At 32.1% G+C, this 57,671-nt stretch carries 50 protein-coding genes (2 of these 50 only partly in view); 37 read left to right on the top strand and 13 right to left on the bottom strand.

Translation table 11 applies throughout. The features are described from left to right. The 3 genes in view from V8G69_RS03990 to V8G69_RS03980 are tightly spaced (at most 47 nt apart) and all read left to right on the top strand, a layout consistent with a single transcriptional unit that may run on beyond the window. Nucleotides 1–149, top strand: the end of a protein-coding gene (locus V8G69_RS03990; protein ID WP_394880515.1) for a hypothetical protein. Its footprint begins 214 nt before the window's first position; 149 of the gene's 363 nt are visible here — the last part of the coding sequence; its start codon lies beyond the left edge, outside the window; its stop codon occupies nt 147–149. Nucleotides 150–172: 23 nt separating this feature from the next. Beyond that, complete coding sequence (locus V8G69_RS03985; RefSeq protein ID WP_394880514.1) at nt 173–544, top strand: hypothetical protein; 372 nt, start codon at nt 173–175, stop codon at nt 542–544. Between the two features lie 47 nt (nt 545–591). Next, entirely contained in the window at nt 592–1,131 is a 540-nt protein-coding gene (locus V8G69_RS03980; RefSeq protein ID WP_394880513.1) for a YceI family protein, read from the top strand. A gap of 32 nt (nt 1,132–1,163) precedes the next feature. On the opposite strand, the gene carB is transcribed toward V8G69_RS03980, so the two are convergent. Together carB and rpmH are read right to left on the bottom strand one after the other, a co-directional pair. After that, nucleotides 1,164–4,016 carry a carbamoyl-phosphate synthase large subunit gene (carB, locus tag V8G69_RS03975; protein ID WP_394880512.1) on the bottom strand — a complete coding sequence of 951 codons (2,853 nt, stop codon included), beginning with the start codon at nt 4,014–4,016 and terminating at the stop codon, nt 1,164–1,166. Between the two features lie 103 nt (nt 4,017–4,119). Further along, on the bottom strand, nt 4,120–4,281 hold the full coding sequence (rpmH, locus tag V8G69_RS03970) for a 50S ribosomal protein L34 (RefSeq protein ID WP_076700048.1): 162 nt from the start codon (nt 4,279–4,281) through the stop codon (nt 4,120–4,122). Nucleotides 4,282–4,587: 306 nt separating this feature from the next. Here rpmH and V8G69_RS03965 point away from each other — a divergent pair, with 306 nt between their 5' ends. After that, nucleotides 4,588–5,163 (top strand): DUF2892 domain-containing protein, encoded by a 576-nt coding sequence (locus V8G69_RS03965; protein WP_394880511.1) that lies wholly within the window; start codon nt 4,588–4,590, stop codon nt 5,161–5,163. Nucleotides 5,164–5,178: 15 nt separating this feature from the next. Here the strand turns inward: V8G69_RS03965 and V8G69_RS03960 are convergent, their stop codons facing one another. Next, the gene (locus tag V8G69_RS03960) at nt 5,179–6,099 is read right to left on the bottom strand and encodes a lytic transglycosylase domain-containing protein (protein WP_394880510.1); all 921 of its coding nucleotides are present in this window, start codon (nt 6,097–6,099) and stop codon (nt 5,179–5,181) included. A 47-nt stretch (nt 6,100–6,146) separates the two neighbouring features. Then, nucleotides 6,147–6,809: an alpha/beta hydrolase gene (locus tag V8G69_RS03955; protein ID WP_394880509.1), complete on the bottom strand. Its 663-nt coding sequence runs from the start codon at nt 6,807–6,809 to the stop codon at nt 6,147–6,149. A 115-nt stretch (nt 6,810–6,924) separates the two neighbouring features. Between V8G69_RS03955 and V8G69_RS03950 the strand changes: the two genes are divergently transcribed. Next, nucleotides 6,925–7,221: an N-acetyltransferase gene (locus V8G69_RS03950; RefSeq protein WP_394880508.1), complete on the top strand. Its 297-nt coding sequence runs from the start codon at nt 6,925–6,927 to the stop codon at nt 7,219–7,221. A gap of 69 nt (nt 7,222–7,290) precedes the next feature. On the opposite strand, the gene V8G69_RS03945 is transcribed toward V8G69_RS03950, so the two are convergent. The 4 genes from V8G69_RS03945 to V8G69_RS03930 all read right to left on the bottom strand — a co-directional run bounded on the left by V8G69_RS03945 (nt 7,291) and on the right by V8G69_RS03930 (nt 11,024). Further along, the gene (locus tag V8G69_RS03945; RefSeq protein ID WP_394880507.1) at nt 7,291–7,785 is read right to left on the bottom strand and encodes a hypothetical protein; all 495 of its coding nucleotides are present in this window, start codon (nt 7,783–7,785) and stop codon (nt 7,291–7,293) included. Between the two features lie 109 nt (nt 7,786–7,894). Further along, entirely contained in the window at nt 7,895–9,226 is a 1,332-nt protein-coding gene (gene mtaB / locus V8G69_RS03940; RefSeq protein ID WP_394880506.1) for a tRNA (N(6)-L-threonylcarbamoyladenosine(37)-C(2))-methylthiotransferase MtaB, read from the bottom strand. 233 nt (nt 9,227–9,459) lie between these two features. Beyond that, the gene (locus V8G69_RS03935) at nt 9,460–10,635 is read right to left on the bottom strand and encodes a GlmU family protein (RefSeq protein WP_394880505.1); all 1,176 of its coding nucleotides are present in this window, start codon (nt 10,633–10,635) and stop codon (nt 9,460–9,462) included. 137 nt (nt 10,636–10,772) lie between these two features. After that, the gene (locus V8G69_RS03930) at nt 10,773–11,024 is read right to left on the bottom strand and encodes a type B 50S ribosomal protein L31 (protein WP_394880504.1); all 252 of its coding nucleotides are present in this window, start codon (nt 11,022–11,024) and stop codon (nt 10,773–10,775) included. A 158-nt stretch (nt 11,025–11,182) separates the two neighbouring features. On the opposite strand from V8G69_RS03930, the gene V8G69_RS03925 reads away from it, so the two are divergent. From V8G69_RS03925 to V8G69_RS03895, 7 genes are all read left to right on the top strand, one after another. After that, nucleotides 11,183–11,698 (top strand): DUF4199 domain-containing protein, encoded by a 516-nt coding sequence (locus tag V8G69_RS03925; RefSeq protein WP_394880503.1) that lies wholly within the window; start codon nt 11,183–11,185, stop codon nt 11,696–11,698. A 3-nt stretch (nt 11,699–11,701) separates the two neighbouring features. Then, on the top strand, nt 11,702–12,649 hold the full coding sequence (locus V8G69_RS03920) for a glycosyltransferase family 2 protein (RefSeq protein WP_394880502.1): 948 nt from the start codon (nt 11,702–11,704) through the stop codon (nt 12,647–12,649). An 80-nt stretch (nt 12,650–12,729) separates the two neighbouring features. Further along, nucleotides 12,730–14,460, top strand: coding sequence for a phospho-sugar mutase (locus V8G69_RS03915; protein WP_394880501.1), 1,731 nt, complete (start codon nt 12,730–12,732; stop codon nt 14,458–14,460). An 81-nt stretch (nt 14,461–14,541) separates the two neighbouring features. Then, nucleotides 14,542–16,377 (top strand): ABC transporter ATP-binding protein, encoded by a 1,836-nt coding sequence (locus tag V8G69_RS03910; protein ID WP_394880500.1) that lies wholly within the window; start codon nt 14,542–14,544, stop codon nt 16,375–16,377. 311 nt (nt 16,378–16,688) lie between these two features. Beyond that, nucleotides 16,689–17,231, top strand: a complete 543-nt coding sequence (locus V8G69_RS03905) for an RNA polymerase sigma factor (protein WP_394880499.1) — start codon at nt 16,689–16,691, stop codon at nt 17,229–17,231. 33 nt (nt 17,232–17,264) lie between these two features. Further along, nucleotides 17,265–17,771 (top strand): hypothetical protein, encoded by a 507-nt coding sequence (locus tag V8G69_RS03900; protein ID WP_394880498.1) that lies wholly within the window; start codon nt 17,265–17,267, stop codon nt 17,769–17,771. A 1-nt stretch (nt 17,772) separates the two neighbouring features. Further along, entirely contained in the window at nt 17,773–18,213 is a 441-nt protein-coding gene (locus V8G69_RS03895) for a sensor of ECF-type sigma factor (protein WP_394880497.1), read from the top strand. A 28-nt stretch (nt 18,214–18,241) separates the two neighbouring features. On the opposite strand, the gene V8G69_RS03890 is transcribed toward V8G69_RS03895, so the two are convergent. Continuing rightward, nucleotides 18,242–19,288 carry a WD40/YVTN/BNR-like repeat-containing protein gene (locus tag V8G69_RS03890; RefSeq protein WP_394880496.1) on the bottom strand — a complete coding sequence of 349 codons (1,047 nt, stop codon included), beginning with the start codon at nt 19,286–19,288 and terminating at the stop codon, nt 18,242–18,244. 105 nt (nt 19,289–19,393) lie between these two features. Between V8G69_RS03890 and V8G69_RS03885 the strand changes: the two genes are divergently transcribed. The 3 genes from V8G69_RS03885 to purL all read left to right on the top strand — a co-directional run bounded on the left by V8G69_RS03885 (nt 19,394) and on the right by purL (nt 25,399). Then, nucleotides 19,394–20,608 (top strand): RsmB/NOP family class I SAM-dependent RNA methyltransferase, encoded by a 1,215-nt coding sequence (locus V8G69_RS03885; protein WP_394880495.1) that lies wholly within the window; start codon nt 19,394–19,396, stop codon nt 20,606–20,608. A 7-nt stretch (nt 20,609–20,615) separates the two neighbouring features. Further along, entirely contained in the window at nt 20,616–21,596 is a 981-nt protein-coding gene (locus V8G69_RS03880; protein ID WP_394880494.1) for an endonuclease, read from the top strand. 140 nt (nt 21,597–21,736) lie between these two features. Then, nucleotides 21,737–25,399 carry a phosphoribosylformylglycinamidine synthase gene (gene purL, locus V8G69_RS03875; RefSeq protein WP_394880493.1) on the top strand — a complete coding sequence of 1,221 codons (3,663 nt, stop codon included), beginning with the start codon at nt 21,737–21,739 and terminating at the stop codon, nt 25,397–25,399. Between the two features lie 70 nt (nt 25,400–25,469). Here the strand turns inward: purL and ppdK are convergent, their stop codons facing one another. Then, nucleotides 25,470–28,199 carry a pyruvate, phosphate dikinase gene (gene ppdK / locus V8G69_RS03870; RefSeq protein WP_394880492.1) on the bottom strand — a complete coding sequence of 910 codons (2,730 nt, stop codon included), beginning with the start codon at nt 28,197–28,199 and terminating at the stop codon, nt 25,470–25,472. 234 nt (nt 28,200–28,433) lie between these two features. Here ppdK and V8G69_RS03865 point away from each other — a divergent pair, with 234 nt between their 5' ends. The 6 genes from V8G69_RS03865 to V8G69_RS03840 all read left to right on the top strand — a co-directional run bounded on the left by V8G69_RS03865 (nt 28,434) and on the right by V8G69_RS03840 (nt 36,750). Then, nucleotides 28,434–30,206 carry an AMP-dependent synthetase/ligase gene (locus V8G69_RS03865; protein WP_394880491.1) on the top strand — a complete coding sequence of 591 codons (1,773 nt, stop codon included), beginning with the start codon at nt 28,434–28,436 and terminating at the stop codon, nt 30,204–30,206. Nucleotides 30,207–30,349: 143 nt separating this feature from the next. Next, on the top strand, nt 30,350–30,742 hold the full coding sequence (locus V8G69_RS03860; RefSeq protein WP_394880490.1) for a hypothetical protein: 393 nt from the start codon (nt 30,350–30,352) through the stop codon (nt 30,740–30,742). A gap of 136 nt (nt 30,743–30,878) precedes the next feature. Beyond that, nucleotides 30,879–31,322, top strand: a complete 444-nt coding sequence (locus V8G69_RS03855; protein ID WP_394880489.1) for a MarR family winged helix-turn-helix transcriptional regulator — start codon at nt 30,879–30,881, stop codon at nt 31,320–31,322. A gap of 15 nt (nt 31,323–31,337) precedes the next feature. Then, nucleotides 31,338–33,731 carry a 3-hydroxyacyl-CoA dehydrogenase NAD-binding domain-containing protein gene (locus V8G69_RS03850; protein WP_394880488.1) on the top strand — a complete coding sequence of 798 codons (2,394 nt, stop codon included), beginning with the start codon at nt 31,338–31,340 and terminating at the stop codon, nt 33,729–33,731. A gap of 4 nt (nt 33,732–33,735) precedes the next feature. Further along, entirely contained in the window at nt 33,736–34,926 is a 1,191-nt protein-coding gene (locus V8G69_RS03845; RefSeq protein WP_394880487.1) for an acetyl-CoA C-acyltransferase, read from the top strand. Nucleotides 34,927–34,941: 15 nt separating this feature from the next. After that, nucleotides 34,942–36,750: an acyl-CoA dehydrogenase family protein gene (locus tag V8G69_RS03840; RefSeq protein WP_394880486.1), complete on the top strand. Its 1,809-nt coding sequence runs from the start codon at nt 34,942–34,944 to the stop codon at nt 36,748–36,750. Between the two features lie 84 nt (nt 36,751–36,834). Here V8G69_RS03840 and V8G69_RS03835 read toward each other — a convergent pair whose 3' ends face one another. After that, nucleotides 36,835–37,854: a hypothetical protein gene (locus V8G69_RS03835; protein ID WP_394880485.1), complete on the bottom strand. Its 1,020-nt coding sequence runs from the start codon at nt 37,852–37,854 to the stop codon at nt 36,835–36,837. A 256-nt stretch (nt 37,855–38,110) separates the two neighbouring features. On the opposite strand from V8G69_RS03835, the gene V8G69_RS03830 reads away from it, so the two are divergent. Genes V8G69_RS03830 through V8G69_RS03820 form a run of 3 tightly spaced genes read left to right on the top strand, consistent with a single transcriptional unit; the run spans nt 38,111 to nt 41,681 of the window. Then, nucleotides 38,111–39,445, top strand: a complete 1,335-nt coding sequence (locus V8G69_RS03830; protein ID WP_394880484.1) for a M28 family peptidase — start codon at nt 38,111–38,113, stop codon at nt 39,443–39,445. A gap of 10 nt (nt 39,446–39,455) precedes the next feature. Further along, nucleotides 39,456–41,102: a M1 family metallopeptidase gene (locus V8G69_RS03825; RefSeq protein WP_394880483.1), complete on the top strand. Its 1,647-nt coding sequence runs from the start codon at nt 39,456–39,458 to the stop codon at nt 41,100–41,102. Between the two features lie 3 nt (nt 41,103–41,105). After that, nucleotides 41,106–41,681, top strand: coding sequence for a YdeI family protein (locus tag V8G69_RS03820; protein WP_394880778.1), 576 nt, complete (start codon nt 41,106–41,108; stop codon nt 41,679–41,681). On the opposite strand, the gene V8G69_RS03815 is transcribed toward V8G69_RS03820, so the two are convergent. Continuing rightward, nucleotides 41,682–42,359, bottom strand: a complete 678-nt coding sequence (locus V8G69_RS03815) for a Crp/Fnr family transcriptional regulator (RefSeq protein ID WP_394880482.1) — start codon at nt 42,357–42,359, stop codon at nt 41,682–41,684. A gap of 140 nt (nt 42,360–42,499) precedes the next feature. Here V8G69_RS03815 and V8G69_RS03810 point away from each other — a divergent pair, with 140 nt between their 5' ends. From V8G69_RS03810 to V8G69_RS03770, 9 genes are all read left to right on the top strand, one after another. Next, the gene (locus V8G69_RS03810; protein WP_394880481.1) at nt 42,500–44,875 is read left to right on the top strand and encodes a heavy metal translocating P-type ATPase; all 2,376 of its coding nucleotides are present in this window, start codon (nt 42,500–42,502) and stop codon (nt 44,873–44,875) included. Nucleotides 44,876–44,942: 67 nt separating this feature from the next. Continuing rightward, nucleotides 44,943–45,137 carry a cbb3-type cytochrome oxidase assembly protein CcoS gene (gene ccoS, locus V8G69_RS03805; protein WP_394880480.1) on the top strand — a complete coding sequence of 65 codons (195 nt, stop codon included), beginning with the start codon at nt 44,943–44,945 and terminating at the stop codon, nt 45,135–45,137. 11 nt (nt 45,138–45,148) lie between these two features. Then, nucleotides 45,149–47,335 carry a cytochrome-c oxidase, cbb3-type subunit I gene (gene ccoN, locus V8G69_RS03800; protein ID WP_394880479.1) on the top strand — a complete coding sequence of 729 codons (2,187 nt, stop codon included), beginning with the start codon at nt 45,149–45,151 and terminating at the stop codon, nt 47,333–47,335. 15 nt (nt 47,336–47,350) lie between these two features. Beyond that, nucleotides 47,351–47,542, top strand: a complete 192-nt coding sequence (locus V8G69_RS03795) for a CcoQ/FixQ family Cbb3-type cytochrome c oxidase assembly chaperone (protein WP_394880478.1) — start codon at nt 47,351–47,353, stop codon at nt 47,540–47,542. Continuing rightward, complete coding sequence (locus tag V8G69_RS03790; protein ID WP_394880477.1) at nt 47,539–48,480, top strand: cbb3-type cytochrome c oxidase N-terminal domain-containing protein; 942 nt, start codon at nt 47,539–47,541, stop codon at nt 48,478–48,480. The genes V8G69_RS03795 and V8G69_RS03790 overlap by 4 nt, the downstream gene beginning before the upstream one ends. A gap of 75 nt (nt 48,481–48,555) precedes the next feature. After that, on the top strand, nt 48,556–49,980 hold the full coding sequence (ccoG, locus tag V8G69_RS03785; protein WP_394880777.1) for a cytochrome c oxidase accessory protein CcoG: 1,425 nt from the start codon (nt 48,556–48,558) through the stop codon (nt 49,978–49,980). A gap of 12 nt (nt 49,981–49,992) precedes the next feature. Continuing rightward, the gene (locus tag V8G69_RS03780) at nt 49,993–50,439 is read left to right on the top strand and encodes a FixH family protein (protein WP_394880476.1); all 447 of its coding nucleotides are present in this window, start codon (nt 49,993–49,995) and stop codon (nt 50,437–50,439) included. Between the two features lie 2 nt (nt 50,440–50,441). Beyond that, nucleotides 50,442–51,143 carry a sulfite exporter TauE/SafE family protein gene (locus V8G69_RS03775; RefSeq protein ID WP_394880475.1) on the top strand — a complete coding sequence of 234 codons (702 nt, stop codon included), beginning with the start codon at nt 50,442–50,444 and terminating at the stop codon, nt 51,141–51,143. A gap of 166 nt (nt 51,144–51,309) precedes the next feature. After that, nucleotides 51,310–51,723, top strand: coding sequence for an OsmC family protein (locus tag V8G69_RS03770; protein ID WP_394880474.1), 414 nt, complete (start codon nt 51,310–51,312; stop codon nt 51,721–51,723). 69 nt (nt 51,724–51,792) lie between these two features. Here V8G69_RS03770 and hemN read toward each other — a convergent pair whose 3' ends face one another. Further along, nucleotides 51,793–53,157: an oxygen-independent coproporphyrinogen III oxidase gene (gene hemN / locus V8G69_RS03765; RefSeq protein ID WP_394880473.1), complete on the bottom strand. Its 1,365-nt coding sequence runs from the start codon at nt 53,155–53,157 to the stop codon at nt 51,793–51,795. A 125-nt stretch (nt 53,158–53,282) separates the two neighbouring features. Between hemN and V8G69_RS03760 the strand changes: the two genes are divergently transcribed. The 4 genes from V8G69_RS03760 to V8G69_RS03745 form a co-directional block, all read left to right on the top strand. Next, a complete protein-coding gene (locus V8G69_RS03760) occupies nt 53,283–53,864 on the top strand; it encodes a superoxide dismutase family protein (RefSeq protein WP_394880472.1) in 582 nt (193 codons plus the stop codon). Between the two features lie 87 nt (nt 53,865–53,951). After that, the gene (locus V8G69_RS03755; protein WP_394880471.1) at nt 53,952–55,124 is read left to right on the top strand and encodes an LETM1-related biofilm-associated protein; all 1,173 of its coding nucleotides are present in this window, start codon (nt 53,952–53,954) and stop codon (nt 55,122–55,124) included. A gap of 75 nt (nt 55,125–55,199) precedes the next feature. Then, nucleotides 55,200–56,195 (top strand): UDP-3-O-(3-hydroxymyristoyl)glucosamine N-acyltransferase, encoded by a 996-nt coding sequence (gene lpxD / locus V8G69_RS03750; RefSeq protein ID WP_394880470.1) that lies wholly within the window; start codon nt 55,200–55,202, stop codon nt 56,193–56,195. A 177-nt stretch (nt 56,196–56,372) separates the two neighbouring features. Continuing rightward, a protein-coding gene (locus tag V8G69_RS03745) for a cation-translocating P-type ATPase (protein ID WP_394880469.1) crosses the window boundary here: on the top strand, nt 56,373–57,671 show its 5' portion. Its footprint extends 1,203 nt past the window's final position; 1,299 of the gene's 2,502 nt are visible here — the first part of the coding sequence; the start codon lies at nt 56,373–56,375; its stop codon lies beyond the right edge, outside the window.

The following is a 57,671-nucleotide window of genomic DNA, read 5'->3' as shown; positions in this document are numbered from 1 at the left end:
TTAAATCTGCCGTACAAAATAATAACCTAATAAGTAAAATTAACGGTGACGGCTCTGGAAGCCAAATGCCTTTAGGTGGCCAAAAATTACCTCAACACTCAATTGATCTCATTACAAAATGGGAAGCAGATGGTTTACTTGAAAACTAAAATAACTTTAAATAAATAATGCTATGAATTCAAAACACTTTTTTTCGCTACTGGTAATAACTGTATTACTTTTTAACTGCTCAGCAGGAGGTGATGATCCATCATCTCCAGACCCAAACCCAAATCCTAACCCAAACCCAACGAGTGTTACCTACAACGGTAAAATAAAAGGCATTGTCAGCAATAACTGCCTTTCATGCCATGGAAACCCAACAGCTAATGGAGCTCCCATGTCTCTTACAACATATGCGTTAGTAAAAAGTGCTGTGGAAACAAGAGGGTTGTTGGTAAGAATTAACAGTACTACAAGCCCAATGCCTCAAGGAGGATTAATGTCTCAGGCAAACAGGGATGCTTTTCAACAATGGAAAGATCAAGGATTTTTAGAAAATTAATGCTTTTATATTGCATTTGACAGTGTTAATCATTGAAACTATAAATCATGAAAAATCTGGTATTCCTTATATCTTTTATAAGCCTTAATATATTTTCTCAATCAAAGTATATAACTAAGACAGGTGTTGCAAATTTTGAAGCTTCGGTACCTTCTTTTGAAGAAGTTAGTGCAAAAAACAATGCTACTACCGCTATTTTAAATACAGACAATGGAGAATTTGCGGCTTTAGTTTTGGTAAAAGGATTCAGGTTTAAAAATGCTTTAATGGAAGAACACTTCAATGAAAACTATGCAGAATCTGATAAGTTTCCAAAGGCAACTTTTAAAGGAACCATATTAGATTTGAATTTAGGTTTATTGGGTTCTAAAACAAATCTAACCTTGAAAGGTGAATTATCTTTTCATGGTAAAACCAAGAGTCTCTATAATATTCCTATAACACTTACAAAAGAAAATGGTATTATCAAAATGACAGGGAAACTTACTGTTAAAACCTCTGACTTTGATATAAAAATTCCAAAAATAGTAAAAACAAAAGTTTCTGAAAGTGTTAATATAACCTTTGTTTTTGACCTCAAATCATAAAAATAAAAAGGCCGCTTAAAGCGGCCTTTTTATTATTTATTAAGATACATTTTCCGTCTGGAATACAAATCGTAAAATTGATCATCTTTTAAACTTTCAATGAACAAAATGCTTTCACCTGTACTTTTCATTTCTGGTCCTAATTTTTTATTTACGTTAGGAAACTTGTTGAATGAGAACACTGGTTGTTTAATAGCATATCCTTTTAAATGAGGTTTAAAATCAAAGTCTGTAACTTTCTTTTCACCTAACATAACTTTGGTCGCATAATTAACATAAGGCTCTCCATAAGCTTTTGCTATAAAAGGCACTGTTCTTGAAGCTCTTGGATTGGCTTCGATAATGTAAACAATATCATCTTTAATAGCAAACTGAATATTAATCAATCCTACAGTATTTAATTCCAATGCGATTTTTTTAGTATGATCTTTTATTTGTTGCATGACCAAATCACCTAAATTAAATGGAGGTAACATGGCATTACTATCTCCTGAATGAATTCCACAAGGCTCAATATGTTCCATGATTCCAATGATATAAACATTTTCTCCATCACAAATAGCATCTGCTTCGGCTTCAATAGCTCCTTCTAAATAATGATCTAGAAGCAACTGGTTTCCGGGCATTACTCTCAACAAACTAACAACATGCTCTTCTAATTCTTTTCTATTGATAACAATTTTCATTCCTTGTCCTCCAAGAACATATGAAGGTCTTACTAAAATAGGAAAGTCTAACACATCAGCGATTGCAGAAGCTTCATCAGCTGTTGTTGCAATATCAAATTGAGGATAAGGAATATTATTTTCTTTTAACAAGTTAGAAAAATGCCCTCTATCTTCGGCTAAATCTAAAGATTCAAAACTTGTTCCTATTATTTTAATACCATACTTGGTTAGCTTTTCTGCTAGTTTTAAAGCTGTTTGTCCACCTAACTGTACAATCACACCTTCTGGTTTTTCGTGCTTGATAATATCGTAAATGTGTTCCCAGAAAACTGGTTCAAAATATAATTTGTGAGCTGTATCGAAATCGGTAGAAACCGTTTCTGGATTACAGTTTATCATAATAGTTTCGTAACCACATTCAGCAGCAGCTAAAACACCATGCACACAGCAATAATCAAACTCTATTCCTTGCCCGATTCTGTTAGGCCCAGAACCTAAAACAATTATTTTTTTCTTATCAGAAACAACGCTTTCATTATGCGAAAAACGATCTCCACCAGCCAATTGCATCTCACTTTCAAAAGTTGAGTAGTAATATGGAGTCTGTGCTTTAAATTCAGCAGCACAAGTATCAACTAACTTATAAACCCTGTTAATTCCAAACGCTTCTCTTTTATTATAAACCTGACTTTCTAAACATCCAAGCATATGGGCAATTTGTCTGTCACCATAACCTTTTTGTTTCGCTTCAAGCAGTAAATCTTTTTGGATTGTATCAATTTTATAAGTAGAAATTTCTTTCTGAAGTATAAAAAGTTCTTCATATTGCTTTAAGAACCACATATCAATTTTTGTGATTTCATGAATTCTGCTTAACGGAATTCCCATAGCAATAGCATCATAAATAATAAATACTCTATCCCATGAAGCATGTGTAAGCTTATCTATGATTTGCTCATAATTCTTATTCTCTTTTCCGTCTGCTCCTAATCCATTACGTTTAATTTCAAGTGATTGCGCTGCTTTATGTAAAGCTTCTTGAAATGAACGTCCAATCCCCATAACTTCACCAACCGATTTCATTTGAAGTCCTAATGTTCTATCAGAACCTTCAAATTTATCAAAATTCCAACGTGGTATTTTTACAATTACGTAATCTAAAGTAGGCTCAAATAGTGCAGAAGTAGATTTTGTAATTTGATTTTGTAATTCATCTAAATGATAACCAATAGCCAATTTTGTAGCAATTTTAGCGATTGGATACCCTGTTGCTTTACTTGCTAAAGCTGAAGATCGTGAAACACGAGGATTAATTTCAATTGCGATAATATCCTCATTCTCATCTGGGCTTACAGCAAACTGAACATTACACCCACCAGCAAAATCACCTATACTTCTCATCATATGGATAGCCATATCTCTCATTCTTTGATAGGTTCTATCACTTAAAGTCATGGCTGGCGCCACTGTTATAGAATCTCCTGTATGAATTCCCATAGGATCCATATTTTCAATAGAACAAATAATAACAACATTATCATTATCGTCCCTAAGTAATTCCAATTCAAACTCTTTCCAACCTATCAAAGCTTTATCAATCATTACCTCATGAATAGGAGATATTTCTAAGCCACGAGTTAACAACTCATCAAAATCTTTTTCTTCATGCACAAAAGATGCTCCTGCACCACCAAGCGTAAAAGAAGCTCTAATTACAAGAGGAAAACCAAATTCCTGCGCAATTTCTTTTCCTTTTAAATAAGAGGTCGCAGTAGCCTGAGGAGCCATTGGAATACCTATTTTAAGCATTAACTCTCTAAACTTTTCTCTATCTTCAGTAATATTGATAGCATCAATATCTACACCAATAATTTCAACTCCAAAATCTTTCCAAATACCTTTTTCATCAGCTTCAATACATAAATTCAAGGCCGTTTGTCCTCCCATTGTTGGCAAAACAGCGTCAATTTCTGGATGTTCTGTTAAGATTTTAATGATTGATTTTGTAGTAAGTGGTAATAAATAAACATGATCTGCCATTGAAGGATCTGTCATGATTGTTGCTGGGTTAGAATTGATAAGAACAGTTTCTATTCCATCTTCTCTAAGCGATCTTAAAGCTTGAGTTCCCGAATAATCAAACTCACATGCTTGTCCAATAACAATAGGACCTGAACCAATAATTAATATAGATTTAAGTTTTGGATTTTTTGGCATTATAATTTTTTGTGTTTTCTGGTTTTAATAAATTTTGCTATAAGATATAAAAAAAGGCGTTACACCTAAGCAACACCTTTAATTTATTGGTAATGATAAATCATTATTTTTTATGTCTAGCTTCAGAAGATACAGACAGTTTTTTTCTACCTTTAGCTCTTCTACGAGCTAATACTTTTCTACCATTAGCAGAAGCCATTCTTTCTCTGAAACCATGTTTGTTTCTTCTCTTTCTTTTTGATGGCTGAAACGTTCTTTTACTCATTGTCTAGTATCTTTAAATCTGAAAATTGTATTTGTTATTTTTAATTTTGGGGTTATCCAAAACCGAGCGCAAATATACAAAGAGTTTTTACTTTGACAAACGTTATTTTAAAAATATTTTTTAAATCTTTAAATTTTAAAAACTCTAGAGTTATTGACCATAATAAACTACTTAAACTATTGATTTTTTTTTGTTAATGCTCCATTAGGTGCTTTTGATAAAAATTTAGTTTCTTTGTAATCTAAATGAGATTAGACACTAATTACACTTTACAATAGTGACTATAACACCTTTATTTATTAAAAAATGTACAATAAAATTATAAAACTTATTATTGCAGCAGGCATTTTAGCCTATGCTATTTATCAATTTACTGAAAATAATATTGGTAACGGTATCATGCTAATTCTTTTATCTTCAGTATTTGTGTTTTTATACTTTAAAAACGAATTTATTTTATTAGCCTTTTTACGGTTAAGAAAACAGGATTTTGTTGGAGCTACTAAATGGTTAAGCAAAATTAAAAACCCTGAATCTGCTTTGGTAACCAAACAACAAGGCTATTATAACTATTTACATGGCATTATGGTTTCACAGACCAATATGAATGAAGCTGAAAAATACTTTAAAAAAGCTATTACATTAGGATTATCCATGAATCATGATTTAGCAATGGCTAAATTAAACTTATCAGGAATTGCTTTTTCTAAACGCAGAAAATTAGAAGCTGAAAAACTACTTTCTGAAGCTCAAAAACTTGATAAGCAAGGCATGTTAACAGACCAAATTAAAATGATGAAAGAAAACATGAAACGTGCTCAAATACCTAATCAGCACTTTGGAACTGGTGGTTCTATAAGACAACAAAAAAGGAGAAGTTAAACTTCTCCTTTTTTGTTATTGAACAGTATCATAATACCCCTTTTCAGGAATATTAATTATATATCTTTTTCTTGTTTTATTTAAAAGAAATCTATCTCTTAACCAAGGATTGTGAACCTTTAAAATTTTATAGTTGATTCCAAAACCTTCAGCAAATTTTGTGAAATCTGAAACAGATGTGTCCACTTCTACTTTATATGTAGGTATTTGAGAATATAAATCTTTCTCTCTGAAATTGAATCCATATACATCAGGATGTGTTAATATTTCTTTTAAAGCTACAATTCTAAACACATATCTTCCTGTTTCTTCACCTAATAACAAATCATAATAGTTTGATACATTTTGCTCGTTTAAACGTCTTGAAATACCAGTATCTCCTGCATTGTACGCAGCTGCAGCTAGCGTCCATGACCCTAATTTTTCTTTTGATTTTAAAAGATATTTACAAGCTACTTCTGTAGACTTTTCTAAATTATAACGCTCATCAACATTATCATTAACTTCCAAACCATTTTCCTTTGCAGTTGCCTGCATAATTTGCCAAACACCTGTTGCTTTAGCACTTGATACTGCATTAGTTAAGCCACTTTCAATAACAGCCAAATATTTAAAATCATCAGGGATTCCATTCTTCTTTAAGATTGGCTCAATAACCGGGAAATATTTTTTAGCACGTTTAAACATTAATAATCCGTTTGATTGCCAATACGTATTAACCAACAATTCTTTATCCATTCGCTCATAAACTTCAGGATCTTTAATTGGCATAGATTCTCCAGCAAAACTTAAATCATCAGGAACTTGTAATGCATAAACATTATAATCATTGATAAGTTTTTTTTCAAAATTCTCATCGGTTTTAGCGTCTTGTATGGCGTAAATAAATAGCCCACAAACACTAAACAATCCTATAATTGCAAGTATATTTTTCATTTTTCTATTTTTTTATAAAATTAAAAAATTAAAGCTTCTTTTCTATATTAACCCAAAATAAGTTTGGGTAAGTTCTCATTAAACCATTTAAACTTGTTTAATATCATAATATGTGTTCCATTTGTAACCGTGATGCAACTTTTTATACTAGATATTGGGAATACAGGGTCTTTATCTCCATGTATATGGATAATGTTAGGAATAATTTCTTCCTGATTCCAGCAAATCATGTTTTCAATGGCCCAATTTAAATATCTGCTATCACTAACCGATAAATATTTTTTATATAATTCAATTCGTTTTGATATATTATTACCAAACACATACTTGCCCAATAAATCAATATTACTAACCAATTTAACAGGTAATAACTTATATGCCTTAGTCTTTTTAGCAATAAGCATTTTTTTTGGTAACTCACTTATTGATTTAACGCTAGAAACAATAATTAATTTTTTAACACTTATATGTTTACTTATTTCTTGCACCAAAACACCACCAAATGACACTCCTATTAAAACACAATTTTCGTGCTCAATTTTCTTAGACAATCGTAATGCATAATCACTAAGTGATTCACTATCAATAGGTATCATCCATTCTAAATAATGACTTTCAAATTGAGATTTTGGCAATTCAATGTACTCAAATATCTTGGGGCTTGCTGCCATTCCTGGCATAAAATAAACGTGTATTATATCTTGATTCATAAGGTTTTAACCTTAAACTACCTCGTTGTTAACTATTTTTTTTGTAAATTTGCACTACAAAACTATACAAAATAGTACTCACTATTTAAATTCTATAGAAATAAAACTCTTTACCATGATAGATGCTGCAGAATTAATAGACAATGATTTTTTACGTCAGTTCGAAATAAAAATCGATGACAATTTAGCCAAAATTGAATATTCTCTACAAGATAGAAAGATATTCTTAACAAAACTTATCATTCCTGATGGTATTCATGACGAAAATTTTAGCACTGAATTTTTAGCTGCTGTTTTTGAACAAATTGATGAGCGTAATTTAAGTATAGTCCCGACAAGTCCTGAAATTGCTAAATTTGTTAGAAGCAACAGAAAGTATAAACGTATGCTTCCTGTAGGTTTAAGAATTTAGTTTTAAAAAAATAAGATTATAAAAAATCCAAAACATCAGTTTTGGTTTTTTTTGTTTTATAGCAAGAATCTATTGCTTTGTATATACTAAAGTTAAATTTTCAGTAGATACAACTTGAGTTGAATCGGAATTATAAATTTTAATTGCATCTTCAAAAACTACCGATAATTCATTTCCAATTATAGTAGCATTTTTGTTATTGTATGTAACAATTTCTCCGTTTTGAGAATAGTTTGAAGCAAAACCTATCACACCTTCTATATCGCATACAACATTAAAAGCATACTCATTGGTTGCTTCATCTATCAAAATAACATCAACTTCTGGGTTAAATGTTTCTGTTGATGATACAACACCATTTAATTCAAAGGTTAAAGTTTCATGGTTTTCGCATTCAAACTCGTTCAATAAATTTAAACTTTTAATGCCGTCATTATTCAAATCAAAACCATTTGACACATTATAACCAGTTAGCTTCCATGTACCAACAGCAGACATATCGATTGTTTCATTTGAACATGAAACCAAAAAAATTGTACTAATAATAAAAAGGATTCTCTTCATGATTTGGGGTCTAAAGATTTGAATCAAAACTATACAATAAGGTTTGTGCAGTAAAAAAAATCGGGTTAATGGAAAAGAAATCGTGTTGAATTGTAATAAAATACAGCTTTTACTTTGAAAAAACTTCAGAAAACTCAAATCTCACCAAACCATCTTCGTCAATTTTAGTAAGTTCAATATCATGCAATGTATTAACCAATTCAGGATTCCATGGTGTTTTTACCTTCACATAATTTTCTGTAAACCCATGAATATGTCCTTCTTTATTTTCGCTCTCAAACAAAACTGTTTTAGTTAATCCTAATTGGCTTTCATAAAATGCTCTTCGTTTTTTAACCGATAGACCACGTAACATTTTACTGCGTTTATTCCTAACATTCATAGGAACTATTCCAACCATTTCTGAGGCTTCTGTATTATCTCGTTCTGAATAAGTAAATACGTGCAAGTAAGAAATATCTAATTCGTTTAAAAAATTATAGGTTTCTAAAAAAAGTTCATCGGTTTCGCCAGGAAAACCTACAATGACATCAACTCCTATACAGGCATTAGGCATCACTTCTTTTATTTTTGAAACTCTATCTACATATAACTCGCGTAAATAGCGTCTTTTCATTTTTTTTAGAATTTCATTGCTTCCAGATTGCAAAGGAATATGAAAATGAGGTACAAATGCTCTGGATTTTGAAACCAAATCAATAGTTTCATTTTTTAAAAGATTAGGCTCTATAGACGAAATTCGCAATCGTTCAATTCCTTCAACTTTATCCAATTGAGTCACTAAGTCTAAAAAGGTATGTTCGTGTGTTTTGTTTCCAAACTCGCCTTTGCCATAATCTCCAATATTAACACCCGTTAATACAATTTCTTTTATATTTTGCTCTGCTATTTCTTTGGCATTTTTCAACACATTTTCTAATGCATCACTACGAGAAATACCTCTGGCTAAAGGAATTGTGCAGTACGTGCATTTATAATCGCAACCATCTTGAACTTTTAAAAAGGCACGAGTTCTATCACCTATTGAATAAGACCCTACATAAAAATCGGCTTCTTCTATTTCGCAAGAATGAACTTCTCCAAAATCGTTTTTAGAAAGGTCATTTAAATAATCAGTAATTTTAAATTTTTCTGTAGCACCCAAAACCAAATCTACACCATCTACATCCGCCAGTTCTTGTGGTTTTAATTGTGCATAACACCCAACAGCAGCAACAAAAGCATTTGGATTGATTTTTTGAGCCTGCTTTACAATGGTTTTAAAGCGTTTGTCTGCATTTTCAGTTACCGAACAGGTATTAATTACATAAATATCTGCATTTTCTGAAAAATCGACACGATCAAAACCTTCTTCTGTAAAACTTCTAGCTATGGTAGATGTTTCAGAAAAATTAAGTTTACATCCTAACGTGTAAAAAGCAACTTTTTTTTTGGTACTCATTTCTTTTATAAAATCGTGCAAATATAATAAAAAAAGAGCGTTTCATATAGAAACGCTCTTCCTTAAAACTAAAAGACAATCTTTTAGCCGATTTGAGAGTCAGTGAAAGTTAACAATAGTAATTTTACTTCAACTGTTTATTATGACACTAGAATTAAAAAAAAGTCACTAAAATTTATAAATAAAATGATGCGTTTTTCGCAAAGAATAAAGTAAATAATTAAGAATCAGTTCTATTCTCTTCTAAATTTTTTGGTTTCTTCAAACACATGTTCTAAGATTGCTGCATCTTGTTCGTTAAAATCCATATTTCTTCTTGACATTACAGCTTGAGCTACTTCAAAAGCTTTTTTAGTTAAATATGTTGTAAATCCACCATGTCCTCCCCAAGAAAAGCTCGGGATAAAATTTCTAGGAAATCCACTTCCAAAAACATTTGCATTCACACCTACAACTGTTCCTGTGTTGAACATTGTGTTTATAGCGCATTTACTGTGATCGCCCATCATTAAACCACAAAACTGTAAACCCGTTTTAGTGAAACTTTCGGTTTTATAATTCCATAAACGCACTTCAGAATAATCGTTTTTAAGATTTGAAGTATTTGTGTCTGCACCTAAATTACACCATTCGCCTAAAACAGAGTTTCCTAAAAAGCCATCATGCCCCTTGTTCGAATATGCAAATAAAACCGCATTATTTACCTCTCCTCCAATTTTACAAAAAGGACCTACTGTTGTTGGTCCATAAATTCTGGCTCCAAGTTTTATTATGGAACCTTCACACAAAGCTAGGGGTCCACGCAGCAGGGAGCCTTCCATAACCAACGTGTTTTTACCTATATAAATTGGGCCTTTGGAAGCATTTAAAGTTGCAAATTCAATTTCCACACCTTCTTCAATAAAAATATTTTCGGGTGCAATGACATTATTACTTGAAGGAATTGGTTTTGATTTTCTATCCTTGGTTAAGAGGTTAAAATCTTCTTGGATTGCTTCTCCATTTTTAGAAAAAATATCCCAAGTATTTTCTATCTTAATTATATCATCATTAAACTCTAACGCTTCATAGGTTGAAAAATCGATATCATCTTGGGCTTCGTTAGTGAAAAATGCAATAATATCTTCATCTTTAAAAATAGCTTGATTTTTTTCCAGGCTCTTTATCATTTCTGATAACTCTAAATTTGGAAGATAAGATGCATTAATCATGATATTCTCTTCCATTTCTACCATTGGATATTTGTCTGACAAATAATCTTCTGTAACAGTTGTAGTGGTTGAATCTAAATAAGCTTCCCATTTTTCACGAATGGTTAAGATTCCAACTCTTATATCTGCAACTGGTCTTGTATATGTAAATGGCAATAAGTTGTTGCGAAAAGGACCATCGAAAAGAATATAGTTCATGTTAAATTTGAGTTAGAAGTTTGAAGTTTTTTAAATAAGTTCAAACCAATATTTATATGTTCAAATGTAGCGTAATTGTAGAAAATAAAAAAGCCTTTCAAACAATGAAAGGCTTTAAATATTATTTGAAACTAAGTTTATTTATTAAACTTAGCATATTTGTTTTTAAACTTATCAATACGTCCAGCTGTGTCTACTAATTTAGATTTACCAGTATAATATGGGTGAGAAGTTCTTGAAATTTCCATTTTAACAACTGGATATTCAACACCGTCAACCTCTATAGTTTCATTAGTATTTGCAGTAGATTTAGTTAAGAAAACATCATCGTTAGACATGTCTTTAAATGCTACTATTCTATAATTTTCTGGATGTATACCTTTTTTCATCGCTCTACGCTTTATATTCTTTTCAATTTTGGAAGTGCAAATTTAAGCTATTTTTTTAAATGAACAATATTTTTTAATATTTTTTATTTTACTCCTTTACGTAACGTTTTATTATCTTTGTTTACTAACTAAGAAACTAAATTTTTAAACCAAAAAAAATGGAATCTCAAAAACTTTCACCAGGAAAATTCTCACTTAATTATGGACTCATCTTAGGACTGCTTATGATTGTCATAGGAGTCATTACATATGTTACAGGATGGGCTTTAGAATTGAAACAATGGCCTAATTGGATATACTATATTGCCTTTCCAGTTACTATTTTTTATGCCATTTCAAAATATAAAAAAAATAATGTCAACTTATTAAGTCTTGGAGAAGCTATTAAAATTGGGTTAGCTATTGGATTGATAAGCGCACTTGTTTATGCTGTTTACGGGTTGATTTTTAATTATTTAATTGATCCAGAATTTATGTCACAAATTATGGAAGCTACACGTGACAAATTGCTTGAAAACCAAAATTTAACTGAAGAAATTGTAGACCAGCAATTAGCAATGATGAAAAAATTTATGAATCCGGTTGTAGGAACAGCACTTTGGATTGCACTAAGCGCATTATTTGGATTGATTTATTCTCTTATTGCAGGATTAATAATGAAAAAAGAAGAGTAATACATGAATATATCAGTAGTCATACCACTACTTAACGAACAAGAATCTTTAAAAGAATTATATGATTGGATTGCAAAAGTTATGCAATCCAATCATTTTTCATATGAAGTTATTTTTATTGATGATGGTAGCACAGATAACTCTTGGGACACCATAGAACAGTTATCTGCCAATAATAAACATGTTAAAGGCATCAAATTTTTAAAAAACTTCGGTAAATCTCAAGCGCTTCATGCTGGTTTCGAAAAAGCCCAAGGTGATGTTGTAATTACTATGGATGCGGATTTGCAAGATAACCCTGATGAAATCCCAGAGCTTTATAACATGATTGTAAATCAAGGTTATGATTTAGTTTCTGGTTGGAAAAAGAAACGCTATGATTCTATTATTTCAAAAAATTTACCATCAAAATTATTTAATTGGGCAGCAAGAAAAACATCTGGAGTAAAACTTCATGACTTTAATTGTGGTTTAAAAGCTTACAAATTAGAAGTTGTTAAAAATATTGATGTTAATGGTGAAATGCATCGTTACATTCCGGTATTATCAAAAAATGCGGGATTTGCTAAAATAAGTGAAAAGGTTGTTCTTCATCAAGCTAGAAAATATGGGGAAACTAAATTTGGCATGGATCGTTTTATTAATGGTTTTCTAGACTTAATAACTATATGGTTTTTATCTAAGTTTGGAAAAAGACCTATGCATTTATTTGGTTCTTTGGGTGTTATAATGCTCATTATTGGTTTTGGTTTTGCTTTATATCTTGGTATTGACAAATTATTCTTAAACCCTTCTGGACGTTTAATAACACAGCGACCTCAATTTTATATAGCACTTTCTACAATGATTATTGGTACTCAGTTTTTTGTAGCAGGTTTTTTAGGAGAAATCATTTTACGAAGCAAACCAGATAGAAAACGTTACTCAATTAAAACAGAATTAAATTTTTAATTGTTAAGTTTACTACTATTGATAAAAAGAATTATTCCTTCAATTTGTTTATTTTTATATTTAAAATATTTTAATCCATTATGATACATATTGATCCAGAACTATTGAAACGCGTTAACACATGGCTAACACCAGTTTTTGATGAAGACACACAAAATCAGATAAAAGAATCTATTGCTTTAAACCCAGAAGGCTTAAAAGAAAGTTTCTATAAAGATTTAGAATTTGGTACAGGTGGTATGCGAGGTGTTATGGGTGTTGGCACTAATAGAATTAACAAATATACACTAGGAAGAAGCACACAAGGTTTAAGTGAATATATGCTTAACTATTTCCCTAATGAAACTCCTAAAGTAGCAATAGCCTATGATTGCAGACACAACAGTAAAACCTTAGCTAAAGTTGTTGCTAACGTATTCTCTGCTAATGGAATAGAAGTTTTTTTATTTGAAGATTTACGTCCTACTCCAGAATTATCATTTGCCCTAAAACATTTAAATTGTCATTGCGGCATTGTTTTAACAGCGTCTCATAATCCACCGGAATATAATGGTTATAAAGTGTATTGGCAAGATGGCGGACAGTTGGTACCACCACAAGATGAGGAAATTGTAAACAAGATTAATGATACACCTTACGCTAATATTAAGTTTGAGGCAAACGAAAAACTCATTCATTATATAGGTAAAGATGTCGATAATGTATTTATTGATGCTTCCGTAAAGAATGGAAGTTTTAATATTCCTAAAGAAACTAAAGACAATTTAACCATTGTTTTTACATCTTTACACGGCACATCTATCACTTTGGTTCCAGAAACTCTAAAAAGAGCTGGTTACAAAAACGTTCATATTGTTAAAGAACAAGAAGTTCCAAATGGCGATTTTCCAACAGTAGCTTCTCCAAATCCTGAAGAACCTGCTGCATTAAAAATGGCTTTGGAATTAGCTGATAAAGTAAATGCAGACATTGTTATTGGAACAGACCCGGATTGTGACAGATTAGGTGTTGCAGTTAGAAATTTAGAAGGAAAACTTGAGCTTCTAAACGGAAATCAAACCATGTTGATGATGACTGATTTCTTACTTAAAAAATGGAAATCAGAAAATAAACTAAAAGGAAAAGAATTCATAGCCTCTACAATTGTTTCAACACCTATGATGAGTGTTTTAGGTAAAGCATACAATGTAGAAAGCAAAATCGTACTTACAGGATTCAAGTGGATTGCCAAATTAATTAAAGATTTTTCAAACCTTGATTTTATTGGTGGTGGTGAAGAAAGTTTTGGCTTCATGGTTGGTGATTTTGTTCGTGATAAAGATGCTGTAACCTCAACACTTTTAGCATGCGAAATTGCAGCATTAGCAAAATCTAACGGAAGCTCTTTTTATAATCACCTTATAAAACTTTATATAGAACATGGTTTTTATAAAGAAAAATTGGTGTCACTAACTAAAAAAGGGATTGAAGGTGCTCAAGAAATTAAGCAAATGATGATAGATGCTCGCGAAAATCCTCTTAAAATAGTTAATGGCTCAAAAGTTGTAAAAATTGAAGATTATGAACTTTCAATAACTAAAAACATGGTTACTGGAGAAGAAACTTCTATTGACATTCCAAAATCAAATGTATTAATTTATTATACAGAAGATGGTAGTCAAGTTGCTTTAAGACCTAGCGGAACCGAGCCAAAAATCAAGTTTTATGTAAGTGTAAATACAACATTAAAATCGGTAGCAGATTTTAAAACAACCGAAGCTTTGCTTGATGCAAAGGCACAAGCTATTCTAAAAGACATGAAATTAATATAATAACCCATATCTTTGCCAAATTAACATGCTTTTATGGTAATATCATAAAAGCATGTTTTTTAAACAGACAATTCTTATTTAATGAATCAATTTTTAAACATATTAAAATACGCAAAACCGTATAAAAGTTATGCTATAGGACATATTATTTCTAATATATTGTTTGCTCTATTTAGCACAATATCTATGATTGCAATAAAACCAATGTTAGATGTGATTTTTAAGCAAAAAAAAGATGCTATTATAATTAAACCAGTTTATCAAGGTATATCTAAATTAGGGAAATATCTAGAAAATCAGCTTGTTTACCAAATGCACGAATATACTGGTGGTGACAATTCTAAAGCATTGATTTTTGTTGTTGGATTAATTGTAGTTGCCTTTTTACTTAAAAATTTATTTGGCTATTTAGCAAATTACTTTATGGTGTTTTTAAGAAATGGAGTTGTTAGAGATCTTAGAAATGCTGTATACAAAAAAACGGTTGAATTGCCTCTTTCCTATTTTTCCGAACAAAAAAAAGGCGATATCATGGCACGTGTAACTAACGATGTTTCAACACTACAATACTCAATGCTTCCTGTTCTTGAGCTTATTATAAGAGAACCTTTAACTATTATTTTCACAATAATAGCTATGCTTTATTTAAGTCCAAGTCTTACACTATTTGTTTTTATTTTTATTCCCATTACAGGTTTAATCATTTCTAGAATTGGTAAAAGTTTAAAAAGAAAATCAGACCGTGTTCAAAAGGAACAAGGTGTCATTTTATCTACGCTTGAGGAAACTTTAACAGGGTTACGGATTATAAAAGGTTTTAATGCCGAAGAAAAATTCGATACTAGATTTCAAGAATCTTCAAATCGTTTTTACAACTTTTCAAATAAATTACTAAATCGTCAAAACCTAGCATCTCCAGCTAGTGAAGTTTTAGGTATTTGTGTTATTGCTGTTCTATTATGGTATGGTGGCCAACTCGTTTTAAATGAAGGAAGTTCTGGAGGCCTTAATGGAAGTTCATTTTTAGTCTATATGGGTTTAGCATATTACATACTAACTCCAGCTAAAGCTATTTCAAGAGGGCTTTATAATATCAAGCAAGGAGATGCAGCTGCAGAGCGTATTCAAGAAATTATAGATACGCCAAATCCATTAAAAGATAAAGAAAATGCTATTGTAAAGACTGGTTTTGACACTGAAATAGTTTTTAATAATATTTCATTTAAATATGAAAACGAATATGTATTGAAAAATTTCTCTCTTAACATCCCAAAAGGAAAAACAATAGCTTTGGTGGGTCAATCAGGAAGTGGAAAATCAACAATTGCCAATTTAATCACTCGATTTTATGACGTTAATAAAGGAAGTATTTTAATTGACAATATTGATATTCGTGATTTAACTACAAGTTCTTTAAGAAGCCAGTTAGGTATTGTAACACAAGATGCCATTCTATTTAACGATAGTATTAAAAACAATCTGAAATTAGGAAAAGACAATGCTACAGATGAAGAAGTTATTGAAGCATTAAAAGTTGCCAATGCTTGGGAATTTGTTAAAGATTTACCAGAAGGCATAAATACAAATATAGGTGACGCAGGAAACAAACTTTCGGGTGGCCAAAAACAACGTTTAAGTATTGCTAGAGCTGTATTAAAAAGTCCACCTATTATGGTTTTAGACGAAGCTACTTCGGCACTTGATACAGAAAGCGAACGTTTAGTGCAAGTAGCATTAGAAAATATGATGAAAAACAGAACCTCTATTGTAATTGCTCACCGACTGTCAACTATTCAAAATGCTGATGAAATTGTAGTGTTAAATAAAGGTGAAATTGTTGAAAAAGGAAAACATACAGAACTTATTGCTAAAAAAGGTATTTATAAAAAACTTGTCGATATGCAAAGCTTTGAATAAATAGCTGGTTTAATTAAAAGTAAAAAGGATAGAGATTTGGGCTTCTATCCTTTTTTTGTTCATTGCTAGACTTGGGGCAACCTAACAACATAAGTAGATTTTCTATACAGTAAAAGTAATACAAATAAAATTATCTTGCAAGAAAAAAATGTATTTTGTCGTAATATATTGCATTTCATCGATGATTTATATTTCAATGTATTGACTATTAAATATTTATGTTTTTATGTATTTTCTTATATAATATTAAAAATCAAGAAAGAAATTAAACTTTTAGTATATTCATATGTCTAAACACAAAAATTCAACTTGTGATTATTGAATCTGAGCTAGTAGAACAACTAAAATCAAAAAAAAATGTTGATTTCGCCTTTAAAGAGTTAGTATCTCAATATAAAGAGCGTTTATACTGGCACATTCGTAATATTGTAAAATCACATGATGATGCTGATGATGTTTTACAAAACACATTTATTAAGGTTTTTAAAAATATTGATAACTTTAAAGGAGATAGTAAATTGTTCTCTTGGATGTATAGAATTGCCACTAATGAAGCCATTACATTTATAAACAATAATGCCAAACGACTTCAAATTACTAATGAAGAATCCCAGAACTTAACATTAAGCAATTTAACTACCGATGTTTACTTTGAAGGTGATAAAATTCAGTTAAAACTACAACAAGCCATTGCAACATTACCTCAAAAACAACAATTAGTATTTAATATGAGGTATTTTGAAGAAATAAAATTCAAAGACATGGCAGATATTTTAGAAACAAGCGAAGGAGCCCTTAAAGCCTCATACCATATTGCAGTAAAAAAAATTGAAGAGTATTTAATTAAAAATTAAACCTTTAGAAGAAAAAATAGTCATAATTAAGTAATGAAAAAAAATAGTTTAAAAAATATCAATAAAACTGGCTTTAAAGTACCTGAAAATTACTTTGAAAACTTTGAATATGCATTTTTAAGTGAATTAAAACTTAAGGAAACATCAGCTAATTCTGGATTTAAAGTGCCGGAAAACTATTTTGAAACATTAGACGATAAAATTCTTAATACAATTAAAGATCAAAAAGAAGTAAAAGTTTTAAAACTATTCTCATGGAAAAAAATCACTTATGCTGCACCAATAGCAGCTAGTGTAATAATTATGTTAGGTGTTATGTTTAATAAAAATTCGACATTAAGCATTGATAAAATAGAAACAGCATCTATTGAAAATTACATCTTAACAGAAGAATTGGAACCTAACGAAATGGCTTCGCTTTTTTCAAATGAAGATTTATCAGAAATCAACTTTACAAACAATAATTTAAATCCTGAAACATTAGAAAATTATGTTTTAGATAATTTAGAAATCGAAGAAATAATTACAAACAACAATTAAAATGAAAACAATAACAAGCATTGTCTTTATTATAAGTTTTTCACTACTATCTTTTTCACAACCTAATAGAGATAAAATTAAATCCTTAAAAATAGCATTCATAACTGAAAAGCTGGATTTATCAAAAAAAGAAGCGCAACAGTTTTGGCCTATTTACAATGCCTTTGAAGAAGAAAATTTCAGTCTTAAAAAACAAGCTTTTGAGGACAGGAAAAATATTAATTTTGAAACCCTCAAAGAAGAAGAAGCTGTATTGTTATTGAAAAAAATGCGCTCTTTCGATACAAAAAGAAGAATTTTAAAAGATAATTTTATTGATGATTTATCTAAAATAATTTCTGCTAAAAAAATTATTTTATTGGAAAAGGTTGAAGATGATTTTAAACATAAAATGTTTGAAGAATTTAAAAACAGACGTTTAGGACACGGTCCTAAAGAATAAAAAAAGAGAAACTTAAGTTTCTCTTTTTTTATTCTCTAAATATTAATTTTGAAATTCTTCCACTACCAGCTGCATAAGCAACTGTATCATTCAAAAATCTAATGGTAAAAAAGCCTTCATCACTTAAATGCTTCCAATTATTACCAGCATCATTAGAAAAATCAATTCCTTTAAATCCTAAAGTCACCAGCTCCTTCCCTTTTCTGTTTGGAATATATTGCACGCAACTTCTATAACTTGGATTTTTATTTTGACCAACTAATTGCCAAGTTTTACCACCATCTTGAGTTACTATTTTATTGGCTTCATTATTTTCCGGATTCGTATAATCTCCTCCAATAGCAAAACCATTCATATCATCATAAAAATCAACAGAATAGATTCCTTCTGTATTCCTTTTTTGTACAATTGGAGTTTTAATCACTTTCCATGAAATCCCTTTGTCCTCAGAAAAATAAATATTTCCTGCTGTTGTTGCAATCCAGGTTTTATCGCCAACAGTTTTAATATTGGTGTTGCTTGCAGCAAAAGCACCTTCTCCTTCTTCTGCTTTTGGCAAATTTTCACAAGATATTTTTTTCCAAGAAAGTCCACCGTCTCTAGTTACTATTACAGATAAACAACTATTCATACTATCTCCTATTGCAATCCCTTCTTGGTCATTCCAAAATGTCATAGCATCGTAAAAAACACCTTCCCCTTCTTCTTTATAAACCAATTGCATTTGCCCAGAGTCTCCTGTTTTATATAGCAAAGCAGGACTTTCAATACTTAACATAAAAAAATCTGTTGATGTATGAGCTATTGCTCTAAAATGTAAATTCAAACTATCATATTCTTGTTTAGAAGTCAACCAACTTTCCTTCATAGAGTTATAAAGCCCATAAATTCCATTATTAGCAGCAAATGCTAAACTTCCATCATCAAGTATTTCAATAGCTCTAATACTCAGCAAAGAGTCAGAGAATATGGCTTTTATTTCAACCGATGAAAAATTTCTTGGTACGAAAACCTCCTTTTCTTTACAAGAAAAAATTATTAAAGCCAACAAAAAAACAAACCTGAACTGTTTCATTTAATTTAAAATTTTTATAAAAATAGAAAAGCTACACCAATAAACTTATAAACGATTAAACAAATAAACATTTTAAACGTAACTTTGCACACTTATTTAAACAACATGCGATTACACAGGAATTTATGCTTTTCAGTCATTGATGGATTAACATTAATCTTTAACGAAGGAAATTATGCAGATAAAGTCATTCAACAACTATTAAAACGCGATAAACGTTGGGGATCTAGAGACAGAGCTTTTGTTGCTGAAACCACTTACGATATTGTTAGATGGAAACGTTTATATGCTGAAATTGCAGAAGTTAAAGAACCCTTTACTAGAGATAATCTTTGGCGTATGTTTGCTGTTTGGGCTACTTTAAAAGGTATAAAACTACCGGATTGGACTTACTTTGAAAATACACCAACACGAAAGATTAAAGGTAAGTTTGATGAACTTTCTAAAATTAGAAAGTTTAAAGAATCCATTCCCGATTGGTTAGATGAATTAGGAGAAAAAGAACTTGGTAAAGCTTTTTGGACTAAAGAAATAGCTGCTTTAAATGAACAAGCCGATGTTATTTTAAGAGTTAATACTTTAAAAACCACTAAAGAAAAACTACAAGCCGAGCTTTTTGACCAGGATATTGAAGGCAATTTTTTACCGGATTATCCAAATGCATTAAAACTAAAAGAGCGTGCCAATGTATTCTTAACCGAGCAATTTAAAAATGGTTTGTTTGAAGTACAAGACGCATCATCACAATTAGTAGCAGAATTTTTAAATGTTCAACCTGGCATGCGTGTGGTTGATGCATGTGCTGGAGCTGGAGGAAAAACACTTCATATTGCATCTTTAATGGAAAACAAAGGGCAGATTATTGCCTTAGATATTTATGAAAACAAACTTCATGAATTAAAACGTAGAGCAAAGAGAAATGGTGCTTTCAATATTGAAACACGAGGTATTGATTCTACAAAAGTCATTAAAAAATTATATGATAAGGCTGATAGAGTATTGATTGATGCACCTTGTTCTGGTTTAGGTGTTTTAAGAAGAAATCCAGATGCTAAATGGAAATTACAACCAGATTTTATTGAAAAAATAAAAATTACACAACAAGACATTTTACAACAATATTCTAAAATGGTTAAAGTTGGTGGTCAACTGGTGTATGCAACATGTTCTATATTACCGTCTGAAAATCAAAATCAAGTTGATAAATTCTTAACATCAGAATCTGGGAAAAATTTTACTTTTGTAAAAGACAACAAGGTATTAGCCCACAAATCTGGATATGATGGGTTTTATATGGCCCTTTTAGAACGTAAACAATAATTACAATATGAAGCAATCTTACATTTATTTTTTATTAGTAACCTCAGTTTGTTTTGCTCAACTTACACCACCAACAGAACTTCAAAGCTATTACAGTAATGTTGATTTTTCCTTATCAGGAACTCCTTTGTACAACAATTTAGCTACAGAAACCATTGCAAAACACACAACTTTTTTAGCCTATACAGACCGACATGATTATCTATATGATGCAGACGAGGATCTATCAAACCCTTCAAATGTAATTTTAATTTACAGTGGTGAAAGTCGCTATTGGGAAGAGTATCTTTCTGGAAACAATAGCTATATGCCACAAACATTTAATACTGAACATGTATACCCTCAGTCCTTAATTGGAAGTACTGCCGAAGGCGATCTTCATCATTTGAGATCCTGTGATATTAGTATAAATTCTAGTAGAGCTAACAAACCTTTTGCTAATGGATCTGGAAGTTATTCAGATTTAGGAAGTAGCTGGTATCCTGGTGATGAATGGAAAGGTGATGTTGCTAGAATGATTATGTACTTGAACTTAAGATATGCTGAACCATTTGATGAAGTTGGCTCATTGAGTTTATTTTTACAATGGAATGTTGAAGATCCTGTATCACCTTTTGAAGATCATAGAAATAAAGTTATCAGTGCTGCTCAAGGCAATAGAAATCCATTTATAGACAACCCTTATTTAGCAACGGTAATATGGGGAGGAACATTAGCTGAAAACAGATGGAATACATTATCAACAAATGATTTTACAGATTCAGACTTTAAAATTTACCCTAATCCAACTTCAGAAAATTATTTTAACATAAAAACAAATCAGTCTTTAAAAGTAGAAATTTTTGATATTTTAGGAAAATCAATATTAAAAACTCAAGTTGATTCGAACAACTCAAAAATTGATATTAACCGATTAACAAAAGGCATTTACTTAGTAAAATTAATTTCAGACAAAGGAAGTGTCACAAAAAAATTAATAAAACAATAAATTGAAGCGACTAAATGAGTCGCTTTTTTTATGTTTAAAACATCGTGAATAACTCTTTAATTAACTTAAAGTTTTACACACATCTTATAACTAAAAAAATTAAATTTGCACTTTAATCAAACAACACAAATAAACATAAAATGATTCATTTCTTTGGAAACGAAAACAGTAAGGTTTTTGCTGTTCAAACAACAAAAGAATTATCAACAGAAACCATTTCAAAATTAGAATGGTTATTTGGCAACCAGCCTAAAATAGAACGAGCATCACTTGATGCTTTTTTTGTTGGTCCGCGTGCCGCCATGATAACACCTTGGAGCACTAATGCCGTTGAGATTACTCAAAATATGGGAATCCCAGATATTATAAGAATTGAAGAATTTAATGCTGTTTCAAAAGATTTCAAAGGTTTTGATCCTATGATTTCTGAAAAATTTAATGGATTAAATCAAGAATCATTTACTATAAATATTATTCCCGAACCTATTATTAATATCCACAACATTGCTGAATACAATAAGCAAGAAGGATTGTCATTAAGCGATGAAGAAGTCTCTTATTTAGAAGGTGTTTCAAAAAAAATAGGTCGACTATTAACCGATTCTGAAGTTTTTGGATTTTCACAAGTAAACTCAGAGCATTGCAGACATAAGATTTTTAATGGAACTTTTGTAATTGATGGAGAAGAAAAGCCTGTTTCGCTTTTCAAAATGATTAAAAAAACATCAGAAACAAATCCAAATGATATTGTTTCGGCTTACAAAGACAATGTTGCTTTTATAAAAGGTCCAGTTGTTGAACAATTTGCGCCTAAAACAGCCGATAAACCAGATTTTTATCAAACAAAAGATTTTGAATCTGTTATCTCATTAAAAGCTGAAACACATAATTTCCCTACTACTGTTGAACCTTTCAATGGTGCTGCAACGGGTTCAGGTGGAGAAATTCGTGACAGACTTGCTGGTGGTAAAGGTTCTTTACCTTTAGCTGGAACTGCTGTCTATATGACTTCTTATTCACGTTTAGAAGAAAATCGTCCTTGGGAACAAGCTATGGCAGAACGCAAATGGTTATACCAAACTCCAATGGATATTCTAATAAAAGCAAGTAACGGAGCTTCAGATTTTGGTAACAAGTTTGGACAACCACTTATCTGTGGATCTATATTAACTTTTGAACATGAAGAAGACGCCAGAAAACTTGGGTTCGACAAGGTAATTATGCAAGCTGGTGGCATCGGTTATGGAAAAGCAGATCAAGCATTAAAAGACAAGCCAAAAGCTGGTGATAAAATAGTTATTCTAGGTGGAGAAAACTACCGTATTGGTATGGGTGGAGCTGCTGTTTCGTCAGCTGACACTGGTGCTTTTGCTTCTGGAATAGAATTAAATGCAGTTCAACGTTCTAACCCTGAAATGCAAAAACGCGCTTCAAATGCGGTTCGTGGCATGGTTGAAAGTGATGAAAATTATATTATTTCTATCCATGATCATGGCGCTGGCGGACATTTAAATTGTTTAAGTGAATTAGTTGAAGAAACTGGCGGTTTGATTGATTTAGATAAATTACCCGTTGGTGACCCTACACTATCTGATAAAGAAATTATAGGTAACGAATCTCAAGAGCGTATGGGATTGGTAATTGCCGAAAAACATATTGAAACTTTGCAACGCATCGCAGAACGCGAACGTTCTCCAATGTACACTGTTGGTGATGTGACTGGAAATAACCGATTCACTTTTGAGTCTAAAACTAAAGGTGATAAGCCGATGGATTTAGAAATGGATGATATGTTCGGTAGTTCTCCAAAAACATATATGCATGATAAAACTGTTAATAGAATTTATCCAGATATTACATATAATAAAGATAAATTTTATGATTATTTAGACCAGTTATTACAACTGGAAGCCGTTGCCAGTAAGGATTGGCTAACTAATAAAGTTGACCGTTGTGTTGGAGGAAAAGTAGCAAAACAACAATGTGTAGGGCCTTTACAATTACCTTTAAATAATCTTGGCGTTATGGCCTTAGATTACAAAGGAAAAGAAGGTATTGCAACTTCTATCGGGCACTCTCCTATTTCTGGATTAATTAATCCGGTAGCAGGAAGCAGAAATGGTATAACAGAAGCTTTAACCAATATTGTTTGGGCTCCTTTAAAAGATGGTTTACAAAGTGTTTCCCTATCTGCAAACTGGATGTGGCCTTGTAAAAATGAAGGTGAAGATGCTCGTTTATATGAAGCTGTAAAAGCTGTTTCAGAATTTGCTATCGATTTAGGCATCAACGTTCCAACTGGTAAAGATTCTCTTTCTATGAAGCAAAAATATCCCAATGAGGAAGTTATTGCTCCGGGAACTGTTATTATTTCTGCGGCTGCAAATTGCAATGACATCACTAAAGTTGTTGAGCCGGTTTTTCAAAAAAATTCAGGAGGCATATACTATATCAATGTTTCACAAGATAATTTTAAACTAGGTGGAAGTTCTTTTGCTCAAGTTGTAAATAAAATTGGTAGTGATACTCCAAATGTAAAAAGTGCAGCTTATGTGAAAACGGTTTTTAATACCATTCAAAAATTAATAAAAGAAAACAAAATTGTTGCAGGTCATGATGTGGCCTCTGGTGGTTTGATTACTACCTTATTGGAAATGTGTTTTGCAGACAACAATTTAGGTGCAGAATTAGATCTAACAGCATTATCTGAAAAAGATTCATTTAAATTATTGTTTGCAGAAAATGCTGGTATTGTAATACAATCAACAGATGCTTCTATTGAAACTTTGTTATCTGAAGCTCAAATTGAATTTTTTAACATCGGTAAAGTAACCAAAAGTGATGTGGTAAGCATCATCAACGGAACAGATGTATTTACCATGACAGTATCACGTTTACGTGATATGTGGTTTAAAACATCCTTCTTATTAGACCAAAAACAAACCGCAAATAATTTAGCTGAAGCAAGGTATAAAAATTATAAAAATCAACCATTAAAGTACACATTCCCTAGCCACTTTACAGGTAAACTTCCTGCTATCGACGCTAGCAAGCCTAGACCAAAAGCAGCGATTTTACGCGAAAAAGGTAGCAACTCAGAGCGTGAAATGGCAAACGCCATGTATTTAGCTGGATTTGATGTAAAAGATGTACACATGACCGATTTGATTTCAGGTCGTGAAACGCTTGAAGACATTCAGTTTCTAGGAGCTGTTGGTGGATTTTCGAATAGTGATGTTTTAGGTTCTGCTAAAGGTTGGGCTGGAGCTATTAAATACAATGAAAAAGCGAATAAAGCCATTCAAGATTTCTTTAAAAGAGAAGATACTCTTTCTGTTGGGATTTGTAATGGATGCCAGTTATTTATGGAACTTGAAGAAATCAATCCAGAGCATGAAGTTCATGGAAAAATGACCTATAACGATTCTCATAAACACGAAAGCAACTTTACATCTGTAAAGGTTCAGGAAAACAATTCAGTTATGCTATCTACACTTTCAGGTAGTACTTTAGGGGTTTGGATTTCTCATGGTGAAGGTAAATTCAGTTTACCGCTTTCAGAAGACAACTATAATATTGTTGCTAAATATAGTTATGCAGAATATCCTCATAACCCAAATGGATCAGACTTTAACACCGCTATGATGTGCGATAAAACTGGTAGACATTTGGTTACTATGCCACATATTGAGCGTTCTACTTTTCAATGGAACTGGGCTTATTATCCTAGTGAAAGAAAAGACGAAGTATCTCCTTGGTTAGAAGCTTTTGTGAATGCCAGAAAGTGGATTGAGAATAAATAATTTTTTTTATAAACAAAAACCCGAAGTAAAATAAATTCTTACTTCGGGTTTTCAAACTTAAAACAAATAATTACATGGACTTTTTAATTGCAGCTTGCGCAGAAGCAATGCGTGCAATTGGAACTCTATAAGGAGAACAACTTACGTAGTTCAATCCTGTGTTATAGCAGAATTCAACAGAACTTGGCTCACCACCATGTTCACCACAAATACCAACTTTTAAATTTGGTTTTGAACTTCTACCTTTTTCTGTGCCCATTTTTACTAATTGACCAACACCTTCTTGATCAAGTACTTCAAACGGATCTACTTTTAAAATGCCTTTTTCTATATATATTGGTAAAAATTTACCAGCATCATCTCTTGAATAACCAAAAGCCATTTGAGTTAAATCATTGGTTCCAAATGAGAAGAACTCAGCTTTTTTAGCAATTAAATCTGCTGTTAACGCTGCTCTAGGAATTTCAATCATTGTTCCTACTAAAAAGTCAATTGAATCATTATATTCTTCAAAAACCTTTTGAGCTGTGTTTCTTATAATTTGCTCTTGCATTTCAAATTCTGCAACAGTTCCAATAAGCGGAACCATAATTTCTGGTTTTGCTACAATGCCTTTAGCTTTTAAATTTAATGCTGCTTCAATGATAGCTCTAGCTTGCATTTCGGTAATTTCTGGATAGGTATTTCCCAATCTACAACCTCTATGACCAAGCATTGGGTTAAATTCTTCCAATTCAACTATTTTACTTTTTACAGCTTCTAATGAAATATGCATTTCTTCAGCTAACTCTTTTTGTTGAGCTAATTGATGAGGAACAAATTCATGTAAAGGTGGATCTAACAATCTCACTGTTACTGGTAGCCCTTGCATTGCTTCAAAAATTCCCTCAAAATCATCACGTTGCATTGGCAATAATGATTCTAAAGCATGTTTTCTGCCTTTAACAGTATCTGCTAAAATCATTTCACGCATGGCTTTAATACGGTCAACTTCAAAGAACATATGCTCTGTTCTTGTTAAACCTATACCTTGAGCTCCAAAGCTACGAGCAATTCTTGCATCTTTAGGAGTGTCGGCATTTGTTCTAACTTGCATAGTAGCATATTTATCTGATAGGTTCATAAGCTCTGCAAATTCACCACTTAATTCAGGCTCGATAGTTGCTACTTTACCTTCAATAATATTACCAGTTGAACCATTTAAAGAAATCCAATCACCTTCATGATATTCTTTTCCATCAACAGTTAAAGTTCTTGTTTTATAATTGATTTTTAAAGCACCTGCACCCGAAACGCAACATTTACCCATTCCACGAGCTACTACTGCAGCATGAGAAGTCATTCCTCCACGAGCAGTTAAAATACCTCTGGCAATGTTCATTCCTTCTAAATCTTCTGGAGAAGTTTCAATGCGTGTTAAAATGGTGTATTTAAATTTATTGGCTTCATCTGCAAAGAATACAATTTGTCCAGTTGCAGCACCAGGTGACGCTGGCAACCCTTGGGCTATAACATGTGATTTTTTTAGTGCTTTAGGGTCAAAAACAGGATGCAATAATTCATCTAATTTATTTGGCTCAATACGCAATAAAGCTTCTTTTTCATTAATCATTCCTTGTTTTAACATATCCATGGCTATTTTTACCATTGCCGCTCCTGTACGTTTTCCGTTTCTGGTTTGCAACATCCAAAGTTTTCCATCTTGAATGGTAAACTCCATATCTTGCATGTCCTTGTAATGATCTTCCAGTTTTTGTTGATATTCATTCAACTCATTATAGATACTTGGCATCAATTCTTCAAGCGATGGGTAATTTTTTGCTCTGTCTTTCTCTTCTACTTTTGCCAATTCTGCCCAACGAAGTGAGCCTAATTTAGTGATTTGTTGTGGTGTTCTAGTTCCAGCAACCACATCTTCTCCTTGTGCATCAATTAAATATTCCCCATTGAAAACATCTTCTCCTGTTCCTGCATCTCTAGAAAAACAAACTCCAGTACCAGAGTTATTTCCCATATTACCATAAACCATGGCTTGCACATTTACAGCAGTTCCCCAATCTGATGGGTAACCATGCATGTTTCTGTAATAAACAGCTCTATCACCATTCCAGCTGTTAAACACAGCAACTACAGCTCCCCAAAGTTGATCCCAAGGATTTGTTGGAAAATCATGACCAGTACGTTTCTTTACTGCTTCTTTGAAGTCATATACTAAATCTTTTAAATCTTGAATAGTAAATTCAGTGTCTAATTGAATATTGCGTTTGTGTTTAAGCGCTTCCATGATTTCTTCAAAAGGGTCTATATCTTCTTTTGATTCTGGTTTCATACCTAAAACAACATCTCCGTACATTTGAATAAAACGCCTGTATGAATCCCATGCAAAACGCTCATTATTGGTTCTTTTTGCCAAACCAACAACAACCTCATCATTTAAACCAAGATTTAAAACAGTATCCATCATACCTGGCATAGATACTCTGGCTCCAGAACGAACAGATACTAATAGTGGATTTTCTTTATCACCAAATTTGGCTTCCATGATATTTTCAATATTTGCAATAGACTTTTCCACTTCTGGAAGAATCATATTCACTACTGCTTCTTGGCCAAGTAGATTATATTCTGTACAAACTTCGGTAGTAATTGTAAATCCAGGGGGAACTGGTATTCCAATTAAACTCATTTCTGCTAAATTTGCTCCTTTACCTCCTAAAAGGTTTTTCATTTTGCTATTGCCATCGGCAGTTTTATTACCGAATTTATAGACTCTGGTTTTTACCGATTCTAAGATTTCCATATGATTATGTTTTTTAACTTTTTATACTTAATGCCAACAAAATTATGTACTATAAAAGATGTATTCAATGACATAAATCATATAATAAAAGTTTTTATTTGGTGATATCATATTTAACTCTATTCGTTTATAATAAAACCATAATATTTTCGCATTCATGATTTTTAAATCTTGCGCTTGTAAATTCTTTTTTATTTCCTATTTTGCAAGACACTAAACTTTTTAAAAAACATAATGACTGAAATAACAAGGATTTTTGATATTCCAAAATATCAACTTGAAAAATTCAATTTAAATAAAGCATTAGTAACCAAGTATAATGGCGAATGGGTTTCAATTTCTTCTCAAGAATATTTCTTTCAAGCTAATACTATAAGTCGTGGATTATTAAGGTTAGGTGTTAACCAAAACGATAAAATTGCTGTTATTTCAAGCACTAATAGAACAGAATGGAGTGTTTTAGATATTGGGGTTTTGCAAATAGGTGCTCAAAATGTACCTATTTATCCAACTATTGCTAAAGAAGATTATGAATATATTTTAAATCATTCTGAGTCTACTTATTGTTTTGTTTCAGATATTGAAGTTTTAGAAAAACTAAATGCTATAAAAGGAAAAACAAAACTTAAAGGAGTTTACACTTTTGATGTTATTGCTGGTGAACATAATTGGACAGAGGTTTTAAAATTAGGAGAAGATCAAAGCAATCAAAATGAAGTAGACATAAGAAATGACAATGTAAAATCTCATGATTTAGCGACCATAATCTATACTTCTGGAACAACTGGAAAACCCAAAGGCGTTATGCTATCACATAATAATTTAATATCCAATGTACTGGATAGCGAAAAGCGTGTGCCTTTTGAATATGGCAAATCAAAGGCATTAAGTTTTTTGCCTATTTGTCATGTTTTTGAGCGTATGATATTGTACCTATATCAATATTGTGGTGTCTCTATTTATTTTGCTGAATCTATTGATAAAATGAATGACAACCTAAAAGAGATTAAACCCAATGTGATGACGGCTGTCCCCAGACTTTACGAAAAAGTATATGACAAGATAGTTGAAAAAGGTTCAGAATTAAAGGGTATTAAACGAGCATTATTTTTCTGGGCAGTAGATTTAGGTTTAAAATATGAGCCTTATGGTAAAAACGGTTTATGGTATGAACTTCAATTAAAACTTGCCAGAAAATTAATTTTCAGTAAATGGAAAGAGGGTTTAGGTGGAAACTTAGATTTAATGGTATCTGGAAGCGCAGCATTGCAACCAAGATTAACTAGAACTTTTGCTGCCGCAGAAATGCCTATTATGGAAGGCTATGGCTTAACAGAAACTTCTCCTGTTATTTCTGTTAATGATATGCGTAATGGTGGTTTTAGAGTTGGCACTGTTGGGCGTATCATTGACAATGTAGAAGTGAAAATTGCTGAAGACGGAGAAATATTAGTAAAAGGTCCAAATGTTATGCTTGGTTATTATAAAGATCCTGAAAAAACAGCTGAAGTTATGACAGATGGTTATTTTCATACTGGTGATATTGGTGAAGTAAGCAATGATGGTTTTTTAAAAATTACTGATAGAAAAAAAGAAATGTTTAAAACCTCTGGTGGTAAATATGTAGCACCTGCACTTATCGAAAACGAACTAAAACAATCTCATTTTATAGAACAAATTATGGTAATTGGTGAAGGAGAAAAAATGCCAGCAGCACTTATACAACCAGATTTTCATTTTATAAGACATTGGATTGAAAAAAAAGGAATTGACATTAAATCTGATAATAAATCAATTGTTTCTTCCCAAATAATTAAAGATCGTATTCAAAAGGAAATTAATAAAACCAATAAGAAATTTGGAAATTGGGAGCAAGTTAAGAAGTTTGAACTAACAGCAGATGTTTGGTCTATCAATGATGGTCATCTCACACCAACCTTGAAAATGAAAAGGAAAGTGATCAAAGAAATCTATAAAGATTTGATAGAAAAAATATATCGCCCTTAAAGTATTTTTTAGATAATTTCATATTATATTATTTGTTTTTTTTAACTTCATTTTAATGATATTGATATTTTTTATTATTTTTAATTAAGATATTACTAATATTTTAATATATTTATTGATACTAACTAATTAATCAATAGCAAATGAAAACAAAAAATTTTTTAATTTCAGGAATTGTTGGGGGCATCGCTTCCTTTTTTCTAGGGTGGTTACTTTACGGAATCTTATTCAAGGATTCGTTTCCGCAACCTGCAGAAGCGCCAAATACAATGACAATGATAGCATTAGGCTCTCTAACGTTTGGTCTGTTTCTTTCCTTTATATTTAACAAATGGGCACAAATTAGCACCATAGTAACTGGAGCTAAAGCAGGAGCAATAATTGGACTCTTTTTAGGCTTATATTTTAATTTTTTTAATATGGCTATGAATCCAGATGCTACATTTCAAATGTTTGCATTAGATGTTGTTTTAACAATTGTTTTATCTGCTATTACTGGTGCAATAATTGCTTTAGTGAATAATAAATTAGGATAATTAATTCCAAATAAAATTAAAAAGCCGCCTTAAATAAGGCGGCTTTTCTTTTTAATAACTAGTTAACTATTTTTAACTAAATTTATTATGCACGCATAATAAATTTTTATATATTTGATTTTTACAAAAACGAACTATGAAAGACAAAACCATTGATTATGTATTGAGAACCACATGGTTAGCTGTTTTCAAAATGTATAATGAAGAAGCTCTTAAATTTGAGAGCACCATGGCTACAGGTTTAACGCTATTAAGCATAGACCAAGAAAGAGGAACGCCTTCAACATCTTTAGGCCCAAAAATGGGTATGGAAGCCACAAGCTTATCAAGAATTTTGAAAACCATGGAAAAGAGAGGTTTAATTGAAAGACGCCCTAATCCAGACGATGGTAGAAGTGTTCTAATATATCTTACAGATTTTGGTAAAGAAAAAAGAGCCTATTCAAGGGAAAAGGTTCTCACCTTTAATGAAGCTATCAGAAATAATATTTCTGAAGAAAAACTAAATCATTTTTATGAAGTAGCCGAATTGATTAATGATATGGTCTCAAACAAAAAAATTTACAAACAAACTAAATAATTAGGTTTTTATATAATGAGTAAACGTAGAATTAAAAAAGTAGCGGTTATTGGTTCCGGAATTATGGGAAGCGGTATTGCCTGCCATTTTGCCAATATTGGCGTTGATGTACTATTATTAGACATCATCCCTAGGGAATTAAATGATGCTGAAAAAGCAAAAGGATTAACGCTTGAAGATAAAGTTGTTAGAAATCGTTTAGTTAATGATTCTTTGATGACATCTCTAAAGTCTAAGCCTTCACCAATTTATCATCAAAGTTTTGCAAGCAGAATTACTACAGGAAACCTTGAAGATGATATTTCAAAAGTGAAAGATGTTGATTGGATTATGGAAGTGGTTGTTGAACGATTAGACATCAAAAAACTGGTTTTTGAAAAACTGGAAAAATATAGAACACCAGGCACATTAATAACTTCTAATACTTCAGGAATCCCAATTCATTTTATGAGTGAAGGACATAGTGAAGACTTTCAAAAGCATTTTTGTGGAACACATTTTTTTAACCCGGCACGTTATTTAAAATTATTTGAAATCATTCCTGGACCAAAAACAGATCCTTCTGTTATATCATTTTTAAACGGTTATGGTGAACAATTTCTTGGAAAAACTTCAGTCATAGCAAAAGACACGCCTGCTTTTATTGGTAACAGAATAGGCATCTTCGGAATTCAAAGTTTATTTCATCAAGTAAAGGAATTAGATTTAACCGTTGAAGAAGTTGATAAACTAACTGGCCCGGTTATTGGTCGTCCAAAATCAGCAACTTTCAGAACAGTTGATGTAGTAGGCTTAGATACTTTAGTACATGTTGCTAATGGAATTTACGAAAACTGTCCTAATGATGAAGCTCTCAACTTGTTCAAACTACCAGATTTCATCAATACCATGATGGAAAATAAATGGCTTGGAAGTAAAACAGGGCAAGGTTTTTATAAAAAAGAAGGTAGAGATATCAAGACGCTTGATTTAATCACTTTAGAATATCGAGATAGTAAAAAAACAAATTTCGCAACATTAGAACTCACTAAAACTATTGACAAAGTCATTGACAGATTTAAAGTTTTGGTATCTGGAAAAGATAAAGCAGGTGAATTTTATAGAAAGAATTTTGCTGCTATGTTTGAATACGTGTCAAACAGAATTCCTGAAATTTCAGATGAATTATACAAATTAGATGATGCCATGAAAGCAGGATTTGGCTGGGAACATGGTCCGTTCCAAATCTGGGATGCTATAGGTGTTGAAAAAGGTATCGAGCTTATGAAAGCTCAAGGCAAACAACCGGCAGCTTGGGTAAATGAGATGCTTGCATCAGGAAGTTCTTCTTTTTACACTGTTAAAAATGGTGCAACTTTTTATTATGATATTCCAAAAAAATCTCAAGAAAAAATTCCTGGACAAGATGCTTTCATCATTTTAGATAACATCAGAAAATCGAATGAAGTATATAAAAATTCGGGGGTTGTTATTGAAGATTTAGGAGATGGCATTCTCAATTGCGAATTCCAATCTAAAATGAACACCATTGGAGGCGATGTGTTAGCTGGTTTAAATAAAGCAATTGATTTAGCTGAAAAAGACTTTGCAGGTTTAGTTATAGGCAATCAAGGAGCTAATTTCTCTGTTGGCGCTAATATTGGTATGATTTTCATGATGGCTGCAGAGCAGGAGTATGATGAGCTTAACATGGCAATCAAATATTTCCAAGACACTATGATGCGTATGCGCTATTCAGCCATACCAACAATTGCTGCTCCTCATGGTATGGCACTTGGTGGTGGTTGCGAATTATCCATGCACGCAGACAAAGTTGTTGCAGCTGCAGAAACTTATATTGGATTGGTAGAATTTGGAGTTGGAGTGATTCCCGGTGGTGGTGGTTCCAAAGAAATGGCTTTAAGAGCTTCTGATACCTTTAGAAAAAATGATGTAGAATTAAATGTACTTCAGGAATATTTCTTAACTATTGGAATGGCTAAAGTAGCAACCTCTGCCTACGAAGCTTTTGATTATGGAATTCTTCAAAAAGGAAAAGATGTCGTGGTTGTCAATAGAGACCGACAAATTGCTACTGCAAAAGCATATGCTAAATTAATGGCTGAACAAGGTTACACTCAACCCATAAAACGTAAAGACGTGAAAGTTTTGGGTAAACAAGCATTGGGTATGTTTTTAGTTGGAACCGATGCTATGGAAGCCAGTAAATATATAAGTGAACATGACCATAAAATAGCAAACAAATTAGCTTATGTTATGGCTGGCGGTGATTTATCGGAACCCACATTGGTAAGTGAACAATACCTATTAGACTTAGAGCGAGAAGCATTCTTAAGTTTATGTACAGAGCGAAAAACTTTAGAGCGTATTCAACACATGTTAAAAACAGGTAAACCTTTAAGAAACTAAAAAAATGAGACAAGCATATATAGTAAAAGCATATAGAACTGCGGTTGGTAAAGCTCCAAAAGGAGTATTCCGTTTTAAAAGAGCTGATGAATTGGGTGCTGAAACCATTCAATACATGATGAGAGAATTACCAAATTTAGATGTAAAACGTATTGATGACGTTATTGTTGGAAATGCCATGCCCGAAGGAGCTCAAGGACTCAACATGGCACGTTTTATCTCACTTATAGGGCTAAATAGTGTCAATGTACCTGGTGTAACGGTCAATCGTTTTTGTTCCTCAGGAATTGAAACTATTGCTATTGCTGCAGCTAAAATTCAAGCTGGAATGGCTGATTGCATCATTGCTGGCGGTGCAGAAAGCATGAGTTCAGTTCCAATGACAGGCTTTAAACCAGAATTGAATTACGACACCATTAAATCTGGACATGAAGATTATTATTGGGGAATGGGAAATACAGCTGAGGCAGTTGCAAATCAATTTAATATTTCTCGTGAAGACCAAGATGAATTTGCTTATAATTCACACATGAAAGCTTTAAAAGCACAAGCTGGAAATCGTTTTCAAGACCAGATTGTCCCTATTGAGGTTGAACAAACCTATATTGATGAAAACGGAAAACGAGCAACAAAAAAATATACTGTTACTAAAGATGAAGGTCCACGCGAAGGTACTAGTGTTGAAGCATTATCAAAATTAAGACCTGTATTTGCTGCTAACGGAAGTGTAACTGCAGGTAACTCTTCGCAAATGAGTGATGGTGCTGCTTTTGTAATGATAATGAGTGAAGACATGGTAAAAGAATTAAATCTTGAACCTATAGCAAGACTTGTAAATTACGCAGCTGCTGGAGTTGAACCAAGAATTATGGGAATCGGACCAGTAAAAGCCATACCAAAGGCATTAAAACTGGCTGGTTTAAAACAAGATGATTTATCTCTAATTGAACTAAACGAAGCTTTTGCATCTCAATCTTTAGCAGTTATTAGAGAATTAAACTTAAACCCAAACATCATTAACGTTAATGGTGGAGCAATAGCTTTAGGTCATCCTCTTGGATGTACTGGAGCAAAACTATCGGTACAATTATTTGATGAAATGAGAAAACAAAATATGAAAGGCAAATACGGTGCAGTAACCATGTGTGTTGGAACAGGACAAGGTGCTTGCGGAATATTTGAATTTTTAAATTAAACTATACACTAAAAAATGGAAACAAAAGAAAAAGAGCTATTAAGAGGAGGTCAATTCCTTGTTAAAGAAACTAAATGTGAAGATGTGTTCACTCCTGAAGATTTTTCAGAGGAACAAAAAATGATGAAAGAAGCGGTAATGGAATTCAATGACCGTGAAATTATTCCAAATAAACCTCGATTTGAAGCTAAAGATTATGCGCTCACCGAAGCATGTATGAAAAAAGCTGGTGACCTTGGTTTTTTAAGTGTTGCTGTTCCTGAAGCTTATGGCGGTTTGGGCATGGGCTTTGTTTCAACATTATTAACATGCGACTATATCTCTAGTGGAACAGGCTCTTTTAGTACTGCCTTTGGTGCCCATACTGGTATTGGTACGTTACCAATAATATTATACGGAACTGAAGAACAAAAACAAAAATATATTCCAAAACTGGCAACTGGTGAATGGTTTGGTTCTTATTGCTTAACAGAGCCTGGTGCTGGTAGTGATGCCAATTCTGGTAAAACAACTGCTACCCTATCTGAAGATGGAAAAAGTTATAAAATCAATGGACAAAAAATGTGGATTTCAAACGCTGGCTTTTGCAAATTAATGATTGTATTTGCCCGCATTGAAAATGACAAAAACATTACTGGTTTCATTGTTGAATTCGATAAAGAAAACCCTAACGGAATTACTCTAGGTGAAGAAGAACACAAGTTAGGTATTCGTTCGTCTTCTACACGTCAGGTCTTCTTTACCGATACAGTTGTTCCTGTTGAAAATATGCTTTCTGAAAGAGGAAATGGTTTTAAAATTGCCATGAATGCATTAAACGTTGGTCGTATTAAATTAGCCGCTGCTTGTCTTGACTCTCAAAGACGAATAACAACAATAGCTGTACAATATGCCAATGAAAGAAAGCAGTTCAAAACTGCTATATCAGATTTTGGAGCTATAAAATACAAACTAGCGGAAATGTCTGCAAGTGCTTACGCTGGCGAATCTGCTTGTTATAGAGCAGCAAAAAATATTGAAGATCGCATTGCATTACGCATTGCAGCAGGCAACACCCATCAAGAAGCAGAACTTAAAGGTGTTGAAGAATACGCCATTGAATGTTCCATTTTAAAAGTAGCAGTTTCTGAAGATGTTCAAAACTGTGCGGATGAAGGAATTCAAATTTTTGGTGGTATGGGATTCTCTGAAGACACGCCAATGGAAGCTGCCTGGAGAGATGCCAGAATTGCCAGAATTTATGAAGGCACGAATGAAATAAACCGAATGCTTTGTGTTGGCATGCTTGTAAAAAAAGCCATGAAAGGTCATGTTGATTTATTGGGTCCTGCAACAGCCGTCGCAAATGAACTAATGGGAATTCCTTCTTTTGAAACTCCAGATTATTCCGAGTTGTTTTCAGAAGAAAAAGACATGATAGCCAAACTTAAAAAGGTGTTTTTAATGGTTGCCGGTGCTGCTGTTCAAAAATTTGGACCAGATTTAGATGCCCATCAACAGCTACTAATTGCAGCTTCAGATATCTTAATTGAAATTTATATGGCTGAATCTACCATATTAAGAACTGAAAAAAATGTGAAGCGTTTTGGTGAAGAAGCTCAAAAAGTTCAAATAGCTATGGCTAAATTATATTTATACAACGCCGTTTCAATTGTTGAAAAAAACGGAAAAGAAAGCATTATTTCATTTGCAGAAGGTGATGAACAACGAATGCTTCTTATGGGACTTAAGCGTTATGTTAAATACACCAATTATCCAGATATTGTAGATTTAAGAAAAGAAATAGCCGAAAAAGTAAAAGCAGAAAACAAATATTGTTTTTAATTAATAGTGACTAATTCAAATGCAAAAAAGCTCCAAATTTAAATTTGGAGCTTTTTTCAATTAATAGCTTGAAATTTCTTTACTTTAATTATTAGGCCATGTACCCCAGTTACTACAATACCCAGCTTCATCAGTTCCAGAGATATCTCTTCTTCCAACTGTATAACCTGCATTCATTAAAGCGGCTGGTGAAAAATGAAGATTTCCTTGACCACCATCTCTAAAAGCAGTTCCAAAATGAGCTTGACTTAACCCATGTCCCACTTCATGAAGTACAATGGTTTCAAAATCAATAACTCCATTCCCATCAAATAAATCATCGTTTGGAGCATCTTGGAAATTAAAATTATCGTTAATATAAATTTCGCTCAAAGCTGTATCACCTTTACCGTTACCATCAATATCAGTACCATAGCTAAATGTAAAGGTTACACCAATAGTACCAGTTCCTGCACCAGATCCTAGAACAGTTTCAAAAAAATCAGGAGGTAAAATTCCAGCATGTGCAATAGCTCCAACAATTACAAGATCAGATCCACCAAATCCTTCAAGATACTGAACAAGACCAATATCAAATCCAGAGGTTCCTAAAAATGGGATTTCAAGACCATCAGAGCATGATACCACTTCCCATGTCTGCATACTATTCACCATAGCATCAAATGTCGCCTGTTGAGTCATATCAGAGCTTGTTCCTAATTGTGTATCATCAATCCAATAAGGGACTGCTGCTCCAAAACCATTATTACGAGGATCATTAGGTACCCAATCAAAATTAGTTTGTTTACTACCTTTATTATCAAAGAATACTGTTCGCCCTGCTTCATCAGCCCCTAGAATTTCAACTTTCTCTAGTATAATTCCTTGACCTGCAATTGCAGCGTTTATTTTAGTCATCATGTCTAGGATTGGGTCATCATTATTGTTTTTTGTTTTTCCATTTCTCAAAGCATTTGCTCCTTCTTCAAAGTTTACATCAATTTTAATAAATTTTTGCTCAATCCGTTTGCTAGATTGAAGTTCATTGGTCGTTAATTCTTTGTTTTCACAAGCAAAGCATACGACAAGCATCAATGCTAGCACAATTGGTTTAGTTAATTTCATAATTATATTTTGGTTTTAATTGGTTAAAAATTGACAATTGAGCTATCACAGTATCTCTTCTTAGGGGAGATAATTTTATTTAATTTAGAGTTATTATATATATTAATATTTTTTCTACGTCATAAATCGCAAATAAACGACGAACTACAAAATCTAAAATATAATATTATTGACTTTCAAAAAAGAGTTTATCTATTTCAGAAGCTCTTTGAATTATTTCAACAGAAATTTTTTATTATTTTAGTAGAAATTTTTTATGAAAAAGATATTATCGCTTTTACTGTTCACTTCTTTTCAATTTATTACAGCTCAATCTAGTTCTCAACTATATCAAATAATTGACAGTGTTTCTGCTCAAAAAATTGAAATAAACATTAAAACCCAAGTCAATTTTGGTACAAGAAACACTTTTAGTGATACTATTTCTAAAACTCAAGGTATAGGTGCTGCAAGACGATGGGTTAAATCTGAATTTGAATCGATCTCAAAAGACTGTAACCAATGCTTAGAAGTTTTTTATCAAAAAGATTTTGTAACAAAGGAAGGAAATTCCAGAGTTCCTCATGATGTCTGGATAGTAAATGTTGTTGCTGTTCAAAAAGGAACAAAATATCCTAATCGTTATATTATTATGAGTGGTGATATAGATTCTCGTGCAAGTGATACGATGGATTTTTCAACCGATGCCCCTGGAGCTAATGACAATGCCTCTGGATTGGCCGGAACTATTGAAGCTGCCAGAGTGCTTTCAAGATACAGTTTTGATAATAGTATTATATATGTTGGCCTTTCTGGTGAAGAACAAGGTCTTTTTGGTGGTGCTGGTTTAGCGAAATATGCCCAAGAAAAAGGTTGGGAAATCATAGGTATTTTAAATAATGATATGATTGGTAATATAGAAGGAGTAGATGGGATTATTGATAACAGAACATTCAGAATTTTTTCAGAACCAGTTCCTCCAACTGAGACAGAAAGAGAACGACAAATGAGACGTTTTTATGGTGGAGAAGTTGATGGCATTTCTCGTCAGTTAGCTCGTTACGTTCACAAAACAGTAAAATCATATATGCCAGAAATGAACCCAATGATGGTTTATAGATTAGATCGATTCGGTCGTGGTGGTCATCATCGTCCCTTTAATGATTTAGGATTTGCAGGTATTCGAATTATGGAAGCTCATGAAAACTATAATCGTCAACATCAAGATGTACGAAATGAAAATGGAATAGAATATGGAGATGTCATCAAGTATGTTAATTTTGATTACGCTAAAAAACTAACTGCTGCAAATGCCATAACTCTAGCAAGTTTAGCTTGGGCACCACCAACTCCTAAAAATGTAGCTATTGGTGGTATTGTTGAAGCGTCTGCAAAATTTAAATGGGATAAAGTAGATGGTGCTGTTGGTTACAAAATTTATTGGCGTGATACAACCTCTCCAACATGGGACAACAGTCGTTTTGTTGGTGATGTTTCAGAGTTTACACTTAATGGAATTGTCATTGATAACTATTTTTTTGGCATTGCTTCCGTTGGAAAAAATGGATTTGAAAGTCCAGTGGTTTTTCCAAATAAATTAATAAGAAATTAAAATACATGTTATGCTTAAACAATTAACAACTCTAGCAATTTTAACTTTATTAGGAAATACTTTCCTCCAAGCACAAGGCCTGTTAACCGAAAAAAATAATTTTACACATCAAGATACTTTAAGAGGAAGCATTACACCAGAACGCGCTTGGTGGGATGTAACTTATTACCATTTAAACATAAAAGTTGAACCCGATAAAAAATTTATTTCCGGAAGTAACACCATTCAATATAAAGTGATTGATACTCCAAAAGATTTACAAATTGATTTACAACCTCCATTAAAAATCGCAAAAGTCGTACAGGACGGAGAAGAATTAAATGTAGTTGATGACGGTAATGCTCATTTTATTAAACTGAATAGTGTTCAAAATATTGGAAATATTAAAACTCTTGAAGTTTTTTATGAAGGCAACCCAAAAGAAGCTGTTAAAGCTCCTTGGGATGGTGGTTTTTCTTGGAAAAAAGATTCTAACGGCAATGATTTTGTAGCAACATCATGTCAAGGATTAGGAGCGAGTGTTTGGTGGCCAAATAAAGACCATATGTATGACGAAGTAGATAGCATACTTATTAGCATTGACACTCCAAAAGGTCTTATGGATGTATCTAATGGCAGATTGAGAAGTATTGAACAATACGGTGACAACAAAATATATAGTTGGATTGTAAAAAATCCCATAAATAATTATGGTGTCAATGTAAATATTGGTGATTATGTCCATTTTTCAGAAGTATTTGATGGAGAAAATGGGAATTTAGATATGGATTATTATGTTTTAAGAGATAACCTAGAAAAAGCTCAAGAACACTTTAAGGATGCACCAAAAATGATGAAGGCCTTTGAACATTGGTTTGGGCCGTATCCATTTTATAAAGATGGCTATAAGTTAGTAGAAGTGCCTTATTTAGGCATGGAGCACCAAAGTTCAGTTACTTATGGTAACCAATACATGAATGGCTATTTAGGGCATGATTTATCAGGTACTGGCTGGGGATTAAAATTTGATTTTATCATTATTCACGAGTCAGGTCATGAGTGGTTTGCCAATAATATAACCTATAAAGATATTGCAGATATGTGGATTCATGAAGGATTTACTGCTTATTCAGAAAACCTTTTTATAGACTACTATTATGGAAAAGAAGCTTCATCTGATTATGTGATTGGAACAAGATTAAATATTCAAAATGATCGACCCATTATTGGACAGTATGATGTAAATAATGAAGGCTCTGGTGATATGTATTACAAAGGAGCCAATATGTTGCACACCTTAAGACAGCTTATTGAAAATGATGAGAAATGGCGTCAAATTTTACGGGGTCTTAACAGAACCTTTTACCATCAAACTGTTACAACACAACAAATTGAAAATTATTTAAGTGCAGAAACGGGTATTGATTTGACTGAATTTTTTAATCAATATTTAAGAACCACTGAAATTCCTACTTTAGAATATAAAATTGAAAACAAAGAACTAAAATATCACTGGACTCATATAGTAGACAAATTTGATATGCCGGTTCAAGTAACTATTAACGATAAAGAGCAATGGATATTTCCAACTTCAGAGTGGAAAACTATGCCTATAGAATCTAATAAAACCGTTTTAAAGGTTGACAAGGATTTTTACGTTTATGTAAACAAGATATAAGTGATAGAAAAAAATTCAGAACTATATTTTAAAAGTGATGATGAATGGCGAAAATGGCTGCATGATAATCATGCTTCATCAAAAGGCATTCATTTAATATTCTACAAAGTTGACCATGAAAACGATAGCATGCGATGGGAAGAAGCAGTAAAAGTTGCCTTGTGTTATGGTTGGATCGATTCTACAGTTAAAAGTCTAGGAGATGGGAAACGAAGGCAATATTTTACTCCTAGAAATAATAAAAGTGTATGGAGTGCATTAAACAAAAAATATATTGAAGAATTAACAGAATTAGATTTAATGCATGCTGCAGGTTTAGAGAAAATTGAAATAGCTAAACAAAACGGCAGTTGGACTGAGCTAGATGATGTTGAAAATGGCATTATCCCAAATGATTTACAAAGTGAATTCGATAAAAATCCAATAGCTTATACCAACTATCAAAACTTTGCTCCTTCCTACAGAAAAAGTTATCTGTATTGGTTAAATCAGGCCAAGAGAGAAACTACAAGACAAAAACGTATCACCGAAATTATCCAACTATGCACAAATAACATTAAAAGTCGTGGTGATTGGTAATCATTCAACTCGCTTTAAACCTTCCAAATCAATTATCTTAATTTGTTTACCAATGGTAGTTATGAGGTCTTCTTTTTTAAATTGGGAAAGTACTCTAATGGTAGATTCTGTTGCAGTTCCAATAATATTGGCAAAATCTTCTCTTGACAACAATACACTTAAAGTTCCATCTGATTTTGTACCAAAACTGTCATTAATATAAATTAGGGTTTCTGCTAAACGCTGTCTAACAGATTTTTGGGCCATATTTACAATAATGTCATCAGCTTCTTTTAAATCGTGAGCCATTTCTTTTAACAAATCAAAAGTAAAGTTTGTGTTTTTTTGAAGGTCATTAATAATTTCAGACTTAGGAAGAAAACATAATTTCATATCGTTTAAAGCAATAGCACTTAAGTTAACACTTTCATCGCTTACTAAAGAACGTTGTCCAATTAGCTCTCCTTTAACAACCAATTTTATAATTTGATCTTTTCCATTTGAACTCAACTTTGTTAGTTTGCAAATACCTTCTCTTACACAATAAATTCCTTTTAATATATCGCCTTCTTCAAAAATAATTTCTCCTTTTTTTACAATTCTAGATGTTTTACAATTAGAAATTCTCACTAACTCGTCATTAGTCAATGTCTTAAGAGAATTAAATTCCTTTATAATACATTGTTCACATTTGCCCATAGTTGTAATAGTAAATTAAAGAGCCGTAAAATTAAGTAAAACACAACAAATATCATATTTTTAAAATATGACATATATCATATTTCGTTTTTTGTATATTTAAAACCTTTGCAAAAGGTATATAAAGAGCAAATAATTTTATGGAACATCACACATGTTTCCACTGTGGTTTAGACACTAAAGATTCTGAAATAATATTTGATGGAAAATCATTTTGTTGTAACGGGTGCAAAACTGTATACGAAATTTTTTCTGTCAATGATTTAACCTGCTATTACGATTTACAACAGGCTCCTGGTACTACTCCTAAAGAAATTGAAGGCAAATATAACTTCTTAGAGAACCATAAAATTATTGATAAGTTACTGGAGTTTAATGATGGCAAAACACAAATAATTACTTTATACATTCCACATATTCATTGTAGCTCTTGCATTTGGATTTTAGAAAATTTAAATAAGCTGCATCCATCAATTAGCTCTTCTATTGTAAACTTTGGAAAAAAGAATGTTAGAATAACCTATAATTCTGAAACTCTTTCATTAAAAGATTTAGTCATTTTATTAAACAGTATAGGCTACGAACCCTACATAAGTTTAGATGATTATAGCACCAGTAAAAAAAATATTGATCGTTCTTTAATATACAAATTAGGCTTTGCAGGTTTTGCATTTGGAAATGTTATGTTTTTATCATTTCCTGAATATTTTGAAGTCAATGAATTTTGGTTAGAACAATACAAGCCTCTGTTTAGATGGCTAATGTTTGCTTATTCAATTCCTGTGGTTTTCTATTCTGCTCAAGAATATTTTATTTCAGCATATAAAGGATTGCGGTCAAAATTCTTAAATATAGACGTGCCTATTGCACTAGGTGTTTTAGTTTTATTTATAAGAAGTACTATTGAAATTATTTTTGATTACGGTTCTGGTTTTTTTGACAGTCTTACAGGACTGATTTTCTTTTTATTGTTAGGAAAATTTTTTCAGCAGAAAACATATTCGTTTTTATCTTTTGAACGCGATTATAAATCATATTTCCCCATAGGAATTACAAAAATATTGGCCGATGGAAAAGAAGAATCCATTCAAGTTTATGATATTGAAAAAGGAGACCGATTATTAATAAGAAACGAAGAACTAATACCTGTTGACTGCATTTTAATAAAAGGAAGCGCTAGAATAGATTACAGCTTTGTAACTGGAGAATCAAAAACGGTTTCAAAAAACTCTGGAGACAAACTATTTGCTGGCGGTAAACAACTCGATGGAAGTATTGAAGTTGATGTGCTAAAATCTGTCGAGCAGAGTTACTTAACACAACTTTGGAGTAACGATGTTTTTAAAGTAGATAAAGAAGAAGCATTTAAGTCAATCACCAATAAGATTAGTAAACATTTCACCATAGCCATTTTATCAATAGCACTTATATCAACTGCTTATTGGCTTTTTATAGATTCCACTAAAGCTTTAAATGTGTTTACAGCTATTTTAATTATTGCTTGTCCTTGCGCATTGGCCCTTTCTGCACCTTTTACATTTGGTAATGTTTTACGCATTTTAGGAACCAAAAAGTTTTATTTAAAAAACGCTAGCGTTATTGAACAGTTAGCCAAAATTGACACCATTATTTTTGACAAAACTGGTACCATAACAGCCAATAAAGACACCACTATAAATTATGAAGGCGAAGAACTTTCATTACAAGAAGAATCTCTTTTAAGAAGCACTTTAAGAGGGTCTAATCATCCATTAAGCAGAGCTTTATATCAGTTATTAAATGATAATGACATTGTTTCTTTAGATACGTATCAAGAATATTTAGGCGAAGGAATTGAAGGTCAATATAAAGAAGCCAAAATAAAAATTGGTTCTGCACCTTTTGTAGGTTTTGCTTTAGAAACTGCAACATTAAACACTAGTGTGCATATAAGTACAAATAATACTTACAAAGGAAAATTCACTTTTTACAATGCTTACAGAAAAGGGTTATCTCAACTTTTCAACAAACTAAAAAAACACTATGATTTAGTAATTCTTTCTGGTGATAATGAAGGTGAAAAAGAAAACTTAAAAAAATTACTGCCCTCAAAAACAAAACTACTTTTTAACCAAAAACCAGAAGATAAGCTAGAATATATTAAATACCATCAAAGTGAAGGAGCAAATATTTTAATGATTGGTGATGGATTAAATGATGCTGGTGCTTTAGCACAAAGCAATGTTGGTATTGTAATCTCTGAAAATGTAAACGTTTTTTCTCCTGCATGCGATGCTATTCTAGATGCTTCAAAATTCAACCAGTTGTATCAGTATATAAAACTTTCAAAAGCATCTTTAAAAATTATTAAATGGAGTTTTTTATTGTCATTTTTATATAATATAATTGGGTTGTATTTTGCAATTTCGGGGCAATTATCTCCTGTATTTGCAGCGATATTAATGCCTCTAAGTTCAATTAGCGTGGTTGGTTTTACAACCCTTACTACTAATTTGGCAGGAAGAAAACTAAAATAAAAACATGATATATATCATTTTATTAGATAAACCTTGAAAGTATTTTTAACACTTTAATTAAAAAAACATGAGCGTCATTTATGTAATGCTAGCTGCAAGCGTTATTATAGCTGTTATTTTTTTTGTTGCCTTTATTATTGCTGTAAAAAGCGGGCAATACGATGATAGCTATACGCCTTCTGTACGTATGCTATTTGAAGACGAACTTGTCAAAGAAAAATCTGAAAAATCAACTAATTCTATTCTAACCAAAAAAGATTAATTATTAAAACTATGGAAGTACAACAATTTCATTACGATAATAAAATCGTTAAAAATTTCATCTATGCCACTATGGTTTGGGGTGTTGTAGGTATGTCTGTTGGGCTACTTTTAGCCTTTTTATTTTTATTTCCTAATTTAACCGATGGTATATCATGGTTAAGTTTTGGTCGTTTAAGACCATTACACACTAATGCCGTTATTTTTGCTTTTGTAGGAAATGCCATTTTTGCAGGGGTTTATTATTCATCACAACGCTTATTAAAAGCTAGAATGTTCAGTGATGTATTAAGTAAAATTAATTTCTGGGGATGGCAACTTATTATTGTTGGTGCTGCTTTAACCCTACCGTTTGGTTTTACCAGTTCAAAAGAATATGCTGAATTAGAATGGCCCTTTGATATTGCCATTGCTGTGATTTGGGTAGTTTTTGGCTGGAACCTTATTGGAACCATTTTAAAAAGAAGACAACGTCACTTATATGTGGCTATTTGGTTTTACATTGCAACTTTCGTAACTGTTGCCGTACTTCATATTTTCAATAGTTTAGAATTACCTGTTAGTGCATTAAAAAGTTATTCTGTCTATGCTGGTGTTCAAGATGCTTTAGTACAATGGTGGTATGGCCACAATGCTGTAGCATTCTTCTTAACAACTCCTTTCTTAGGATTAATGTATTATTTTGTTCCTAAAGCAGCAAACAGACCTATCTATTCTTACAGATTATCTATAGTTCACTTTTGGTCATTAATATTCATTTATATTTGGGCAGGTCCACACCACTTATTATACACAGCTTTACCAGAATGGGCACAAAGTTTAGGTACTACATTTTCTATTATGCTATTAATGCCTTCATGGGGAGGTATGATAAACGGTTTATTAACATTACGAGGAGCGTGGGATAAAGTAAGAACTGAACCTGTTTTAAAATTTTTAGTAGTAGCTATTACTGGTTATGGAATGGCAACTTTTGAAGGGCCTACATTATCATTAAAAAACGTTAATGCCATAGCTCATTTTACTGATTGGATTATTGCTCACGTACACGTTGGAGCGTTAGCTTGGAATGGTTTCTTAACTTTTGGTATGATTTACTGGTTAGTACCAAGGCTTTTTAAAACAAAATTATTCTCTACTGGTCTAGCAAATCTTCATTTTTGGGTTGGTACTTTAGGTATCATTATGTATGCCTTACCAATGTACGTTGCTGGATTTACTCAAGCTAGTATGTGGAAACAATTTAATCCTGATGGTACTTTAGTGTATGGTAACTTCTTGGAAACAGTTACAGAAATTATGCCTATGTATTGGATGCGTGCAATTGGTGGTACTTTATATATCACTGGTATGCTTATTTTAGTTTACAACATCATTGCAACTATTAAATCTGGAAGCACCGTAACTGATGAACTAGCAGAAGCTCCTGCTCTAGAACGCGTTTCAAAACATAGATTAGCTGGTGAAGGATGGCATTCTTGGTTAGAACGTAAACCAGTAAAATTAACTATTTATGCAACCATAGCAATTCTTATTGGAGGTATGGTACAAATTATCCCAACCATTTTAGTAAAATCTAATATCCCAACAATAGCAAGTGTAAAACCTTATACACCATTAGAGCTTGAAGGGCGTGATATTTATATACGTGAAGGTTGTGTGGGTTGTCACTCTCAAATGATTAGACCATTTAGAAGTGAGGTTGAAAGATATGGTGAATATTCAAAAGCTGGAGAATATGTGTACGACCATCCTTTCCTTTGGGGAAGTAAACGTACTGGACCAGACTTACACAGAATTGGAGGGAAATATTCAGACAATTGGCATCTTAACCATATGTACGACCCAAGAAGCACCTCAAGTGGTTCAATAATGCCTAACTATAAATGGCTTGTCAAAAACGAACTTGACAAATCTCAAACTGAGGCAAAAATGAAAGTAATGGTTACACTTGGTGTTCCTTATACCGAAGAAGACATTGCCAATGCACAACAACTAATGCTTGATCAAGGTACCCAAATTGAACAAAACCTTTACAATGATCCAGATTTTGTTGCTAGTTATGAAGCCGACAAAAATAATGCTGCAGAAAGTGGAACTCCTTTTGTAGAAATGAAGAATCGTGAAATAGTTGCTTTAATAGCTTATTTACAACGATTGGGAACTGATATTAAAGTAAAAGATGATCAAAATAATTAATGCAATAAAAAAGTCATGTTGAAATTTGTCAAAAATTATATGGAAACAATTTCTGGAGTTGAAATTTATCCAATTATATCTTTACTTATCTTTTTTACATTCTTTGTAATTCTATTCTGGTGGGTATTTACTGCTAAAAAAGAATACATCAATGTAGTGAGCAATCTTCCTTTAGAAAACAATAACCAAAACGATATTTTGTTATGAGAAATCTTTTTCCATCTTACGTCAGAGTCCCATTAGTGTTTTTTATAATCTTTGGGCTTGTAGAATATTTTGTTGATTCTGGTGATCAACCAGCATTTGTAAAATTCCCTATAGTACTTTTATTTTTACTTCTAGTGTTATTAATTCTTATTGCTATCGAAGCTATTATTGGTGCATTAGAAAACGTCATGTTTCAAAGTTTAACTGAAGAAGGAAAAGAACGCTTTTTAGCTTCAAAAAATAAAGTTCCACAATTCAACTGGATTAAAAATGTTTACAAAAAATTAGCAGGAACAAAACCAATTGAAGAAGAAAGTGAGCTTATTTTAGACCATAATTATGATGGAATAAAAGAACTTGACAACTCATTACCTCCTTGGTGGTTATATTCTTTTTATGCTTCTATAGTGTTTGCTGTAGTTTATTTAGTAAACGTTCACGTACTTGGAAACAACAGTCAGTTTGATGAATATGCTCAAGAGTATAAAGAAGCAGAAATTAGTATTGCAGAATACAAGAAAAACGCAAAAGATTTAGTAGATATTAATACAGTAACTTTGTTAACAGACCCAGCAGATTTAAATAGTGGTAAAGAAATTTTTATGCAAAATTGCGTACCTTGTCATATGGCCGATGGTGGTGGTGGTATTGGGCCGAACTTAACAGACGACCATTGGATTTTGGGTGGTGGCATTAAAAATGTATTTAACACTATTACTGAAGGTGGACGTGATGGAAAAGGGATGATTTCGTGGAAACAAAATTTTAAACCATCAGAAATTGCTCAAGTAGCCAGTTATGTTTTATCTTTACAAGGTACAACACCAGCTAATCCTAAAGAACCACAAGGAGATATTTGGGTAGATGAAAATGTTGCCCCAGCAGAAACTACTGAAGCTACTACTGTATCAGATTCACTATCTATATCACCTAATTAAAATTTAAAATAAATTAAGAAGCAATAATATAACATGTTTATATTATTGCTTCATCATCTTGTTATTCCAAAAAAAATGGAAACTTCAGATAATGAAAAATTCAGAGATTCTATAGGTACAATAACTGAAGAAGGCAAACGCGCATGGGTATTTCCTAAAAAACCAGTTGGCAGTCTTTATGAATCTAGAAAGCTAGTAAGCTATTTATTATTGGCCATTTTGGTTTTTTCACCATTTATAAAAATTAACGGAAATCAGTTTCTGCTCTTCAATATTTTAGAACGTCGATTTAATATTTTCGGTTTTCCGTTTTGGCCACAAGATTTTCATTTGTTTGTAATTTCCATGATTATTGGGGTCATCTTTATAACCCTTTTCACGGTAGCTTTTGGACGAATTTTTTGTGGATGGATTTGTCCTCAAACTATTTTTATGGAAATGGTTTTCAGACGCATAGAATTTTGGATAGATGGTGATAGAAACAAACAAATAAAACTTGACAAACAACCTTGGAATGCTGAAAAAATTAGAAAACGTCTTTTAAAATGGTTTGTTTTTTTAGTGATTTCATTTTTAATTGCCAATGTGTTCCTAGCTTACTTAATTGGGAGCGATAAAGTAATTCAATATGTAGTAGAAGGTCCAGCTAAACATCTATCGACTCTTTTTCCATTAGGTATTTTTACTGCAGTTTTCTATTTTGTATTTGCTTGGTTTAGGGAACAAGTTTGTATTATTGCTTGTCCTTACGGAAGATTACAAGGTGTTTTATTAGATAACAAATCTATAGTAGTCGCTTATGACCATAAACGTGGTGAATCTGAAAATGGCAGAAAAAAATGGCGCAATGGTGAAGACAGAAATGCGTTAGGATATGGTGATTGTATAGATTGCACCCAATGTGTTCATGTTTGCCCAACAGGAATAGATATTAGAAATGGTACGCAATTAGAATGTGTAAACTGTACCGCTTGTATTGATGAATGTGACTCTATCATGGAAAAAGTTGGTCTTGAAAAAGGACTTATTAGATATGCAAGTGAAGCTGAAATAGAAACCAAAGAACCTTTTAAAGTAACTGCCAGAATGAAAGGTTACATTGCTGTTCTTATTATTCTAATTGGAGTTTTAACAGGAATGCTGTTTTTAAGAAATGATGTAGAAGCAAGAATTTTAAGATTGCCTGGACAATTATTTGAGCATAAAGAAAACAATATAATCAGCAATGTATTTACTTATAAACTAATAAATAAAACTACCAAAGAGATTGACGACGTAGTTTTTAAACTTAGAAAATATAAAGGCACAATTAAACTGGTTTCTACTAAAGACAACTTTACTGTTCCGGCTCAAGGCCTTGCAGAAGGAACCTTATTTATTGAAATTAATAAAAGTGATTTAACAGGTGATAAAAATAAATTAATGATTGAAGTTTACAGCCATGACAAACTGATAGAAACAACAACCGTTAACTTTTTAGGACCTAGAAGTTACAACTAAAATAAAAATATTATGAAATTTAATTGGGGAACAGGAATCGTTTTAGCTTTTATAGGCTTTATTTCCTTCATTATGTATTTTGTTATTTCAATGAATTTTAATAAAAAATACGATCATGATTTGGTAACTGAAGACTATTATAAAATGGAGCTTAGTTATCAAGATGATATTAATAAGCAAAACAATGCCAATTCACTTGAAGAAAATGTTTCCTATACTAAAACAAGCGAAGGTTTGCTTATTAAGTTTCCTCAAAATTTTGACCCAAAAAAGATTACAGGTAAAGTGTCCCTATATAGACCGTCTAACAAACACCTAGATTTTGAAACTCCAATTTCATTGTCTGAAACTTATTTGCTCGTACCTGACAAACGTTTATTAGATGGTCGATGGGACATTTCTATCGATTGGCAATATGATGGAAAATCATATTTATATAAAAAATCTTTAGTGTATTAAACATGTTTATTTCGGCATTAATTTTTGGTTTTTTAGGAAGTTTCCACTGCGTAGGAATGTGTGGCCCTATTGCTTTTATGCTTCCTGTTGACCGAAATAATGTTTATAAAAAAATAACCCAAATATTACTGTACCATGTTGGACGCCTTTTAAGTTATAGTATCATTGGACTTGTATTTGGTATTATTGGAAAAGGGCTTTACTTGTTTGGTTTTCAACAACAACTATCAATAATCATTGGTGTATTGATGATTGTTGTTGTACTTATTCCTTACAAAACTTTCAATAAATACAATTTTTCGAAACCCATTTACAAAATAATCTCAAAAGTAAAATCGTCATTAGGAACTGCATTAAAGAAAAAAACTAATGATACCTTTTTAACCATTGGTTTTTTAAATGGATTCTTACCTTGTGGATTAGTTTATATGGCTGTATTTGGTGCCATCGCAAGTGGAAATGCTTTACAAGGGAGTATATATATGCTATTTTTTGGGTTGGGAACTATCCCATTAATGACATCGGCTATTTATTTTAGTAATTTTTTAAAAGGAGCCATGCGTCAAAAAATCCAAAAAGCAATTCCTGTGTTAGTTATAGTAATTGGTGCACTTTTTATTCTACGTGGTCTTGGTTTAGGGATTCCTTACTTATCTCCTGCCCCTATTATTGAAAAGGTTTCAAGCACATTCAATTGCAATTGAGTTATATCATTTTTAATTTCATTGAACTTTATTTTATTAATAAACAGGGTTAATTGCCTTAAAAATATTACCTTTATTTAGCAGAATTATTTAGCTTTATCACTTCATAAATCTTAAATAATTCTTGAATTACTAAAATAAAAACATTTTTATAAATTAATTAAACATGAAAAGAAAAGCAGAAGCCTTTTGGACAGGTACTGGAAAAGACGGTAAAGGACATTTAACAACCCAAAGCAAAGTTTTAAGCGAAACCCAATATTCCTTCTCATCAAGGTTTGAAAATGGTATAGGAACAAACCCAGAAGAGTTAGTTGCCGCCGCTCATGCTGGCTGTTTTACTATGAAATTAGCTTTTAACTTACAAGCAAAAAATTATACCGCTGATTCATTAAAAACAACATGCCAAATAACTCTTGAAGAAGGTTCTATAACCAATTCACATTTAGTTTTAGATGCTAAAGTTAAAGGCATTTCTAATGAAGAATTTGAGGAATTAGTAAAAGACGCGGAGGCCAACTGCCCAATTTCAAAATTATTGGACACCGAAATTACTGTTGATTTTACTTTAAACAGCTAATCATTGAAAATAAAAAAGGAACAACTTTAATAGTTGTTCCTTTAAAATTAGTTTAGTTTGTAATTAAAATTAAACTGTCATTGAGAACAGTTGTACGTCTGGTGTTTTTCGTTGCAATAGTAAATCAAAAGCCATACAAATATTTCTAACAAAAGGTTGTCCTTTAGGTAGTATTTTAATTGACTTTGATTGAATTTCTAAAAGCTCATCACTTTCCATTTCCTTTAGCTTCATTAACACTTCTGGTATTTCAGGAAAATTCATGGATTCAGATTCCCACGAGGTTTCAAAACCACACATTAAATTAAGAATGTGCCTTCTTATTACTAAATCTTCTTCATTTAAAATATGACCTCTATAAACTGGCAACTCATTTTTTTCCAACAAATCATAGTATTCTTCTAAAACCTTAACATTCTGTCCAAATCCGTACCAGCTATCGCCAATTGAAGAAACTCCCAAACCAATCATGGTCTGTGTTTTTGAAGCGGTGTAACCCATAAAATTTCTGTGCAAATTTTTATTTTGCATAGACTTATATAACGTGTCTGATGGTATTGCAAAATGATCCATTCCAATTTCATGATAACCAACTTCGGTAAGTAATTGCTTTCCTAGTTCGTATTGTTGGCGTTTCAATTCTGCTTTTGGTAGATCTGAATCTTTAAATCCACGTTGACCATTTCCTTTAATCCATGGCACATGTGCATAACTATAAAATGCTAACCTATCGGGAGCTAACTCCTTTGTTTTTAAAATAGTTTGTTCAATATGCTCTAATGTTTGAAATGGCAATCCAAAAATAATATCATGCCCTACAGATAAATAACCAATCTCTCTGGCCATTTCAGTAGCACGTTTTACATTTTCAAATGGTTGAATTCTATGAATCGCTTTTTGAACGGTGATATTATAATCTTGAACACCAAAACTTACACGGTTAAATCCTACATCGTGTAACGCTTGTAAATGTTCTCTGGTAGTGTTATTAGGGTGTCCTTCAAAACTAAATTCATGTCCCTCAGCAAGTATGGCATCCTCAAAAATTCCCTGAATTAGTCGTTTTAAATTATTAGGACTAAAAAATGTTGGTGTACCACCACCAAGATGTAATTCTTTAATTATTGGTTTTTCATCAAACATTTTTAAATACAAATGCCATTCTTTTAAAACTGCATCAATGTATGGCGACTCCACATCATGTTGCTTGGTTATGCGTTTGTTACAACCACAAAACGTACACAAACTTTCACAAAATGGCATGTGTATATATAAACTAATGCCTTCTTTTGAATTACTTTCATTAAAGGATGTAATTAAAGACGACTTGTATTTTTCCACAGAAAATGTATCATCATTCCAATAGGGAACTGTTGGATAACTTGTATATCGCGGTCCGGCGATATTATATTTATTAACTAAAGAATTGTTCATACCTGCAAACTTATGCCAAAATTAATTTAATATAAAATTTAATAACATGATATTGGTCATGAAGATATTTGCAGAAGCTTTAAATTTATATTAACTTCCATAAAAATTTAATTTTAGAAAAAATCATGAAAAAAACATTCGTTTTCACTTTAGCATTAATAATGGTCTTATCCATTTCTTGTAAAAATGAAAAAAAAGAAACAGAAAAACAAGTTGAAGAAACTTTTGTAGAAAAGGAAGCACCAGCTTCAAATGTTGAAGTCATTAAATTTGCCCTTGAACCAAAAAGCGACAGTAATGTATCTGGAACCGTTACATTTACACAAGAAAATGGCATCGTTACAATGGTAGCAGAAATGGAAGGATTAACTGAAGGCACTCACGCCATTCACATTCACGAAAAAGCAGATTGCTCTTCACCTGATGGAAAATCTACTGGCGGACACTGGAATCCAACTGCACAACCACATGGAAAATGGGGCGCTGAAGAAGGATATCACAAAGGAGATATTGGTAATTTCACTGCAGAGGCAAGTGGAAAAGGTTCTATCACCTTTACTACAGATGAATGGTGCATTGGTTGTGGTGATGAAACCAAAGACATTCTTGGAAAAGCAGTTATTGTTCATGCCGGAACAGATGATTACACAACCCAACCGACAGGTGATGCTGGTGGAAGAGTAAGTTGTGCCGGAATTATTGAGTAAGAATAACAACTAAATATTTTGAAAGCTACTTTAATAAGTAGCTTTTTTTATTTTTAAAGTTATCTTTACACCTATAATTATTGTGCTATGAATCCATCAGCTAACGGCTGGATAAAAAAACTTTTAAAAGAAATATCGGGTAATAATGATTATTTGATGTTGTCTGATATTGACTTTTACAATGCATTAAAGTCAAGTGGATTCATATATGGAAGCAACATTTCGGTAGTTCATAATTGTATAAAAAATGAAGAATTCACAGAAGAGGAACTTTCTAAAATAAATTTAATATTAGCTTTCTATTACATTCATTACAACTATAATAAAACTGAAGACTTCATTAATAATATTATAAGCTTTTATAATACTATTGATAATTATAAATCGTCTTTTTTTGAAGGGCTTTTAGGAGAGAAAAAATCGGCTGGATTACTGGAAACCATGATAAATAAGCGTGTTCATTTAGATGACAACCTTATTACCAAAAACTTTAATTACTTTATTACAAATGTGCTTTTGTTTATTGATGTTATAGCCTATCATGAATTCATTAAATCCAAAACTATTTCAGATTTATATTTAAAAGACTTGGAAGCTAGAATTGAGACTATTGTGTTAAAGGTACTTGACACCAAAAAGAATAAAACAAAATATGACGAGAGTTTAATTAAATTATTTGAAGCTTCATTAAGATATCAAAACGACCAAATTCTTACCTATAATGAAGTAATTGAAAGAACCCATTCAGAGTTAGAAAAATATCACCTAATTGATATGGCTTGTATGGCTTTTTGGAGTGATAAAATTATCGATCTTGATGAGCAAAAAAAACTTATCACGTTAGGTAATGATTTGATGGTAAATAAAGAAATCATCTCAAAATCTATTGATGATATTCAAGTTTTTTATAAATTAAACAAAGAAAAAGTTGCTTTACTAAGCTCAAAAAACATCATTCAGAGTTTTTACAACAACTCTAGTAAAATGGTTAGTAAACTTATTAAAAGGAACAGCAAACGCCTTTTAAACGAGCTACGAGAAAGTAAAGAACTTATGGTATTGCTTACAAAATCTACCAAAAGACCATTAACTGATGACGAGCAAAAAAAAGTTCAAGAGCAATTGCTTGACATTATGAAATCCATTCCAAGTTTAGCAATTTTTATGCTACCTGGCGGTGCCATTTTACTGCCATTATTTGTAAAATTTATTCCTAAACTATTGCCATCGGCCTTTGATGAAAACAGGATAAAAGAATAAAAACCCATAAGAAAAAGGTATTTAAACACATTTTTCGTTTAGATTTACCAAAACTAAACAGCTAATACTCATTTCATGAAATCATTTACAATTCAAGAAATCAACACCATTTTAAATGGTGAATTGATTGGTAATACCTTGCAGCTTATTGATGGTCCAGAACAACTTGGAAAAGCAAAAATTAACCATATAACTTTTATAGGAAGCTCAAAATATATAAAACTTTGGGCAGAATCAAAAGCAAGTGTTGCCATAGTAAATGATAATTTAACTATAGAACCTGGTGATAATCGCGCTTTAATAAAAGTTAAAAATGCTGATTTAGCCATGGCAAAAATTTTAGACTTATTCAATCCACCAACACCAGTTTTTGAAATCAATATCCATCCAACAGCTGTAATTCATGAGTCTGCAATTATTGGTGTCGATTGCAAAATTGGAGCTAATTGTTATATAGGAAAAGATGTAGTGTTAGGCAAAAATGTTGTTTTATATCCAAATGTTTGTGTATTTGACGAAACCATTATTGGCGACCATACGGTTGTTTGGTCTGGAACTGTAATACGTGAACGTTGCATTATTGGCAGCCACTGCATATTTCACACTAACGTAAGTATAGGTGCAGATGGTTTTGGTTACAGACCAAGTGATGACGGGAAAGGTTTGGTTAAAATTCCTCAAATAGGAAATGTAATTATTGGTCATTATGTTGAAATAGGTGCAAACTCATGTGTTGACAGAGCTAAATTTAGTTCTACCATAATTGGTGATGGTTGCAAAATTGACAATTTAGTACAAATTGCACATAATAGTGAAATGGGACGCTGTTGCATTATGGCAGGACATAGTGGGCTTGCAGGTTCTGTAACCTTGGGTGACGGTGTTATTATTGGCGGTAGTGCTTCTATTAAAGATCATACTACCATTCATTCTGGTGCAACAGTAGGAGCAGGTTCTGGTGTAATAGCCGATGTTGAAGCTGGAAAAACAGTGTTGGGTTACCCAGCTCAAGATGCAAGAGACATGCTTAAACAATGGGTAGCAGTAAGACGATTTATGAAAAACCAATAATATGATTTACAATTCCTGTAGGCTTTAAAAAAGGTCTAATAATCAAAAAGGATTTTTGGTTTTATCTAATTAATGTTAATGATTTTCATTATCTTTCAAAGTACTAATGTGAACTATTTTTAGCAATCCAAAAATGATAACTTTAGTCCTTCCGAGTTAGAAAATTTTCTTTTAAAAATGCCTGTAAATCATTTTAATATTAAAGGCTTAACCGATGAGGAAGTCATCGTTGCACGCGATAAATTTGGGCAAAATACCTTAAACTACAAACAAGAGAACAGTTTTTTAGAGGTCATAAAAAAATTGGTGAAGGAGCCCATGATTATTCTATTGTTGGCCGCTTCTCTTATTTATTTTGTGAGTGGAAAACCAGGTGATGGTATTTTCCTTGCATCTGCCATTATTATCGTTTCTATAATTTCCCTATATCAAGACGCAAGAAGCCGAAATGCCTTGCAAAAACTAAAAAATTTCACACAACCTAACTGTAAAGTCATACGAAACTTTAAAACAGAGGAGATAAAAAGCGAAGACCTAGTAGTTGGAGATTATCTTGTTGTTACAGAAGGGACTTTAATTGCCGCCGATGGTATTATTGTTCATTCCAATGATTTCTCCGTGAACGAATCTATTCTTACAGGAGAATCCTTATCTGTTTTTAAAGACAAGGACAAAACTGATAATTTAATTTTTAAAGGTACTACTGTTGAAAGTGGGCTAGCCATAGCTACTATTACAAGTATTGGTAACAAAACTAAATTAGGAGAAATTGGCAAAAGCCTTGAAGATATCACCGAAGAAAAAACACCGTTAGAATTACAAATAAACGATTTTGTAAAAAAAATGGTTTTTGCCGGTACAGTCATTTTTATTGTTGTTTGGATTATTAATTATTTTCGCTCCTACAACATATTAGATAGTTTGCTAAAGGCACTTACTTTAGCTATGAGCATTTTACCAGAAGAAATTCCTATGGCATTTACCTTTTTTATGGCAATAGGCGCTTGGCGATTAATGAAAATGGGAATAGTGGTAAAACAAATGAAAACTGTTGAAACATTAGGCAGTGCCACAGTAATTTGTACAGATAAAACTGGAACTATAACTGAGAATAAAATGAGTTTAGCTAAGCTTTTTACGCTCGCTGCACCCGATTTCACGAATCCAGAATCCAAATTAACAGAAGATGAAAAAACCCTAATAATAACTGCCATGTGGGCAAGTGAACCAATCCCGTTTGACCCAATGGAAAAGGCTTTACACCAAGCTTATTCAGATTTAATAGTAGATGACAAACGTACTCATTTTAAAATGGCACACGAATATCCTTTAGATGGTAAGCCACCCATGATGACCCACATTTTTGAAAATAATGAAGGAAAAAGAATTGTAGCCGCCAAAGGAGCTCCAGAAGCATTGATACCCATTTGTACTTTGACATTGGAGGAGAAACTTAAAACTGAAAAAGCTATAAGA

Source organism: Gaetbulibacter sp. M235 (assembly GCF_043876835.1).
Classification (GTDB): domain Bacteria; phylum Bacteroidota; class Bacteroidia; order Flavobacteriales; family Flavobacteriaceae; genus Yeosuana.
Note: the sequence above shows the minus strand (reverse complement) of the source record. Positions and strands in the feature narration are given on the sequence as shown.

Coding starts and splice junctions, on each gene's coding strand:
- V8G69_RS03840 (WP_394880486.1), top strand. CDS start 34,942: ATGGAAACAAAAGAAAAAGAGCTATTAAGAGGAGGTCAATTCCTTGTT.
- V8G69_RS03860 (WP_394880490.1), top strand. CDS start 30,350: ATGAAAACAAAAAATTTTTTAATTTCAGGAATTGTTGGGGGCATCGCT.
- V8G69_RS03910 (WP_394880500.1), top strand. CDS start 14,542: ATGAATCAATTTTTAAACATATTAAAATACGCAAAACCGTATAAAAGT.
- V8G69_RS03880 (WP_394880494.1), top strand. CDS start 20,616: ATGAAGCAATCTTACATTTATTTTTTATTAGTAACCTCAGTTTGTTTT.
- V8G69_RS03950 (WP_394880508.1), top strand. CDS start 6,925: ATGATAGATGCTGCAGAATTAATAGACAATGATTTTTTACGTCAGTTC.
- V8G69_RS03780 (WP_394880476.1), top strand. CDS start 49,993: ATGAAATTTAATTGGGGAACAGGAATCGTTTTAGCTTTTATAGGCTTT.
- V8G69_RS03855 (WP_394880489.1), top strand. CDS start 30,879: ATGAAAGACAAAACCATTGATTATGTATTGAGAACCACATGGTTAGCT.
- V8G69_RS03865 (WP_394880491.1), top strand. CDS start 28,434: ATGACTGAAATAACAAGGATTTTTGATATTCCAAAATATCAACTTGAA.
- ppdK (WP_394880492.1), bottom strand. CDS start 28,199: ATGGAAATCTTAGAATCGGTAAAAACCAGAGTCTATAAATTCGGTAAT.
- V8G69_RS03755 (WP_394880471.1), top strand. CDS start 53,952: ATGAATCCATCAGCTAACGGCTGGATAAAAAAACTTTTAAAAGAAATA.
- V8G69_RS03775 (WP_394880475.1), top strand. CDS start 50,442: ATGTTTATTTCGGCATTAATTTTTGGTTTTTTAGGAAGTTTCCACTGC.
- V8G69_RS03935 (WP_394880505.1), bottom strand. CDS start 10,635: ATGAACTATATTCTTTTCGATGGTCCTTTTCGCAACAACTTATTGCCA.
- V8G69_RS03895 (WP_394880497.1), top strand. CDS start 17,773: ATGAAAACAATAACAAGCATTGTCTTTATTATAAGTTTTTCACTACTA.
- ccoG (WP_394880777.1), top strand. CDS start 48,556: ATGGAAACTTCAGATAATGAAAAATTCAGAGATTCTATAGGTACAATA.
- V8G69_RS03960 (WP_394880510.1), bottom strand. CDS start 6,099: ATGAAAAATATACTTGCAATTATAGGATTGTTTAGTGTTTGTGGGCTA.
- mtaB (WP_394880506.1), bottom strand. CDS start 9,226: ATGAGTACCAAAAAAAAAGTTGCTTTTTACACGTTAGGATGTAAACTT.
- V8G69_RS03830 (WP_394880484.1), top strand. CDS start 38,111: ATGAAAAAGATATTATCGCTTTTACTGTTCACTTCTTTTCAATTTATT.
- V8G69_RS03925 (WP_394880503.1), top strand. CDS start 11,183: ATGGAATCTCAAAAACTTTCACCAGGAAAATTCTCACTTAATTATGGA.
- V8G69_RS03795 (WP_394880478.1), top strand. CDS start 47,351: ATGTTGAAATTTGTCAAAAATTATATGGAAACAATTTCTGGAGTTGAA.
- V8G69_RS03815 (WP_394880482.1), bottom strand. CDS start 42,359: ATGGGCAAATGTGAACAATGTATTATAAAGGAATTTAATTCTCTTAAG.
- V8G69_RS03930 (WP_394880504.1), bottom strand. CDS start 11,024: ATGAAAAAAGGTATACATCCAGAAAATTATAGAATAGTAGCATTTAAA.
- V8G69_RS03850 (WP_394880488.1), top strand. CDS start 31,338: ATGAGTAAACGTAGAATTAAAAAAGTAGCGGTTATTGGTTCCGGAATT.
- carB (WP_394880512.1), bottom strand. CDS start 4,016: ATGCCAAAAAATCCAAAACTTAAATCTATATTAATTATTGGTTCAGGT.
- V8G69_RS03965 (WP_394880511.1), top strand. CDS start 4,588: ATGTACAATAAAATTATAAAACTTATTATTGCAGCAGGCATTTTAGCC.
- V8G69_RS03945 (WP_394880507.1), bottom strand. CDS start 7,785: ATGAAGAGAATCCTTTTTATTATTAGTACAATTTTTTTGGTTTCATGT.
- ccoN (WP_394880479.1), top strand. CDS start 45,149: ATGGAAGTACAACAATTTCATTACGATAATAAAATCGTTAAAAATTTC.
- V8G69_RS03985 (WP_394880514.1), top strand. CDS start 173: ATGAATTCAAAACACTTTTTTTCGCTACTGGTAATAACTGTATTACTT.
- V8G69_RS03920 (WP_394880502.1), top strand. CDS start 11,702: ATGAATATATCAGTAGTCATACCACTACTTAACGAACAAGAATCTTTA.
- V8G69_RS03900 (WP_394880498.1), top strand. CDS start 17,265: ATGAAAAAAAATAGTTTAAAAAATATCAATAAAACTGGCTTTAAAGTA.
- purL (WP_394880493.1), top strand. CDS start 21,737: ATGATTCATTTCTTTGGAAACGAAAACAGTAAGGTTTTTGCTGTTCAA.
- rpmH (WP_076700048.1), bottom strand. CDS start 4,281: ATGAGTAAAAGAACGTTTCAGCCATCAAAAAGAAAGAGAAGAAACAAA.
- hemN (WP_394880473.1), bottom strand. CDS start 53,157: ATGAACAATTCTTTAGTTAATAAATATAATATCGCCGGACCGCGATAT.
- V8G69_RS03980 (WP_394880513.1), top strand. CDS start 592: ATGAAAAATCTGGTATTCCTTATATCTTTTATAAGCCTTAATATATTT.
- V8G69_RS03790 (WP_394880477.1), top strand. CDS start 47,539: ATGAGAAATCTTTTTCCATCTTACGTCAGAGTCCCATTAGTGTTTTTT.
- lpxD (WP_394880470.1), top strand. CDS start 55,200: ATGAAATCATTTACAATTCAAGAAATCAACACCATTTTAAATGGTGAA.
- V8G69_RS03810 (WP_394880481.1), top strand. CDS start 42,500: ATGGAACATCACACATGTTTCCACTGTGGTTTAGACACTAAAGATTCT.
- V8G69_RS03835 (WP_394880485.1), bottom strand. CDS start 37,854: ATGAAATTAACTAAACCAATTGTGCTAGCATTGATGCTTGTCGTATGC.
- V8G69_RS03760 (WP_394880472.1), top strand. CDS start 53,283: ATGAAAAAAACATTCGTTTTCACTTTAGCATTAATAATGGTCTTATCC.
- V8G69_RS03770 (WP_394880474.1), top strand. CDS start 51,310: ATGAAAAGAAAAGCAGAAGCCTTTTGGACAGGTACTGGAAAAGACGGT.
- V8G69_RS03915 (WP_394880501.1), top strand. CDS start 12,730: ATGATACATATTGATCCAGAACTATTGAAACGCGTTAACACATGGCTA.
- V8G69_RS03890 (WP_394880496.1), bottom strand. CDS start 19,288: ATGAAACAGTTCAGGTTTGTTTTTTTGTTGGCTTTAATAATTTTTTCT.
- V8G69_RS03845 (WP_394880487.1), top strand. CDS start 33,736: ATGAGACAAGCATATATAGTAAAAGCATATAGAACTGCGGTTGGTAAA.
- V8G69_RS03885 (WP_394880495.1), top strand. CDS start 19,394: ATGCGATTACACAGGAATTTATGCTTTTCAGTCATTGATGGATTAACA.
- V8G69_RS03825 (WP_394880483.1), top strand. CDS start 39,456: ATGCTTAAACAATTAACAACTCTAGCAATTTTAACTTTATTAGGAAAT.
- ccoS (WP_394880480.1), top strand. CDS start 44,943: ATGAGCGTCATTTATGTAATGCTAGCTGCAAGCGTTATTATAGCTGTT.
- V8G69_RS03955 (WP_394880509.1), bottom strand. CDS start 6,809: ATGAATCAAGATATAATACACGTTTATTTTATGCCAGGAATGGCAGCA.